Genomic DNA, 56,775 nt, shown 5'->3' on the forward strand with positions numbered 1-56,775 from the left:
CGTCAGCCCGGTTTCCTCGGCCAGCTCCCGGAACGCCGCATCGGTGGGGTTCTCGCCCGGGTCGACATGGCCGCCGGGCAGTGCCCAACCGTGGTCGTCGTCGCGCTCGATCAGCAGTAGCCACCGGCCACCCCCCCCCCGGACCTACCACCGTGACGATTGCGTCGGCGCACTGCTGCTCGCCCCAGTGGCCGAGTTCGTTGCGGCCGTGCCGGATACCGGTCGGCGCGTACGGATTGACCGGCCGACCATCCACCAGCGGGAACTGGATCGCGGCGGCGGCGCGGCGGGTCGTCCAGTCGATGTCGGCCGGGTTCATCCTCGGATCGGCCCACGACGCATTGGCGGCGACACCGGCCAGCACGGACGGGTGCGTGAACGTACGGCCGGTCATCCCTCCACCGCCAGCGTGGAGAGCCGGTCGACGGTAGCCGGGGCGAGAACCGGCCCGGTGGTGTTTTCCTTGGCGTAGGCGTAGATCTCCCACCCGTGCCAGGTCGGGTAGGCGTACATCGTCCGGTAGTGGCGGCCGTCGTCGGTGGTGCCGGTGCGCTCGGCGGTCAGCATGTTCGGGTCGGTGAGTCCGGCCAGGTGCAGCCAGGACCGCAGGGCGGCGATGCTGTCGAAGTCGAAGGCCAGCGACACGCCATCGGTGTGGGTGTGGATGTGCTTCGGGTCGGCCAGCAACAGCAGCTCGGCCAGCACGGCGCGGCGACTCTTACGGGTGCTCACGGGGCTACTCCTTCGGGATAGGCGCAGTCGACGCACTCACCGAGTGAGCGCGGAATGCAGTAGGGCCGGATCTCGCCGCAGACGCGGCAGGTGCGGCGGGCGGTCAGGGCGGCGGTGATGGCGCGCATCTGGGCGGGGGTGGCGGTGCGCTTCGGCCGGGCCAGGTCCACCCGGTACAGGTAGGCGGTCCGGACGCCGCCGACGCCGCGCCAGAGGATCTGTGCGGCCACCGGCTGACCAGCGGGCCGCAGTCCGGCGGCGCGGAGTTGACGGCGGGTGGCGTAGCCGGGCGGGGCTCCCTTCCACCAGTAGGTGGGGATTCCGTGGCGGGTTCCGTCCGGGTCGTGGAAGGCGGCGCGAATGCGGGACATCAGGCAGCGCGATCCGGGCCGGTGGTGCGGGTCGCCACCTCGGCGGCAGCGCGGGTCACGCGGGACTCGGCCCGGCGCAGCCTGCGCCAGTCCAAGGCGGTCGGACCGCCGTGATCCTCGGCGTAGATGAGCGTGATCTCCGCGTCGAGGATGTCCAGCTCAGCGGCGATCAGCGGCCACTCGGTGTCGATCGCGGCCAAGTCGGCGGCGGTCGGCCCGGCGGTGGCGTTGCGGTCGGTGATCACTGGGTTCGGTTCCTTTCAGAACGGCGAGAACGCACCGCCGGGCACGCCCGGCAGTGACGCTCATCGGCAACCAGCGGAGCGAGCCGCTTGCACCGCACGCAGGTCTTCCAGGTGGCATTGCTCTTGGTGGAAATTCGAACGGCAGCAAAGACGCTCACGGCCATGACGGCTCACCTCCACAGGGGGGAATCAGGTCGAAGAACAGCCGGAGCACGGCCAACGCGTGGCCGTACTCCGGGGCGATCAACAGGGCGTGCCTCGCTGGCACGCCGGGCGACCCTCGGTAGGGCAAGCAAGGGGCCAAACCCCTAAAAGCGGACAAGTCTTGCGGTCGGACACGTCAACAGCCGACGCTCGCCTGCCATCCCTAGATCGCACGCATCGGGACCAATCGGAAAGACGAATCTCCCTGCGTCCCGGACCTCTGTGAAGTTCTCAATGGCACAAGTGCGCTGGTGGCTCGTGGGCGCGCAGCGCTGCGAAGCACTGCCTTCCCCGGGGCCAACCGGGCGGCGTAGCTGATTTCAGCGCTAAAATTAGCGCTGAAGTTGCGCGATGTCAACGAAGGGCAGGGACTAGGATCAGCGGATCAGGCAGTCAGACAGGGAGGCGTCGGGTGGACGATTGGCAGGCCGTGGCCAGTGCGATCAACAACCGGATGGCCGAGTTGCCGATCACTCAGCAGGAGTTGGCCGAACGTTCCAAAGTGTCTGTAGCGACACTGCGTGAGCTGCAATATGCAACCGCGACCCGCAAGCGGTCCGCTCGTACGCTCGCCGCGATCTCTCAGGCACTCGCTTGGCCAGACGACTACCTTCGTTCTGTGCTGACCGGGGCCACGCCGCCGAGCGGTGCAGGCAGCGCTGGCCAAGCGGACAGTTCTTCGTTGGTGCTCGCGCGGCTGGATCAACTCCACGCCGAGGTTCGGCGGCTCGCGGATGCCGTGGAGCGGATCGCGGTCGATGTCGGTCATGGGGACAAGGACACCAGTTCCGGACGCGCATCCGAACGCCGTTCACCAGCCGGGTAAGCACCGTCCACTAGGCATCGACTAGGCGTGGGGGTCCGGCAGTCGATGCCTACGCCAGCGGAGGAAGGGCCATCGTGCCAGGTCGCGCCAAAGACGCCACTCCGAACCACGCGCTCTACAACCTTCGTGATGCTGCGGGTGAGACTCAACAGGACGTGGCAGAAGGGCTGAACCGTCGCGGTGCGGAGCGCGGGAAGCGGCTGGCCATAACCGCCAATCAGATAAGCAGATGGGAGCGGGGAATCACGTTCCCATCTGCGCTCTACCGGCAACTCCTCGCCGAGCACTTCGGCGTGTCCGTGCAGGATCTTGGCCTAACCCGGCAACGCGTCACTCCGCAGCAACGCGACAGTCCCGAGAGCGACGACTCTGGAGGTTTCGCGATCTACCAGGATGCCGAGTCTCACCCACACGTAGAGGCCAGCCAGGAAGAGTGGCGGGCCATCCGGCGGAAGCTGAACATCCACCGGGTGCAGCTCGCCCGGGAAGCGGCGCGCCTTTACGACGTGCAGCACCGAGTAGGCGACAGCGGCCTGATCGCACCAGCCGAGTGGTTGCCGTCGACCCCCATCGAGCTGAGGCAGTTCGACATCGGTGTCGCGCCGGAGGGGACCGCACCTGTCGTCAACGGGACTGAGGATGCGTCGGCCTGCGTACGACCGCTGGCGTCGGACGGGCGCCGACACCAGCGCTACAGCCTCGCGTTGCGGGATGTCGAACAGCCCCGACTCCTTGAGAATCGGCTCGCCTGGCACCTCGCGGGAGTCGACTGGAGCCAGCCCGACCAGGCTCTGACCTTCACCACGGGCACATACTTCGGTGGCGTTGACGTCTCAGAAGCGCTGGCGCACGAGATGGCTATGTACCACGTGGCTGGCGACGGGAGCGGCATCCTGCCAGCATCCTGGCGGAACCTCGGTTTCCGTCGGCTCGTCGGCGACCCGTTCACGCCCGCTCACCGACCCACCGCGCCGTCAACCGACACGCTCACCCTGCGGGTCGACGACGACGGGGTGTCCTTCGTGCTGCACAACCGCGCGGCCGGCAACGTGGCCGTGGCCGGGGGGATGCTGCACATCATGCCGGCAGGAGTCTTCCAGCCATCGAGCGTCCTACCTGCCGCTCAGTCGGCCGACTTCGACCTGTGGCGCAACATGATGCGGGAGTACAGCGAGGAGTTCCTAGGCAACGCCGAGCATGGCGGCGAGGGCGAGCCGGCGGACTACACCGCCGAACCGCTGGCGGCCTTCGATCGGGCCTACGCGGCCGGCGGGGTGCGAGTCTTCTGCCTGGGGGTGGCGCTCGACGCTCTCACCCTGTGGGGCGAGATCCTGACCGTCGCCGTGTTTGACGGCCCCACCTATGACCAGCTGTTCGCCAACATGGTCAGCGCCAACGTCGAGGGGACCGTGGTGACAACCGGGCGGGTACGGCCGACCTCGGCGCTCCCGTTCACCCGGCACACCATTGACGAACTGACCGCCAGCGGCCGGCTGGCTCCGGCAGCGGCCGGATGTATCCAGCTCGCGTGGGAACACCGTCGCACGATTCTGGAAAGAGGCTGAGGTGCACGTACTGGTAACCGGCGGCCTGGGATTCCTCGGCCACGCTGTCGCCCGTGAGTTGATCACCACTGGACACCGGGTCACCGTCATGACCCGTGGCCGCCGCGACCGCACCCTGCTAGCTGGGATCGAGATGGTTAAGGGAGACATTCGGGACCGCTCCCGGGTCGCTGAAATCGTGCAGCAGGGCGGGTACGAGGGGGTGGTGCACCTCGCCGCACTAACCAGCGGTCGAGACTCGTTTGCTGATCCTTTAAGATATTTCGATGTCAATGCGGGCGGCACCCTGAATCTACTTCTGGCACTCCAATCAGTAGGGAGCGCCGCAGCGTCGATCGCCTTGGTCTTTGCCTCCACCAACATCGTGTATGGCTCACAGCGCTACGGCACGCTCTCAGAAGACCTTGACCTGCACCCCGAGAGTCCGTACGCGGCATCGAAGGTTGCAGCCGAACACATGGTTGCGGCTTATGCTGCCACTGGAGCAATCGGGGCGGTGACGATCCGTCCCTTCAACATCGCCGGAGCAGTCGACGGAGTCACTGACACCGATCGCTCGCGGATTATCCCGAACATTTTCCGAGCGATCAGTGGGCAAATGAACCACATCACTATCAACGGTAACGGATCGGCAGTACGGGACTTTGTTCATGTGGCCGATGTAGCCACAGCTATCCGTCTTTCGTTTTCCGCCTGTACCCCGGGTACCTGCCAGACCATCAACCTTGGTTCAGGCGTTGGTACGAGCATGGCTGCTGTAGTGGCCAACGCCGAGCAGGTCACCAATCACCACGTCACCGTTCACCGGCAACCACCCAAACCAGAGCCGCCGCAACTAGTAGCAGACATCAGCCGTGCCAGCGCCATCCTCGGCTGGACACCCACAAGGTCCAATTTGGGCACAATCTTGACGGACGCGTGGGAGGCGTGGCCGCGTGGCTAGGCGATTGGCGTTTACCGAAAAGTGCGCTATCGCGTAAGGTCGCTGCATGGTTAGCACGGAGTGCGGTTGGTGCGGCCGATTCGCGCACATGCAGGAGTGGAGCTCCGGGGGGACGTTTCGGTGGGAAGAAATGCCGAGTGCTGGCGGCCCAGACCGCCATGTGCTTACGGCCATGGGCGCGTTCACCTGTGCCGCTTGCCGCCGGATCACGCTCGCTCACCTCACCCTTCGGCATCCGCCTTACGAGTACGAGGAAGGGCTGTCGGGCCGGGAAGTCTATGAGTTGCTCGGCTTGCATAACGATCAACTGCACTGGATGCCGGCCTATGCTGCCGGAAAGAGATTTCCGGATGTGCCAGAAACACTCGCTGATACGGCTGGAGAGGCCCATCGGGCGATGCAGACAAAGTGCTATCGCGCTGCCGTGCTGCTTGCCCGGTCGGTGATCGAGGCGACGGCAAAGGAGAAGCAGATTGCAGCCGGTAGCCTCAATGCCAAGATTGACGCAATGGCCGATAGTGGCCTGATTCGACGGCATATTCAGGAGGCCGCGCATGAGATTCGACACCTCGGCAACGAAATGGCCCACGGGGACTTCACTATTCCCGTGGCCGTCGAAGACGCAGAATTGGTCCTTACGCTGATGGACGAGGTGCTGCTGGAGGTATTTCAGTCACCAGCGAGGGTCGCCTACGCAAAGGCGAAAAGGCTTGCCCGGATAGAGCCTGCACCGGAAACCAGTGGTAATGGCGGAGTTCACGAGTAGTCCAGCCCGGGCGGCGGTGCTGGTCGCGACAATCCCAAAGGTCAAGTTCTCTTTGCTAGGCGGTCCCTCGGCGATGGGGCGCCTCGCCGGTGCAAACGGTTCGCCGGCTTAGGGTTCGCTCAATGGAGAATCCGCATCAGTGCTCGTGCCAGCAAGCCATCGTCGCGATCGTCGTTCCAGGTGACAACTTCAATTCCTTGGGCGAGTTCAGGATTTGAGGCGTTGTGCTGGCGCACTTCATCAGAGAGGGGGGCGTTCGTGACTAGCAGGCAGGCGTTATCTTCGCTGATTCGATCGAGTTGGCTCTTGGCGGACATAACCTCGCTAGTTCCGAGAGCTCCGCTGAGACGGTGCTTCACCTCGACTATCGCCTTGCGGCCGTCGTCCGAAACATAAACGATGTCTGGCTCGCCCTCTTTATTGCTCACAATTGCATTGCCGGGCAATCTTCGAAGAATCGCCTCTCGTAAGCGGGCGACATAGATTTCAGCGGGGGATTCGAGCGAGGCTTCAGTAAAGAGTGACTGCTGCTCTAGCTGTGTTTGTGAGGTCGATCCTTCTTGTTGCTGTTCGAGCTGAACCTGTCGGTTCAGAGCTACATCTAGAACCTCGCTTGTCGCGTTCGCGCCTCTCAGGAATGCTGCCGCCAAGCGCCGAAGTCTCACACCGTCCTGACGGCGCAGACCGAGCTTAAAAACGGCCATCCAGTGGGCTTCTTGCCGATTAACTACACGCTCAAAAACAAGAAAGTCTACCTGCCGTGGCAGGTTGCGTGCCGCGACCGGTGCCTGTGCGAGCCTCCATGCGAACTCGGCAAACGCCTCCGCGTAGTCGGGTGGCTTCGGATAGAAGGCTCCCACAGCATCTACTCGGATCTGGGCCGGCGCTTCTGCTGCTGCAAGTAGGCCCGCGACGTATCGGTCGACAGACTCAGAGAAGCGGCGGGCCTGGTGTGAAGGAACGATTCCCTCGGAAAGGCTATCCACGACAAGCGAGGAGAATTGCTCCTTGCTAAGGGTGAAGCCCAGGCCAGCTATTGTTACCGCGTTGAGAGTAAAGACGCTAGCCGCTTCCGAGATGAGCCATCGTATTGCTGTCGAATCGTCGTCCTCAAGGCGGGGCGTCCATCGCCTGCTGAGGCGGCGCATCAAATCGAGGGTCTGCTTAACGGCTACGAATGGTTTGAGGAACCAGATTTCACTTCGAAGAAACCAGAACGCTCGTTCTAGCTCGGGGTCGCGCTTGCAGATAACTTGAACTTGCTTTGTGGTCTCCGCGGCGGCGATCCCGTGCGATCCCAGTCCGTCAAGTTCAGCTACAGCATCCTTCTCTCGCCGCTCGAAGTCGGCAAGTGATTGAGTGGTGATCCCTAGACTTCGGCCTAGACTTCTTACGCGGTCAGACGGTGTGATGGCGGTAGTTAGTTCTCCAGAGTCGGCTTCGACAACCTGCCTAAGCCCGGACAGCCAAATGAGCCGGTCGAGCGGCTTGGCATTCCTGCTGGTTCCCGTCTTTACCTCGCCGATATGCTTCGTTCGTGCGAGTTGCGGGTTGAAATCGAATGCCATCAGGTCGAGGTCGGTGATTAGCAGTGGATCTGGATGATAATGCCTTTCTAGATTGATGCCTCGACGTGCGAAGTACCCCTCCCAAAACCAGAGTTGCGCAACGCGGGCCTCCATCTCGTGGCCACGTTCTGCGCTGTTCTGGCTGCGCCCCTCAGCCTTAGAAGCCGAACGGGCTGTCGAGCCTCGCTGCACGCTGCGCCTCCTCTCTCAGGCTAAGGATCGCTGCCTTCGTCACTTCCGCTGCGGCGGCATCATCAGGAATTGTCGCCCGGTCGCCTTCGGGGGTTATGAAGGTTCCAGGCGTATGACGTAGTTTTACCCCAACCGGTCCGGTTGGCGGTGCGTTGCCTAGGTGGGCAGTTAGCCAGTCGAGGCTGCCTTCTACCACCTCCCTTTTAATCAACTTGAGGACGCCGCGCCCGTTCCCTAGCTCCTCAACACGCACGATGCCGTAGGCTTCAACTAGGTGATAGTCCGTGGCGATGTTAGTTGCAGGACCCACTTCGCCTCGATTCAGGAGAGCTCGCAGTAAAGCAACCGGGTTTTGGATTCTGCCGCCACCGAGCTGAGCTTGGTCTTGACCAAAGAGTATGTGCGCGAGAAAGAGCTTGCGGAAGTGAAGTGCTTCAGTGGTCGATCTTAGATCGTCTTCCGTCTGCGAGAGCGGCGAGAAGACATAAGTCTTGTTGCGCCCGCCGCCAGCGCTCGATTTGACTGTGGCTGCCTGGATCAGGCCGACCTTCCGTGCACTGGTCAGCACGCTTGAAGTGGCTCCGAGTTGATCCAACAGGACACCGGGCTGGTTAGAAGCCTGTTCGCAGATTCCGAGAAGGACGTCCCGCTCATTGGGAGGGAGGTTCCGTAAAAACTCCGCGATCTTGACCTGCCCCGTTCCCCAGACGTGGGGATTGAAAATCACGCCCTCGCGGAGCTCTGACGACGGAACCACCTTGTTAATCCCGATTGCACGAGCAAGGCGAAGCCCCGCAGCTGCTGCCGCATCTCCCAGTCCTCGCCTGGTCACCTGCTCTAGATGTTGTGATTCAGTTAGGGGAGCCCAGGCGGCGATCTCGACACTGTGAAGCACTGCAAGTTCGGGGTCGCTCGGGTTGAGCAGGTGGAGAACCCTAAAGGTCTGCTCGATAACGCTGCTGGTAACGCCGACGTACTCGTCTACGTGCGCGAGATCGCCACTCGCGTCTACAACGTAGTCCAGCACGTCAGCCCTTTTTAGCGTTGGAAGAATATTGATCATAAGGTCACGCTCGCTCAATCCTCCCTGGCGAGCGTACTGCCGTGCGAGTGGCCCGCTGACCTGACTGCCGAACCCTTGGAGCTTCGCTGCGAAGTCCATCGACTGTCCGGCGAGTAGGAGGGTTGCGATGTCAGCCCGGACGACAGGCTCAGTAATCGTCGGCGCTTGTCCGAGGATGAAGAGCACTGCTCGGCCGAGCCGACGGCGAGTCGCGTCGTCCTGCATAGAAGCCAGCATCAAGGAGGGCCTCCAAGCCACCTGAGGGATGAGAGTCTGCCCATCCACTGAGAGACCCTCACGGCATACTGCCACCCTGAGGTCACTCTGGGCACACCCACATGGCCTCCTCCTCTGGGTCTGCCGTGTCGCATACGTGTCTTCGTACGGGGCATCGATCGTGTCTTGCCTGCTTGGACGCTTGGTCAGGGATGGACTGTAAATCCGTCGCGAAAGCTTCAGAGGTTCGAATCCTCTACCCGCCACCAGGTGCGAGATCAGCCCCTGACCTGGGAATCCTGGGTCAGGGGCTGATCTCGTTGAGTCTCACTCAGTCCAGCAAGATCCGGCCGTCTACAGCTCCCAGTGGGCAGATAGTGGGCGGGTCGGTCTTGGTCCTGGCGGTCGACGGCGGGGCCTGGGCGCGGGCTTCCGGGGGGCGGGCGGGTTGGTCCTGGGCGGCTACGGACGGCGTACGGGCGCGGGGCGGGTCGATGGTGGGGCGCGGCGGTACGGGCCGTCATCGGGACGCTCGGGGGCAAGTCAGTCCCGTTCTTGGCCTGGCACGGCAGTCGGAAGCCCAGACCTCGACGACGGCCAGCCGCGCCGGCTTCCGTACCGCCTGGCGTCGGGGCACCGGGCGGCAAATGAGAGGACTCCCCGCTGTTCCCTCATTCACGGTTTGTTCCGTGTCTGACTCTCCCGAGCCGCCTGAAGACTGGCGCTACGACGAGCTGCGGCGGCTGGGCGATGCCGAGCGCCGGATGACCACTGAGCTGGCGGACACGCGGGACGCGATCGCCCGACTCGTTACGCAACTCCTGCCGTCGCACGCGTCTGCCTCGAAGATCGAGTCCGTCGTACGGGCAAGCGGCTACAGCCGGTGGATGGTCGACAGGATGCGCGAGGGCAAGCTCTGGCTGCGGTGACGTCCAGGAGGTGAGGCCCGATGCCGGTCAGCACTCAGGGCGGGCGCGGCTGTCCGGCGGCTCACCGCCGGGCGGTCGACCGCGCCCGCGCCGCGCAGCGCGCGGCGCTCTTGACACCGCCTCCCTCCCCGTCGTCGAGCTGGACTCACCCGCCGTGGTCCGCCGCGTCCTCGACAGCCACTGCGTACGCCTCGACGGCAAACCCGCTGTTGCCTCCACCGTCCAGCGCAAGCGCGCGACCTTCTACAACGCCCTCGGGTACGCCGTCGAGCTGGAGCTGATCGACTCCAACCCTGTCGACCGCGTCCAGTGGACCGCCCCCGAGGTCGCGCAGTCCATCGACCGCCGGGTGGTGGCAAGTCCCGCCCAGGTCGCCGCGCTGCTTGAGGCGGTGAAATCTCTGGGCAAACGCGCCAACAAGGTCACCGCCTTCTTCGGCTGCCTCTACTACGCGGGTATGCGCCCCTCCGAGGCCGCCGACCTCCGGCGCGACGACTGCGACCTCTCCGGCCGCTGCCTCGACTGCGGCAACGACTTCGACGACCTGGCGGCCGTCAAGCCCTCCCGATCCTGCGATCACCACAAGATCGAATACCGCTGGGGCCGCCTGGTCCTCGCCGGTACCTCCCCGCGCGCCGGCTCCCACTGAACTGATGACGGCGGCTCCCACGAGCGGCGCGGACTCAAGCACCGGGGGAGAGCCGAGACTCGTACGGTCCCGATCCCGCCCCGCCTCGTCGAGCTGCTCTGCGCTCACGTCGAGAATCAGAGCGTTGGTCCGGATGGTCGCTTCTTCCGAGGTCTGCATGGCGGCCCCCCTCCGAGTCGGTCTATGACCGCTGGTGGAAGCTCGCCCGAGACAAGGCCCTGACCGAAACCCAGGCCGCCTCGCCGCTGGCCCGCCGCCCGTACGACCTCCGCCACGCCGCAGCCTCGCTCTGGCTCAATGCCGGCGTCCCACCCACCGAGGTAGCCCGACGCCTGGGCCACGGCGTCGCCGTCCTGCTCCGCTTCTACGCCAACTGCATCGACGGCGGCGACGACACGATGAACGACAAGGTCGGCGATGCGCTCCGATGATTGGGCTCCTTGCTTCGATGCCGACCTGAACACCTATTGTCCCAATGCGCCGCTTTATCCAACTGGCGGCGCAAGGCGGATTGTCGTAACGTTGTGCGTCCTTCGTGTGGCGTTCCGCGATTATGGGTGGATTCCAAATGCCTGGTCTGAGTGACGGCTTCGAGCATTATCTTGTTCCGGACGCTGAGGCGGTCAAGTTCACCATCACCAAAGGGCTCGTCGTGCTCGACAGCAATGTTCTGCTCGAACTATACCGATTCGCGGCGCCAGCGAGGAACGATCTCTTTGATGTGCTTGAGCGGATTGGTGAACGGCTTTGGATTCCGCACCAAGTCCGCCTCGAATTCCACAGGAATCGGCTCAGTGTCATGTCGAATCAAGAGGAGAGTTACCAGGAAGTATTAAAGACGATTGACGAGGTGCGCCAGTCTCAGTCTGCCGTGGTTTCAAGGATTAGGGAGTTGGCTAAGCGAGTTCTCCTTCCTACTGAGGCGCGCGATGAGTTGCTGCAACTGGTCTCGCGAGGGCTGGATGACGCTGAGCGGGTAATGACAGAACTGCGCTCGGCGCACGGTTCGTCGAGCGGCTTTGCTCAGGATCCGATTCTTGAAAGGCTGCAACGTCTCTTTTCTGGCCGTGTTGGCGAGCCACTGGAGCCAGGAGAGTTGGACGCTGTCCGCGAAGAAGCCGTGCGGCGAGTCGAAGCGCAGGAACCTCCGGGTTATAAAGATGGCGGAAAGAGCGATCCCGCTGGCGATTATCTTGTCTGGTATCAAACCTTACAAGAGGCGGCGATGCGTAAGCTGCCTCTGCTCTTCGTGACGAGAGACGCGAAGGAAGACTGGTTTCTCCGCATGAAAGGGCAGACGATCTGCGGTCACCCTAGCTTGATTGCTGAAGCGCGGGAGGTGGCGGGGGTGCCTGCGATCATCATGCAGACCCAATCGTTGCTACATCATGCACGGTCCTTTCTTGAAACGGATGTCAGCGAGGAGACTATTCGCCAGGCCGAAGATTCTGCCGTTCAGGCGTCGAGGGCTGCCACCCGGGCAATCTTTGTCCAAGCGCCGTTGTTAGAAACTATGGCCGAACTAGCGTCTCGCCAGACTGATGATCTCCGTTCGGAAAGCGAGCGCTTGCAGGGGGCGATCGATATGTTCGTGTACGAGTTGGAGGGTCGATATAGGGAGGGTAAGGGTAGGGAGTCGCGCCAGCGGCGTCTTGAGGATCTGCGTGCGCAGGCCGAGGAGGTGGCGGTAGAGCTAGCGGATCTTCAAGCAGCATTGGTTGTTTTGAAGTCAAATAGTCATTCAATAATGAACGACTCGGTTCGTCTGAGCTGGCGCGGGCGGCCTTCTCGAACCCGCATGCTGTCGCTTGCAAAGTCGGCTAAGCGTCAAGTTGAGATGCTTCAAGACTGGTCCCTGGGGCTGGCTAGTGCCGTCACTCGCGGAGTGGTCGAAGCGAGCGGTGGGGCTGTATCCGTCGGGTCCTGGGTTGTTCATAGCGAGCACGGCAGGGCAAGAGTGGCCGATATCCGGCAACCAGGCGATGAGGGCGATGAAGCGCAGGTCGAACTGCTCCTCCCCGATGGGACCACAGCGTGGGTAAAGTGCGGCGAGCTGCGTGCTGATGGATACTCCGGTCCCGAGACATCGGAGTGACGGAGCGGAAGCGAGACCAGGTCCCACGCGGCGCTGGCCGAGTTGCCGGGGGGTGCGAGGAGCGGATGTGGGCGTATGGTGGGCGCTTAACGTGCTGGAGCGATCTGCTGAGTGGATTGCCGCAGGTTATGGCCTGCATCGGCTCTAGATTCCGGATGCCCTGTAAATCGTCGCGAAAGCTGCAGAGCTCGTCGAATCCTCTACCCGCCACCAGGTGCGAGAACGGCCCCTGACCATCAGAGATGTTGATCAGGGGCCGTTCTTGTTAGTCCCACTGGTTCTCACTCAAGGGCGGTGCGTCTCACCGGTCGTGCCGCATACGTGTCGTCATGATCGCCTGTCCTGCCCGTCCAGTTCTACGTCTGGCTGGGATGCGTGCCATCTTCGGCCTTCCTCGGAGCGGGGGGACGGTGGGACGAGACCTCGGACTGCTCCACCGGAACGGTCTGCACGTCGCCAGAGGGTTCCGGGCTCCCGGCAGAGTCGGTGATTTGTATCCGACAGATCGCGGGACGCGCTCCGGTGCCCCTCACCCGCTTCACGAAGTCGCGTAGGTTTACTTTGCTGAAGCTCGGAAGCCCTAGTGGTACTGGTCGGTCCTTCTGCACGCCGATCGCATAAACGACCACTTCGGGAGCCTTCTCGGCTATAGGTACGAAGGCTGGGTCGATGCCCTGCACAGCTCGGAGAAAGTTGTCGCGGTACACGGAGTCGCCGCGCAGGCTTAGCGCGGAAACGAGACCTTGGGAGAACAGGTGGCTGAGGGTCTGGCTTTTCTTGTAGTTCTTCACGTGGATTAAGAATCCGTCGCGATGAAGTACATCGCATGCTTCGATTTCGTCACCATCTTCTGACCGTATTTTGACTTTATCGAGGATGATGGTGGTATTCGAGTGAGCGTCCTGAAAGTCATCGTTGTACGCGCCCTCTGCTTTCCCTCCCTCCCATACGGGCGGTTTGAGGACATCTGTCAGGTCATCGACTCTGCTTAGGTCGTCATCGAGCTTGTGCGTGTACGCCTCGTTTAGAGCGAACCATCGACCGAGTGTGAGGATGAAGCGCCGCTCCTCGTTACCCGACTCAAATATCAGCCAGTGGCGCAGCGTCATATGTGGGCTCTTGGCTTCACCTTCATTGTCGAACGCCATCAACTTGATGTTGTCAAGCGATCGAGCCGTTAGCCTGCCTTTAAGCTCGTTGAGTGCGTCACGCACACCCGCGATGGAGGGCTCTGATAGAAGCGTCGATCGTTCTCCGCGGTACAGACGGATTTCGTCTATCTCGTCTGTCGTCAGTGCATCGGGGAAAGAGAACTCCAGCAGGTGGTCCTGCAGACTGCTCAACTCATCGTCGAACTCAGCAAAGCCATGCACCCCGGCGAAGAGTGCTTGTGCTAGGTGGCGATCAAGCTGGGCTGTCTGCTCGCTCTTGACTCGAAGTGGTTCTAGAGAGTCAACGAACTTTAGTCCCTCGGTGGCCGTGCCAGCCTCAATCTCGGCAAGCATCCGACTAAGTGTTCCTTGGATCTTCTCAAGGTCGGTGCGGGCTCGGAATGATATGGCGTCGGTTGCGGCCACCGCGTCAACGTCGGCGAACTCGGCTCCGTTGCTCTCGTCTAGTGTTCCAACCAGGCGTCGAACAAATTCGCCTTCTAGTGCTCCAACGTCAAGGTCTTTCAGGTCACCTCCGAGCGGTAGTTGCACGGCTTGGGCGCGATTTGACGCACCTACCCTTCTGCTGCGGAACTCGCGGAGCGATTTAGGGCTCATGCGTCGTGCTGCGAAACGGAGGCCGAAGTTTGCCTCGATTGCGCTCCACTCCAAGGCTGAGCTTCCGTAGCCGAAGCACACGGCGAACCATCGATTTTGTACTGGAAGGAAGATTACGAATCGATTCGATAGGTTCTGTGCCTGGGAAAGCGCAGGGAAGATTGGCGAGAGGGCTCTAGCCCACGGGGGAACCTTTTGTTTCGGGGTGCTGAAGTAGCCAACTGTTCCCGGTGGCGCTCCGCCCGCTGGTTGAATGGGCAACATACCTGTTTTGCCGCCTGGGCGGTACGGGGCGCGTAGGGCGGCCTCGATCGTTGGCAGACCTTGGCGCAACAGATAGCAGTTGAAGCGGAGTTTGGGAGGGGCGGCGGCCGGCGTGGCTTCTGACTTCATGTATACGTCGTACCACGGTAAGTGATCGTGGCGGAACGAGTGGTTTGGTGGATAGAGGTGACTCCAGGGACCTAGGGCGAGTCCTCACGTCCCCGCCTGATCGCCCCTTTGGCTCCCTTGGTTGCCACTTTCGGCCGAGACGCCTCGCCGGGCGTAGGCAGGCAAACACAGTTCAGCCTTGTCCTGCCTCCGCCCGGCATCACCCAACGCCGACCCTCGCCGGGTAAACTTTCTAAGCGAGGAGGGCGGCGGCAGGTGTCAGAATCCCGTCATTGCACCTGCGCCAAAGCGGCCTCAATCCTTCTCCGCGCGGCTCCCTCCTGGCTGTAGACGCATTTCGCGTAGACCCGTATGAGGACGTGCACGCTGTCCCAGTCGCGACCCACGGCCACCGTTGAGCCGGTTAGACGTAACACGCCCCACCTTCCCAAGCCGGGCGGGCCGCTCGTACTCGTCTTCCCTCAGGTGAAGCACCTTCCTCGGGCCGTAGCGCGGCGTGGTGCATGCATCCGAAGAACGCTTCCAGCTCGGGCGCGGTGCGCCCCACCTTGGCGATCAGCGCCCGCGCCTTGTTGGGCTGACCAACCACCGTCCGGCGGTCCACCTCATCGGCCGTCTTCGGAACGGTCCAGCTCAAAGCGACACGGGGGCATCGAGTAGCCGCAGCTCCACCGCGTACTTGAAGGCACCGGAGAAGACGGCCAGTTTCTTCAGGCGATCGTGCTGGACGCGGGAGTGCCATCCATCCGGAGGGCAAGCGTATCGAGCGCCTTCCTGGCCAGTGCAGCGTCGGCTAGCGGGGTCAGGTCAATGGTGTTGGCCCGCAATCAGCGCACGGCGGCTGCGAGGTCGGCGGGCGGCTCTCCGGCTTCCCCGTCGGGCCACGAAGCGCGTTGCCTTGACCGCTTACGGGACACTCGTAATTATGTGGCGACGTAGGATAGTTGGTTTGGCGTCGGGAGGCGCGGACCAGGCGGGCGGTTCACGTTGAAGGTAGATCTCGCCACCAGGCGGGTGTCGCCTCTGCCTCCACCGCCGGCCGTGCGGACCATTCGAGCGCGACCGCTCCGTGACCGTACGGTGTGGATAGTTCTCGTGCTCCTTGTTCTGGTACTCGCCGGCTGCGATCCAGAAGCTGAGGGCAAGGTCCGCTACAAGCCCGTGCTGCTGCCGGTAGCGCTGACGATCGGACCTGATGGTGTCGCTGTCGAGGGCGAGACGAGCTTCATCAACCCTATCGGGGAGTTCTCGATCGGTGCTGAGTACTCCTTACCGCCGCGAGACGGCGGCACGATCTACGTGCTACTACGGGATCGGAAGAGGGGTAAGACCGGGTTCGACAAGGTGTTTAGGGTTCAGACGGGCCGCGACCAGCTCACGGTGGTTGTGAACGGGAAGACCATGATCCAGGTGAAAGACGGTCAGGTCTTGATCGACATCACCGGCGGGTCCGTAAAGAAGATCCAGTTCAAGCAATCGGAAGCGACAGCGAAGGAGAGCGGCGACCCGTTCTGGGTGAAAGCTGGTGCGAAGTGGAGCAAAGGCTGGCAAGCCTCGATCTACAAGCCCTTCATGCTGACGCGTTGGGCGTACGACGACTCAACGATCGATAAATGGTATGGCCTGGGTTTCGTGTGGTTCCTGCTACGTCTGGCGTTGACGCTGGTTCTCCTCCTTGTCGACCTGATGCTGAGTTCGATCTTCCTGGTGGCCCAGATCGCCTACCTGATCTTCGACGGCACGGGCCGGAATGTTGTCTGGGGAATTGCCATCCTGGCGGCACTCGTCGCAGTGTTCCGCTGGCTGTCGAGTTGACCTCAGTGGTGTGGTGTGAAGATGCTTGGCGGGACGGCGGGTTCGAGGGTGTCAAGAAGCAGCAGCTCAACAGGCTTAACCCGGTGAAGATCGCGGACGCCCTGTAAGCCTTCGGCGGGGCGCGGAAGCCGTAGTGGTCCACTTCCTCGACCGCTGGCAGTTGACCTTGATCCCGATGGACTGACAGGTTGAACACGCCTCGGACGGGCGGCGAGTCGAGGTGCTCACTTCTCGACGGGCGGGTCCTGAACGGGACTTGCGGGCGCCGGATCGGGCTGCCCCACTTGTTCCGTTGGCCGGGGCTGCCCTTTGGCTATGCCTCCACGTCGTCGTCCGCCCGGCGCGGCTGTCGGTACTCGGCGATCCAGGCTTCCACGTCGACCTTGAGCCAGACCTTGGTGGCCCGTAGCTCCTGGTAGGGCTTGGGGAAGGTGGGTCGCAGCGCGATCTGCTGGAAACGCGACCTGGTCACGCCGAGCATCTTGGCGATCTCCCACGGGCCGACCAGTTCGCCCGGTCCCTTCCCAGCACCCATAGAGCCGAAGGTATGTGCGCATTAGGCTCCCCGGGCAGGGGTCCCCGAAAGGGGGTCCCCGATTGGTTGACAACTGGATCGGTGTCGGGGTGGGATCAGATCGGGCCCCCTGGCTGTTGGAGGCCGTGCCCGGCTGCCAGGGGTGCCACCCGTCTCGCGCCCGGGAGGAACCTCGATGCACCTACAACGACATGCACCCGTGCGGCCCCTCTGGTTTTGTGCCGCGTGTGCTCATGGCTGGCCCTGCCGGCAGGCTCGGACCGATCTGCGGGCGGACTACGGCATCGGGAGGATGCTTGGGCTGGACATGGCCGACCTGCTTCAGGAGGCAACAGCCGACCTGACTCGCCTCGGCGCTCCACCTGACCCTTTGTATTTCTACGTGCGGTTCATCGGCTGGATTCGGAAGCCCGGGGCTATGGGCGATCAAAATCCCTGACGGGTCAACTTGGGGCCGGTGTTGGTCTGCAGGATCAGCCGAACGCTTGGTGGCATCCGGGCTGGCCTGGAACCGCCCTCAACCGCGATCGTCATGCTGGCTACACCGCAATGGAGCCGCCGAATCGCAAAGTTGGCGGCTGGGTCCGCCTCGTCGGTGAACCCGCTGTTGCCTCTGCTGCACACCAAGAACAGCTCGCCAGTCACCCGTGGCGGCCATCAGTGGAAACTCCACCCGTCGCCGCCTTGTAGCGATGAGAGCCCCGCCAGGATCCGGAGGGTCGGGCTGTCCACGCCGGCCACGAGGCAGTCACAGCCGGCTTCGATCACGTCGGCTGCGGTGCGGGATCCGACGCTCCAGAGGGTGGCGGTCTCCTGGAGGCGGGCACGGGCGTCCTCGGTGCGCATCGCTCCATGCTCCTGCCGACGCGTACGGGACTCCAGACCTTTATCGGGGTACGGATCACCCGCGCGGAACCGTCCGAGAGGGCGAAAGCCGTCTCGTACCCCGTGCCCACCAGGACGATGTCGCGTGGCGGTGCGCGTCCGACGGGCTGGCCAGCGAGACGCCGAGTGTCTCCGGTGCTGGGAGCCGGTACCCGACAGTTCTCCTCGCCGTACCCGTGAGCAGCATCTTCGTGTAGGTTGGCACGATTCGGCCATCCATGGGGGTGACTGCGATGGTGTGTTCGGCCTACTCTGGGTTCGTGCGGCTCCACACCGTCGCCGATGGGGTGTCGGCCCGGCGGTGCTCTACCTGGTGATCCGGCTGCTGTCCGCCACGCGATGGAGGACGCGGGTCGGCGCGGGGCAGGCGGAAGAGTGGTCGCGGACGCGGGGTAACTGATCGCTTACGGTGGCGTGATTGGAGGTCTTCCGCCATTCCGCATTATCCGGTCAAAAGTATTCTTCGCCATTGTCCGCTAGATCCGCTACGCCGCCTTAGTAGGGAATGGGTGGTTGGTGTCTTCTTCTTCAGTGGCACCGGCGCTGCCAGCGCTGACCTGCCCGGACGTTGTACGCGACGGGTACGTACGTGTCGTGCGGCACGACAACCGGACCAACATCAGGTCTGTGAACTTTCCACCGGCCGACTCGCTGTGGCACCATCGGGGGACCTCCATCGCGTTCCCTTCACCCCACTCAGGAGCACAGATGTCTGCTCGACGTTTGGGCCGGCTACTCGGCTCCCTCTTGCTGGTTTCCGGCCTGGTTCTCGCGACGAGCACGGTCGCGGAGTTCGATGTCAGGGCGAATGGTCTCGAGTGGAACATGCCGACCCTAGGGTCGCTGATCCCCTGACGGGCCTTCGCGCGTCCGGGCCCCTCCGGGATCCGCTGAGTTCAGGTCGCTAGGGGAGCCATGACGCCTCGCCCCCGCCCCATCCGACGGCGGACGGAGTACGCCTGGCTGGTCACCGGGCCGTTGGCGCTTGGTGCTGTCGTCTTCTCACTGATCCTCGGGCTGACGACGTCCCCCTCCCTGGGGGACTGGCCGATGACGTTGCTGCTCACGGCGGCGATGGTGGCCGCCGCACTGCCGACCATCAACGTCGTGGTGCGGCGTCAGGCGCTCGCCGCCACGCCGACCGAGATCCCGTTGGTCGTCGCCCTCTATCTGCTGCCGCCGCTGTCGGTGGTGCTGGCGTACACGGCCGCCGCCATCGTGGTGCAGATCCGCCGCAAACTGCTGCCGGCGAAGTTCTGGTTCAACGTCGCGCTCGCGGCGATAGCGACATCTCTGGCGACCGTGGTCTACCACGTGTTGCCGCAGCCGGGTGGCGTCGGTCCGGGTACCTGGGCCGTGCTGACTGTCGCTGTGGGTACGCACACCCTCGTCGCGTTGGCCGCCGTGGTCGCGGTGGTCTCCGTGGTGCAGGGCTGGCAGGCCGGGCGGGAGATGCTCCGGGCGGCGCCGCCGATGCTGCTCGCGGTCACGATCAACCTCGCCATCGGCCTGGTGATCATCATCGCGCTGGAGGGCACGCCCTGGGCGGTGTTCCTCTTCGCCGGTCTGGGCATCGCCTTCGCGCTGGTCTACGGCTCGTACGCCCAGTTCTTCCGGCAGCACCGCACGGTCGCCGAGATGTACGAGTTCACCAAGGGGATCACCGAGAGCGGACCGGACGGCAACCTGATCGACGCGTTGCTGGTCCGGATCCGCAGCCTGATGCAGGCGGAGTCCGCCACCCTCTGGTTGCCGGCCCAGGGCCGCCACCCGGAGGTGCTGCTGACCGCCCAGGAGGGCAAGCCCGGCCTGCTGGACTCCACGCACAGCCCGGCCGCGTTGCGGGACGTCGCGGTGGCCCGGCAGGAGACCGTGGCGGTCAGCAGTCGGCTGGGCGGCGACGACCTGGAGTTGCGCGACACGCTGGAGTCGACCTCGGTCAAGGACGTGATCGTGGTGCCGCTGCGGTCCGGCAAGGCGGTCATCGGCACCCTTGAGGTGACCAACCGGCTCGGCGACACCAACTCGTTCCGGGCCGCGGACGTGACCGTCTTCGAGACGGTCGCCGCCCACGCGGCGGTCGCGCTGGAGAACTCGCGCCTGGTCGACCGGTTGCGGCACGACGCGTACCACGACGGGCTCACCAAACTGCCCAACCGCCGTCGGATCCTCGGCGCGCTGACCGAGGCGGTCCGGATCCGGGCCCCCGGCGAGGTGGTGGCGCTGCTGCTCTTCGACGTCGACCGCCTGCGCCAGGTCAACGAGTCCCTCGGGCACGCCGCGGGGGACAAGGTGCTGGTCGAGGTCGCCGACCGGCTGCGTGGATGCGTACCGTCGGCGGCCCTGGTCGGTCGGGCCGGCGGCGACGAGTTCCTGGTGACGTTGCGTCTGGAGAGTGCCGAGGCGGCGGTGGAACTCGCCGGCCACCTGCGCGAGCAGATCCGGGACGAGATGGTCTTCGACGCCCTCACGTTGGACGTGGACACCGCCGTCGGCGTGGTGGTGCATCCGGATCACGGCAGCGATCCGGCGACGTTGCTGCAACGGGTGGACGTGGCGGCGTCGGCCGCCAAGTCGGTCCCCGGCAGCGTGCAGCTCTACACGCCGGCCCTGGAGTCGCGTGCGCTGCACCGGCTGGGTCTCGCCGGCGACCTGCGCAGCGCCCTGGAGAACGGCGAACTGGAGATCTACTACCAGCCGAAGGTGACGCTGCGCGACCGGCGTCTGGTGGGAGTGGAGTGCCTGGCCCGGTGGGAGCACCCCACCCACGGCACGGTCGCCCCACAGGACTTCGTCGCGGTGGCCGAACACACCGGCCAGCTCGGGCGGCTCACCGAGTTCGTGCTGCGGGAGGGGCTGCGCCACAGCCGCGACTGGGCGCACGGCGGCCAGTCGCTCGCCGTCGCGGTCAACATCTCCGCGCGTACGCTCAACGACCAGCACTTCCCGGAGCGGGTGCGCGAGTTGCTGGCGGAGTACGACGTACCGGCGCAGCTGTTGACCCTGGAGATCGAGGAGGCCGGGGTGCTGGACGGCACCGACCGGCCCATCCCGACCCTGCGCCGCCTGCGGGACCTCGGTGTACGGCTCTCGGTGGACGACTTCGGCACCGGCAGTTCCTCGCTGGCCCACCTGCGCCGGTTGCCGGTGCACGAGGTGAAGGTGGACCACTCCTTCGTCCAGGGCATGGCGACCGATCCCGGTGACCTGGCGATCGTCAACGCCGTGGTGACCCTCTCGCAACAGTTCGGCCTGACCGTGGTGGCCGAGGGAGTGGAGAGCGAGCTGACCCTGGAACTGCTCCAGGACATCGGCTGCGAGATCGGCCAGGGATTCCTGTTCAGTCGTCCGCTGCCGTACGAGCGGCTGGAGGCCTGGTTCGGCGCCCAGGTCGACCCGGAATCGATCACCGACAACGAGCTGCCGCGCCTGCGAGTGGTCCCCTGAGCTGGGTGTCCGACGTCCCCGGGGATCCGATTTCACCAGCGCGGTAGGGCCGTGTACTCTTACCTCTGCGCGGCCACCGAGTGATCGCGCAGGCCCCCTTAGCTCAGTCGGCAGAGCGTCTCCATGGTAAGGAGAAGGTCTACGGTTCGATTCCGTAAGGGGGCTCAGAGGGTCCGGCTGGGCCCACCACGGCGGTGTAGCTCAGATGGTAGAGCAAGCGGCTCATAATCGCTGTGTCGCCGGTTCAAGTCCGGCCACCGCTACTCTCGTCCGTCCGGAGCATTCCGGCGGTCGGTGGCACGGGCGCCTTGGGCGCCCGCTTTGCGTGTCCGCCCTTGTGGTGCGTACGCTGTAGCGCTGTAGTTGTATCCGTTAGCGAGGAAGGCACTCCGCCGTGGCGAAGGCGACCGATGTCCGGCCGAAGATCACTTTGGCGTGTGTGGAGTGCAAGGAGCGCAACTACATCACGCGCAAGAACCGCCGTAACGACCCGGACCGCATCGAGCTGAAGAAGTTCTGCCCCCGGGACGGTCGGCACACCGTTCACCGCGAGACCCGCTGACCCGTCCGGGCCGACTCGGCCCGGGTTGACGCGTACCACGATCGCCGGTTCGTGCGGCGGCGCGGCCCTCGGGCCGACGTCGACCGCGCGGATCGGCGTTCGTGCGTTGCGTGTAGGTTCGCGACATGTCCCTGGACCACTCCTTCGTCGGCCGCAGTTTTCCGCCGACCGCCCCCTACCAGGTGGGCCGCGAGAAGATCCGTGAGTTCGCGACGGCGATCGGGGCCACCGATCCCGCCTACCACGATCCGGAGGCGGCCCGTGCCCTGGGCCATCCGGACGTGGTCGCGCCGCCGACCTTCCCCGTGGTGATCACCATGGCCGCCAGCCGCCAGATCGTCGAGGACCCGGCCCTCGGCGTCGACTACAGCCGGGTCGTCCACGGCGACCAGCGGTTCGCGTACACCCGCCCGGTGGCGGCCGGCGACGAGCTGGTCTGCGTCAACGTCGTGGAGGACATCACCAGCCGGGGTGGTCACGAGTTCCTGACCACCCGGACCGAGGTCAGCACGACCGCCGGCGAGCCGGTGGTCACGGTCTGGTCCAAGCTCGTCGTACGCGGGGAGGCATGACATGGAGCTGACCACCCAGACGTTCCGAGTGACCCGGGCGGACCTGGTCCGCTACGCCGGCGCATCGGGCGACTTCAACCCGATCCACTGGAACGACAGGTTCGCCACCAAGGTCGGTCTGCCGGGCGTGATCGCGCACGGCATGTTCACCATGGCGCTGGTCGGCCGGGCCGTCACCGCCTGGGCCGGTGGACCCGACGCGGTGGTCGACTACAACGTCCGGTTCACCCGTCCGGTGGTGGTGCCGGACGACGACCAGGGCACCGAGATCGTGGTGACCGCAGTCGTCCGTGAGGTCACCGACGCGGGCCTGACCAGGCTCGACATCACCGCCACCTGTCAGGGCGAGAAGGTGTTGTCGCAGGCGCGGGCCATCGTGCGGACGACGGGCTGACCGGCACCGCTCGCCGCGATCGGCAGACCGGTTGGGAAAGTCGGGTCCCTACCCGTACACTGGTCCGCCGTGGGGCAAGTGACTCCTGCCTGGTCGTGTGACCGGGTGGGACGAGCGTTGCCACACAGGGGTGTAGCTCAATTGGCAGAGCAGCGGTCTCCAAAACCGCAGGCTGCAGGTTCAAGTCCTGTCACCCCTGCGCCTCAGGCCTGACCGTTCCGTGGGTCGCGTCACCGCTCGGTGGCGTGCGGCCCGTGGTGGTGGCATCGGCGGAGAGGTTCCGAGGCATCGGGGCCCCTCCGGTTGATCCGCCGGCCGCGGCCCGTCCCGGGACGGTTGGTCCGGCCGGCGTGACCAGCGCCGCGTACGCGTACCGCGTGCGACCCCGACATCCCGCGACGGAGGGCGAAGTGGCCGACAACAAGCGGCGCGGCGAGGACGCCGACGACGACCGCCTGAACGACGAGGTGGTCAACGACGGTGACGGTGCCGACGACGACGCCACCGACGCGGACGATCTGGTATCGCGGGGCGGCACCGCCACCCGCGAACGGGCGAAGGCGGATTCCGCCGACAGCCGGTCGAAGACGCGTGCCGATGCCGACAAGGTGGGCCTGTTCGGCCGCGTCGCGCGTTTCATCCGCGAGGTCGTGGCCGAACTGCGTAAGGTCATCTGGCCGACGCGCAAGGAGCTGCTGACCTACACGGCCGTGGTGGTCGCATTCGTCGCGATGATGCTGACGATCGTGGCCGGCCTTGACTACGCCTTCGCGAAGGGCGTGTTGTGGGTCTTCGGCAACCCCAGCTGACCGGCTGACTGTGCCGATAGTGACGGAAGTGAGCAAGCGTGCCTGAGTACGACGAGACCGCCGAGACCCCGGACGAGCAGTCCACGGTGGCGACGGCGGCGAACGACGAGTCGGTCGAGGCCGCCAGCGAGCCGGAGTTCGCGACGACGGAGCCCGCACCCGACGAGGACTACGACCCGGTCGCGGAGCTGCGGCAGAAGCTGCGCTACGCGCCGGGCGACTGGTATGTGGTGCACTCGTACGCCGGCTATGAGAACAAGGTCAAGACCAACCTCGAGACCCGGATCACGTCCCTCGACATGGAGGACTACATCTACCAGGTCGAGGTGCCGACCCGGGAAGAGGTCGAGGTCAAGAACGGCAAGCGGTCCCAGGTCCAGGCGAAGGTCTTCCCGGGCTACATCCTGGTCCGGATGGAGCTGACCGCCGAGTCCTACTCCTGCGTGCGCAACACGCCCGGGGTGACCGGCTTCGTGGGTGCCACGGACCGGGCCGACCGTCCGGCCCCGCTGAGCCTCGACGAGGTGCTGAAGTGGCTGGCGCCGTCCGTCGAGACCGAGCAGAAGAAGGCCAAGCCGGAGATCAAGGTCCTCGACTTCGAGGTCGGCGACTCGGTGACGGTCACCGACGGCGCCTTCGCGTCGCTGCCGGCCACGATCAGTGAGATCAACGCCGACCAGCAGAAGCTCAAGGTGCTGGTGTCGATCTTCGGCCGGGAGACGCCGGTGGAGCTGAACTTCAACCAGGTCGCCAAGATCTGATCGCATCGACCGTCGGCGACGGCCCAGGGGGTCGTCGCCGGCGGTCGCCGTCGTTCGTCTGGCCCGTCCCGCCCCCGTCGGGCAACCTCTGTGGGCGGGTGGATTCCGACCTGCGCTACCCTAGAACGTCGCCGCCGTCCCACACGCGCTGACCGTGCGCGCTCGACGGCGACGTCGGTGCGAACAATTCCCAGTTCCAAGCCCCAGGAAGTGACATGCCTCCGAAGAAGAAGCTCGTCAAGACGTTCACGCTTCAGCTGCCGGCGGGCCAGGCCACCCCGGCGCCGCCGGTGGGCCCTGCGCTCGGTCAGCACGGCGTGAACATCATGGAGTTCTGCAAGTCCTACAACGCGCAGACCGAGTCGCAGCGGGGCGATGTCGTCCCCGCCGAGATCAGCGTGTACGAGGACCGGTCCTTCACCTTCGTGCTGAAGACCCCGCCCGCCGCCCGGCTGCTGATCAAGGCCGCTGGTGTGGCGAAGGGCTCGGGCGTCCCGCACACCCAGAAGGTCGGCTCGGTGACCCGCGCCCAGCTGCGTGAGATCGCCGAGAAGAAGATGGCCGACCTCAACGCCAACGACCTCGACCAGGCTGAGAAGATCATCGCCGGCACCGCCCGGTCGATGGGCCTGAACGTCACCGACTGATCTCGGTCACCAGCGACCCGTACGGATCGTGGGAGGGCGCGCGAGCACCGCGGCCCGCCAGAAACCACAGGAGTAGACAGAAATGCAGCGCAGCAAGAGCTACCGCAAGGCCGCCGAGGTCATCGACCGGTCGAAGCTCTACACCCCCGCCGAGGCCGTGAAGCTGGCCAAGGAGACGACCAACGTCAAGTTCGACGCCACGGTCGAGGTCGCCATGCGCCTCGGCGTCGACCCCCGCAAGGCGGACCAGATGGTCCGCGGCACGGTCAACCTGCCGCACGGCACCGGTAAGACCGCCCGCGTGATCGTCTTCGCCGCCGGCGCGAAGGCCGAGGAGGCCGTCGCCGCCGGTGCCGACGAGGTGGGTACCGACGAGTTGGTCGCCCGGATCCAGGGCGGTTGGTTGGACTTCGACGCGGCGATCGCCACGCCGGACCAGATGGCCAAGATCGGCCGGATCGCGCGGATCCTGGGCCCGCGCGGTCTGATGCCGAACCCGAAGACCGGCACGGTGACCATGGACGTCACCAAGGCGGTCGCGGACATCAAGGGCGGCAAGATCACCTTCCGGGTGGACAAGCACTCCAACCTGCACCTGATCATCGGCAAGGCCTCGTTCTCCGAGACCCAGCTGGTGGACAACTACGTGGCGGTCCTGGACGAGGTGCTGCGGGCCAAGCCGTCCGCGGCGAAGGGCAAGTACCTCAAGAAGGTCACCCTCACCACGACCATGGGCCCGGGCGTGCCGATCGACCCGAACCTGGTGAAGAACCTGCAGGAGGGCTCGGCCGACAGCTGAGCAGGACGAACGCCTCGAAGGGGCCCCGCCACACGACCGTGGCGGGGCCCCTTCGCCGTGACCGAGGTGGCAAGCTCGCCTGATGCGACTGGAGGACGTCTGGCTGCGGTACCGCCGTCCCGGTCCCTGGGTGCTTCGATCGGTGACGATCGAGATCGCGCCCGGCGAGGCGGTGGTGGTGCACGGGCGCAACGGCGCCGGCAAGTCGACGCTGCTGCAACTCGTCGCCGGGATCCTGCCGCCGTCCCGGGGGCGGGTGCGCGATCGACCGGCCGTGGTGGGCTGGGTACCGGAACGTTTTCCCGCCGACCAGCCCTTCACCGTCGAGGGATACCTCGACGCGGCAGCCCGGGTGCGTGGACTCGCTCGTGACGATGCGGGCCGGGCGGTGCACCACTGGGTCGAGCGCCTCGGTCTCGGACCCTTCCGGGCCAGCCGGCTGCCCCAGCTCTCGAAGGGCACCGCGCAGAAGGTCGGTCTGGCCCAGGCACTGCTGCGCCCGCCGGGACTGCTCGTCCTCGACGAGCCCTGGGAGGGCCTGGACGCCGCTGCCCGCGAACTGGTCCCCGAGGTCGTGGGCGAGGTGCTGGCCGAGGGCGGTGCGGTACTGGTCAGCGATCATCGCGGTGAGACGGCCCGCCTGCCGGGTGCCCGGCAGTGGACCGTCGACGGTCAGACGGTGGCCGAGGGGCCGTGGGCCGGTGCGGAGGCCACCGTCGTGGTGGAGGTGGCGGTCCCGGCTGCCGACGTCGCCGACGCCGTGCGCCGGCTGCGCGCCGACGGTCACCGCGTCCTCCGGGTACGCGGACACGACGCGTCGTCGGAGGTCACCGAGTCGTTGGCCGGGGCGGCCTCCGAGGTGGCGCCGTGATCGCGCTGGTCCGGTTCCGGCTCGCGGGCTTCCTGCGTACCGGACGGGCGCTGGCACCGGTCCTGGCCGGCCTGCTCGTGTTGGGCATCCTCTACGGCGGTGGCCGCGCCGAGCCGGCCGAGGCCTACGGCGTGTCGGCGGTGGTCCTCTTTCCGGTCCTGGCCTGGCAGACCAAGATCCTGCTGGACGTGGAGCCGGACGCTCAGCGTCGGCTGGCCGTGGTCGCGCTCGGGCCGACGCGGGAGTGGGCGGCCGGACTGCTCGCCGCGGCGACCGCAGGTCTGGGTCTGATCGCGGTCGCGCTGGTGATCCCGTGGCTGCTCGGCGGGATGGCCGTGCCGACCGGACCGGACGACCGGTCCATCGTCGCCGGCCTGGCACTCGGCCTCTGGGCGCACCTGATCGCCCTGCCGGCTGCCGTGGCGCTCGGTGCCCTCGCCGGCCGGGCGGTCACGCGCAGCGCCGGGTACGGCGTCGCGGTGCTCGTCCTCGGTGTGGTCCTCGCCCTGGTGTTCGGCCGCGTCGACCCGGCGCTCCGGTGGCTGGCCCCGCCGTTGCTGACCACCGCGCGGGCGCTGGCCGGGTCCCTGTCGTGGGCGACCGGGGTGCTGGTGACCGCCTGGGCGCTCGGTTGGGCGGCCATGCTTCTGGCGGGTTGTCGGCGTGCCCGCCATCGACGTGCCTGACGTTCACCGTCCGTGGTGACCGAGCGCACTCCGGGGCGATTTGGCGGCTGCCGGGAGTAGGGCGTAACCTAGGCCGCGAAGTTCCACCCAGAGACCGCTGGTCACCGTGCTCCGGCACGGTCGAAGGTCCGCGAAGACGGGCGACCCGCGTAGGGCGGCAAGCGAAAACTGGCAGAGTCCCCGTGGTCCGCCGACTGCGATGATCTCCGCCGACCTCGCCCCGTGCGCCCTGCGCCGGGGCTTTTCTGTTGCCGCGATGCCTCCGTCCCCGTCACAGGCGCCTGTCTGCGACGGTGACCAGCCTCGAGTAACGAGAGAGGAGGGACATGGCGGACAAGCCGATCCGGGCCGACAAGGCCTCGGCCGTTGCTGAGCTGACGGAGAACTTCCGCAGCGCGGGTGCCACCGTGCTGACCGAGTACCGCGGTCTGACGGTTTCCCAGCTCACCCAGCTGCGGCGCTCGCTCGGCAAGGAGACCACCTACACCGTCGCCAAGAACACGCTGGCCAAGCGTGCTGCGGCAGATGCGGGTATCTCCGGCCTCGACGAGCTGTTCACCGGTCCTACCGCGCTGACTTTCGTTTCGGGCGACGTCGTCGAGGCGGCGAAGGGGCTTCGCGACTTCGCGAAGTCCAACCCGAAGCTCGTCATCAAGGGCGGCGTCTTCGAGGGCAAGGCCATTTCCGCGGCCGAGGTCACGAAGCTCGCCGACCTGGAGTCCCGTGAGGTGCTGCTGGCCAAGCTGGCCGGCGCGATGAAGGGCAACCTGAGCAAGGCCGCGGCCCTGTTCCAGGCCCCGCTGTCGAAGACCGCCCGTCTGGCGGCCGCCCTGCAGGACAAGAAGCGTGAGCAGGAGGGCGCCGAGGCGGCCTGAGGCCGCGCGGCGCACCCACGTTCTTAGTTAACCATTCAGAAAGGACGCCAGATATGGCGAAGCTCAGCACCGAAGAGCTGCTCGACGCGTTCAAGGAGATGACGCTGATCGAGCTCTCCGAGTTCGTGAAGCAGTTCGAGGAGACCTTCGAGGTCACCGCCGCCGCCCCGGTCGCGATGGCGGCGGGCCCGGCCCAGGGTGGCGCTGCCGCCGAGGCCGAGCCGGAGAAGGACGAGTTCGACGTCATCCTCGACGCCGACGGTGGCAAGAAGATCCAGGTCATCAAGGTCGTGCGTGAGCTGACCGGCCTGGGCCTCAAGGAGGCCAAGGACCTGGTCGAGGCCGCGCCGAAGGCGATCCTCGAGAAGGTCAACAAGGAGGCCGCCGACAAGGCCAAGGCCAAGCTGGAGGGCGAGGGCGCCAAGGTCACCCTCAAGTGACCTGAGCCTCACCCGGGCGTACCGGCTCACGTGAGCCGGGGCACACCCACATCGCGGCGGGCGACGATCCGGATCTCGGATCGGCGCCCGCCGTGTGGTTTCACTGCCCGGAACCGGTCATGAGCAGGGCGTGTGCATCGCGGCGGGCGCGGGCCCGAACGGCAGTGGTTTCGCCCGTGGGTGGGAAAGACCGTCGGATGGCGGCACCGGGCCTTGACGCGACCATGGACTCCCAGGCACGCTGACATCAGCAAGACCTTCCGCGCTTGCGACGGCCACCGGCTGGGTATGAAGCGGCAGCACCACCGCCGCAGACATCTGGGCGGCCCGGCAGGGACGTTGCGTTCCGAGCGGCCCGGTGTGACCCGTTTCCAGGGTCCCGAGGCTCGTTCCGCAACTTCCTGCGGGGTGGGCTGGACAGCGGTTAGCCTCTCGGCTACACTGCTAGTTTGCGCTGCCTTCCGACTTGACCCCTGCTCGGAAATGTCCGTTTGTGGATATTTTCTGGTGGGGTCATTGGAGTGCACGCGTACCAGCCGTTCTGCAGCACCGGTCCTCGGAAGGACGCATCTTGGCAGCTTCCCGCCCTGCGAAGACCAGTCGTACGTCGAGCGCATTCGCTCCCCGCCGAGTTTCCTTCGGTCGGATCACCGAACACCTCGAGGTCCCCAACCTCCTTGCCATTCAGAACGAGTCCTTCGACTGGCTCGTCGGCAACGAGGGTTGGCAGGGCCGGTCGGCGGACGACCCGCACGCACGCTCGGGTCTCGCGGAAATCCTCGACGAGATCAGTCCCATTGAGGACTTCTCTGGCACCATGTCGCTTTCCTTCTCGGCACCGCGCTTCGACGAGGTCAAGGCCTCGATCGAGGAGTGCAAGGAGAAGGACCTGACCTACTGCGCGCCGCTCTTCGTGACCGCGGAGTTCACCAACAACACCACCGGCGAGATCAAGAGCCAGACGGTGTTCATGGGTGACTTCCCGATGATGACGCCGAAGGGCACCTTCATCATCAACGGCACCGAGCGCGTCGTGGTCAGCCAGCTCGTCCGCTCGCCGGGCGTCTACTTCGACAAGCAGCCGGACAAGACCTCCGACCGCGACCTCTCCAGCGTCAAGGTCATCCCCAGCCGGGGTGCCTGGCTGGAGTTCGACATCGACAAGCGCGACACGGTCGGCGTACGCATCGACCGTAAGCGTCGGCAGGCCGTCACGGTCCTGCTCAAGGCCGTCGGATGGTCGGCCGAGCGGATCCGCGAGAAGTTCGGCTGGTCCGAGCTGATGATGACCACGCTCGAGAAGGACCACATCGCCGGCCAGGACGAGGCGCTACTCGACATCTACCGGAAGTTGCGCCCTGGCGAGCCGCCGACCCGCGAGAACGCCCAGACCCTGCTCGACAACCTCTTCTTCAACCCGAAGCGGTACGACGTCGCCAAGGTCGGTCGGTACAAGTTCAACAAGAAGCTCGAAGTGAGCGTGCCGATCACCACCGGCACGCTGACCGAGGACGACATCGTCGCCACCGTGGAGTACCTCTGCCGGCTGCACGCCGGTGAGGAGGGCTACGAGGCCGACGACATCGACCACTTCGGCAACCGGCGCCTGCGTACCGTGGGCGAGCTGATCCAGAACCAGGTTCGGGTCGGTCTGTCCCGGATGGAGCGGGTCGTCCGCGAGCGGATGACGACTCAGGACGTCGAGGCGATCACGCCGCAGACCCTGATCAACATCCGCCCCGTGGTCGCCGCGATCCGGGAGTTCTTCGGCACCTCGCAGCTGTCCCAGTTCATGGACCAGACCAACCCGCTGGCGGGCCTGACCCACCGGCGTCGGCTGAGCGCGCTCGGCCCGGGTGGTCTGTCCCGGGAGCGGGCCGGCTTCGAGGTCCGCGACGTGCACCCGTCCCACTACGGCCGGATGTGCCCGATCGAGACGCCGGAAGGCCCGAACATCGGTCTGATCGGCGCGCTGTCCACCTTCGCCCGGGTCAACCCGTTCGGCTTCATCGAGACGCCGTACCGGAAGGTCGTCGACGGTCGGGTCACCGACCAGATCGACTACCTGACCGCGGACGAGGAGGACCGGTTCGTCAAGGCGCAGGCCAACGCGCCGCTGCGGGCCGATGGCACGTTCGCCGAGGACCGCGTCCTGGTCCGCCGTAAGGGCGGCGAGACCGAGGACGTCGCGCCGGGTGCGGTGGACTACATGGACGTGTCGCCGAGGCAGATGACCTCGGTCGCGACCGCGATGATCCCGTTCCTGGAGCACGACGACGCGAACCGGGCCCTGATGGGCGCCAACATGCAGCGTCAGGCGGTCCCGCTGGTCAAGGCGGAGTCGCCGCTGGTCGGCACCGGCATGGAGTACCGTGCCGCGGTCGACGCCGGTGACGTGGTGGTGGCCGAGGTCGGTGGCGTGGTCGAGGACCTCTGCGCCGACTACATCACCGTCCACCAGGACGACGGCCACCGCCGGACGTACCTCCTGCACAAGTTCCGCCGCTCCAACGCCGGCTCCTGCGTCAACCAGAAGCCGGTCGTCTTCGAGGGTGACCGGGTCGAGGCCGGCCAGGTGGTCGCCGACGGGCCGTGCACCGACGAGGGCGAGATGGCGCTCGGGCGCAACCTGCTCGTGGCGTTCATGTGCTGGGAGGGCCACAACTACGAGGACGCGATCATCCTGTCGCAGCGCCTCGTGCAGCAGGACGTGCTCACCTCGATCCACATCGAGGAGCACGAGGTCGACGCGCGGGACACCAAGCTCGGCCCGGAGGAGATCACCCGCGACATCCCGAACGTCAGCGAGGAGATGCTCGCCGACCTCGACGAGCGCGGGATCATCCGGATCGGTGCCGAGGTCGTCCCCGGCGACATCCTGGTCGGCAAGGTCACCCCGAAGGGCGAGACCGAGCTGACTCCGGAGGAGCGGCTGCTCCGCGCGATCTTCGGTGAGAAGGCGCGTGAGGTCCGGGACACCTCGCTGAAGGTGCCGCACGGTGAGACCGGCACGGTCATCGGCGTGCGTACCTTCTCCCGCGAGGACGGCGACGAACTGCCGCCGGGCGTCAACGAGCTGGTCCGGGTCTACGTCGCCCAGAAGCGGAAGATCCAGGACGGCGACAAGCTCGCCGGCCGGCACGGCAACAAGGGCGTCATCTCCAAGATCCTGCCGGTCGAGGACATGCCGTTCCTGGAGGACGGCACCCCGGTCGACATCGTGCTCAACCCGCTGGGTGTGCCGAGCCGGATGAACATCGGCCAGGTACTCGAGACCCACCTGGGCTGGGTGGCCAAGACCGGTTGGAAGGTCGACGGCGACGACGCGGAGTGGAAGCGTCAGCTCCAGGGGATCGGTGCGGACGAGTCCGAGCCGGACACCAACGTGGCCACGCCGGTCTTCGACGGTGCCCGCGAGGAGGAGATCTCCGGTCTGCTCGCGTCGACCCTGCCCAACCGGGACGGCAACCAGCTGATCGGCGCCAGCGGTAAGGCGCAGCTGTTCGACGGTCGCTCCGGCGAGCCGCTGCCGGACCCGATCGCGGTCGGCTACATCTACATCCTGAAGCTCAACCACCTGGTCGACGACAAGATCCACGCACGGTCGACCGGTCCGTACTCGATGATCACGCAGCAGCCGTTGGGTGGTAAGGCGCAGTTCGGTGGCCAGCGCTTCGGTGAGATGGAGTGCTGGGCGATGCAGGCCTACGGTGCCGCGTACGCCCTGCAGGAGCTGCTGACGATCAAGTCCGACGACGTCCTGGGCCGGGTCAAGGTCTACGAGGCGATCGTCAAGGGCGAGAACATCCCCGAGCCGGGCATTCCCGAGTCGTTCAAGGTGCTGCTCAAGGAGCTGCAGTCGCTGTGCCTCAATGTCGAGGTGCTCTCCAGCGACGGTGTGGCCCTGGAGATGCGCGAGACCGACGACGAGGTCTTCCGGGCCGCGGAGGAGCTGGGTATCGACCTTTCCCGGCGCGAGCCGAGCTCGGTCGAGGAAGTGTGACGTTGCGGTCCGGTGACGGGGCGGCCCCTTCGGAGGTCACCCCGTCCCGGGCCCGGACCCGGTCAGCTGCTAGCGCAACAAGCGACGTGTGAGGGAATGAACGTGCTCGACGTCAACTTTTTCGACGAGTTGCGAATTGGGCTGGCGACCGCCGACGACATCCGTCAGTGGTCGCACGGCGAGGTCAAGAAGCCCGAGACGATCAACTACCGCACCCTGAAGCCGGAGAAGGACGGGCTCTTCTGCGAGAAGATCTTCGGTCCTCAGCGGGACTGGGAGTGCTACTGCGGCAAGTACAAGCGGGTCCGGTTCAAGGGCATCATCTGTGAGCGCTGCGGCGTCGAGGTGACCCGCTCCAAGGTCCGCCGGGAGCGGATGGGCCACATCGAGCTCGCCGCGCCGGTGACCCACATCTGGTACTTCAAGGGCGTGCCGAGCCGGCTGGGTTACCTGCTGGACCTCGCCCCGAAGGACCTCGAAAAGATCATTTACTTCGCCTCGTACGTCGTGACGAGCGTTGACGCCGAAGCGCGTCACCGTGACCTCTCGACCATCGAGAACGAGATCCTGGCCGAGAAGCGGCAGTCCGAGAACAGCCGCGACTCGGAGATCGAGAAGCGGGCCGCCAAGCTCGAGGCCGACCTGGCCGAGCTGGAGGCCGAGGGCGCGAAGGCGGACGTCCGGCGCAAGGTCAAGGAGGGCGGAGAGCGCGAGATGCGCCAGATCCGCGACCGGGCCCAGCGCGAGATCGACCGCCTCGACGAGGTGCTGGACACCTTCCGCAAGCTCGACTCGAAGCAGCTGGTCACCGACGAGCTGCTCTACCGCGAGCTGCGTGACCGGTTCGGCGAGTACTTCACCGGGGGCATGGGCGCCGAGGCGATCAAGGCCCTGGTGCAGAACATGGACCTCGCCGCCGAGGCGGAGAACCTCCGGGAGACCATCCGTACCGGCAAGGGGCAGCGGAAGATCCGGGCGCTCAAGCGGCTCAAGGTCGTCGCGGCGTTCCAGAACACCCGCAACTCGCCGCTCGGCATGGTGCTGGACTGCGTACCGGTGATCCCGCCGGACCTGCGTCCGATGGTGCAGCTCGACGGTGGCCGCTTCGCGACCAGCGACCTGAACGACCTGTACCGCCGCGTGATCAACCGGAACAACCGGCTCAAGCGGCTGATCGACCTCGGCGCGCCCGAGATCATCGTCAACAACGAGAAGCGGATGCTGCAGGAGGCCGTCGACGCGCTGTTCGACAACGGCCGCCGCGGTCGGCCGGTCACCGGCCCGGGTAACCGCCCGCTGAAGTCGCTGTCCGACATGCTCAAGGGCAAGCAGGGCCGGTTCCGTCAGAACCTGCTGGGCAAGCGCGTCGACTACTCCGGCCGTTCGGTCATCGTGGTCGGCCCGAAGCTCAAGCTGCACCAGTGCGGCCTGCCCAAGCAGATGGCGCTGGAGCTGTTCAAGCCGTTCGTGATGAAGCGGCTGGTCGACCTGAACCACGCACAGAACATCAAGTCCGCCAAGCGGATGGTCGAGCGGCAGCGGCCGGTCGTGTGGGACGTGCTGGAAGAGGTCATCGGCGAGCACCCGGTGCTGCTCAACCGGGCGCCCACCCTGCACCGACTCGGCATCCAGGCCTTCGAGCCGCAGCTGGTCGAGGGCAAGGCCATCCAGATCCACCCGCTGGTCTGCACCGCGTTCAACGCGGACTTCGACGGTGACCAGATGGCGGTGCACGTGCCGCTCTCCGCCGAGGCCCAGGCCGAGGCCCGGATCCTGATGCTGTCGTCGAACAACATCCTCAAGCCGGCCGACGGCAAGCCGGTCACCATGCCCACCCAGGACATGGTCATCGGGCTCTACCACCTGACCCACCTCACCACCGGTGAGCGCGGGGAGGGACGGGCGTTCAGCTCGGACGCCGAGGCGCGGATGGCGTACGACAACGGCGAGCTGCACCTGCAGGCGCCGGTCAAGATCCGGCTGCGGAACGTGGTCGAGGTGGACAACGGCGTCGGTGGGCAGCCGTGGACCGCGCCCGAGGGCTGGGTCCAGGGTGAGCCGCTGACCGTGGAGACCACGCTCGGCCGGGTGCTGTTCAACGAGACCCTGCCGCAGGGCTACCGGTTCGTGAACTACGAGATCCGCAAGGGTCAGCTCTCCGCGATCGTCAACGACCTCGCCGAGCGGTTCCCCAAGGTGGCCCTGGCGGCCACCCTGGACGGGCTCAAGGAGGCCGGTTTCCACTGGGCCACCTGGTCCGGCGTGACCATCGGCATGGAGGACGTCATCGCTCCGCCGCGCAAGCGGGAGATCCTGGAGCGGTACGAGAAGGAAGCCGACCGGATCGACAAGCAGTACCAGCGTGGTCTGATGACCGCCGAGGAGCGCCGCGGCGAGCTCATCGAGATCTGGACCAAGGCGACCAACGAGGTCGCCAAGGAGATGGACACCGCGCTGCCGCAGGAGAACCCGCTGTGGAAGATGATCAACTCGGGTGCTCGCGGTAACCTGCTCCAGCTCCGGCAGATCGCGGCGATCCGTGGTCTGGTGGCCAACCCGAAGGGCGAGATCATCCCGCGGCCGATCAAGGCCAGCTACCGGGAGGGTCTGTCCGTGCTGGAGTACTTCATCTCCACGCACGGTGCCCGTAAGGGGCTCGCGGACACCGCCCTGCGTACCGCCGACTCGGGTTACCTGACCCGGCGTCTGGTGGACGTCTCGCAGGACGTCATCATCCGCGAGGAGGACTGCGGCACCGATCGGGCCATCCCGATGCAGGTGGGTCAGCAGCTCGACGGCCGGCTGGTGGTGCACGAGCACGCCGAGACGAGCGTGCACGCCCGTACCCTCGCCGACGACATCAAGGGGCCGGACGGCACCGTCGTCGCCGAGCGTGGCTCGGACATCAACTCGATCCTGGTCGACAAGATCGTCGCCGCCGGGGTCGACCACATCCGGGTGCGCAGCGTGCTCACCTGCGAGTCGAAGCTGGGCGTCTGCGGTGCGTGCTACGGCCGCTCGCTGCCGACCGGCAAGATCGTGGACGTCGGCGAGGCGGTCGGCATCATCGCGGCCCAGTCGATCGGTGAGCCGGGTACGCAGCTGACGATGCGGACCTTCCACACCGGTGGTGTCGCGGGTGAGGACATCACCCAGGGTCTGCCGCGTGTCCAGGAGATCTTCGAGGCCCGGATCCCGAAGGGTAAGGCGCCGATCGCCGACACCCCCGGCCGGATCCGGATCGAGGACGGCGAGCGGTCGCGCAAGATCGTCGTGATCCCCGACGACGGCAGCGACGAGATCGTGTACGACAAGATCTCGAAGCGGGTCCGGCTGCGGGCGCACGACGGCGACCACGTCGAGGTCGGCGAGAAGCTCACCGAGGGCACCATCGACCCCCACGAGCTGCTCCGTATCCTCGGCCCGCGCGCGGTCCAGGTCCACCTGACCCAGGAGGTCCAGGAGGTCTACCGCTCGCAGGGTGTGCTCATCCACGACAAGCACATCGAGATCATCATCCGCCAGATGCTCAAGCGGGTGACGGTCATCGACTCCGGCTCGACCGAGTTCCTGCCGGGTGTGCTGGTCGACCGGGCGCTGTTCGAGTCGGAGAACCGCCGACTCGTCGGCGAGGGCGGCGAGCCCGCCGCCGGGCGTCCGGTGCTGATGGGTATCACCAAGGCCTCGCTGGCCACCGACTCCTGGCTCTCGGCGGCCTCCTTCCAGGAGACCACCCGGGTGCTGACCGACGCGGCGATCCACGCCCGCAGCGACTCGCTGATCGGTCTCAAGGAGAACGTGATCATCGGTAAGCTCATCCCGGCCGGTACCGGCATCAGCAAGTACCGCAACGTCCGGGTCGAGCCGACCGAGGAGGCGAAGGCCAAGGTCTACTCGATGACCGGCTACCCGGAGACCGACTACGGTTTCGGGCCGGCCAGTGGCCAGGCGGTTCCGCTGGACGACTTCGACTTCGGGTCGTACCGCTAGGACCGTGTGACGTGGGAGGCCCCCGGCATCTGCCGGGGGCCTCCTCGTGTCCGTACCCGCCGCTGCGGCGCGCGGCGCGGCCCGGGCAGGCATCATGTGCTCATGACGATCGCACCCGGACCGGCACCGACCGAGTCGGCGCCACGTCATCCGCTCGACCCCGATCCGGTCCGGGCCACCAAGGCTCGCGCGGTGTTCGCGCTCGGGTTGATGGGGGCGATGACCGGCCTGCTGCTGGGCGGGGTGGTCCCCGCGACGGTCGCGCTGCACCTGGCCCGGCAGGCGCGCCGGGAGGCGTACGCGTCAGGTGGTTTCCTGACCGGCGCGGCCTGGCTGCGTCGCGGCGAACGACTGGCCTGGACGGGGTTGGTGCTGGTCGCGGTGAGCGTGGTGGCGCTGCTGGTGATCGGTGTGGTCCGGCTCGCCGAGGCGCCCTACGGGCAGGACTTCGCTCCCACCGTCGACTGACCCGGCCCGAGGTGGCCATCGCGCCGGGCACGGTGGGCTGACTCGCGGCGGTAGCCTGACGGTGTCCGTCGCACGGCGGTGGACGCGGCCGATGAGGAGGAGATCCCGTGACCGAACCGGCGCGCGCCGAGGGCGGCGAGTCCGCCCAGCCCACGTCCGGGCACTCGGACGACGCGGCCGGGGCGGCACCGGGGGAGCAGCCACGACCCGGGCCCGCACCGGAGCCCCACGTCCCGCCATCCCCGTCCGGGTACGCGCCGACCGACGCCCCGCCGCCGCAGACTCCGCCGTCCGGACCGTCCGCTCACGGTGCCGCCCCCGACTCGTCGCCGGCGAGTCCGCCCGGACCGCCGACTGCCGGCGCCGACCCGGCCGGCTCGCCCGCTGTCGGCGTCGACCCCGGACCGGTTTCGGGCGGTTCCTCGCCCGGGTTCGGACCGCCACCGTTCGGACCGGCCTCGGGTGGTCCCACGCCCGGGTTCGGCCCCGCACCGTTCGGGCCGCCGCCCGGCCCTCCGTACGGGCACTCCGGCTTCGGCCCGCCGCAGTCGAGGCCGCCGGTCGGGGCCCCCGGGTTCGGCCCGCCCCCGTTTCCCGGCCCGCCGCCGGGCTGGGGTGGGCCGGCGGCCGGTCCACCGCCGCAGGAGCGTCCCCGGCCGCCCAAACGGGTGGATCCGGTGCCCGGTACCCCGTTCGCGACCGTGCACCTGGACGTACCCCCGGTCACGTCCGGGCTGGCGGTCGGCTCGCTGGTGGCCGGCATCACCTCGATCCTGATCTCGTTCCTGACCATCTGCATCGGCGCGGTCGGGGGAGGCACGGGCGGGGGAGCCTGGGCCGCCGGTGCCTTCGCCGTGCTGGGCAGCCTGACCGGTGCCGGCGCCGTGGTGGCCGGCCTGCTCGGCCTCCGGCAGATCCGCCGCCGGGCCGCACCGCCGGCGGTCCGGTTCACCGGCCGTGGCGTGGCGATCGCCGGGATCAGCTGCGGTGGTGCCGGTCTCCTGCTCTGCCTGTCGGGCCTGGGGCTGGCGCTGCTGCTGACGCTGACCTGAGATCCGGCCCACGTCGGGTCGGGACGAGCGGGCGAGCGCCGGATACCGATCGGTCCCGCCCAGGGGCTACCGGTCCGGTTTCCGGCGGAGCCGGTACACTTGTCTCCGTAGGTGCCCATCACAGGCGTGCGGCGTGACGAGCCCGGCCGGCGAGCAGTGAGAAGTCCGGCGGGTCATCCGTTTTGACCTGCACGGCTGTGGTAGGTACTCTTTCCCCTTGCGCCCGGGCTTGCCCGGGCAACTCGTGCGTGCGCGGGATCCGGTGATACCGGCATCCGAACAGCGACACGACTGAGCCAGAAGACCCGGCGGCGGAGATCCGCGCGCCGGTGACACAACCCGGAACCTCCGCGTGAGCGTCGGAACCGGGACCGTGCTCGGGCGACACGCCCGACCGCGGGTGCCGGGACCACCGCGAGGTGGACCTGGTCGGAATGTAGGAGGGTCGGTCATCAGGCCGACCGAGCGAGCGCGGCCGCGTGAGCGGCCGAAGGGAGCGGAGAAACCCGGTGCCCACGATCCAGCAGCTGGTCCGCAAGGGCCGACAGGCCAAGACGACCAAGACCAAGACCCCGGCGCTGAAGGGTTCCCCTCAGCGGCGCGGCGTGTGCACCCGTGTGTACACCACCACTCCCAAGAAGCCGAACTCCGCGCTGCGCAAGGTCGCTCGTGTGAAGCTCAGCAGCCAGATCGAGGTGACCGCCTACATCCCGGGCGTGGGTCACAACCTGCAGGAGCACTCGATCGTGCTCGTCCGTGGCGGCCGGGTGAAGGACCTCCCCGGTGTGCGTTACAAGATCGTCCGCGGTTCGCTGGACACCCAGGGTGTCCGTAACCGCAAGCAGGCGCGCAGCCGCTACGGCGCCAAGAAGGAGAAGAGCTGACATGCCGCGTAAGGGACCCGCTCCGCGGAAGCCGCTGGTCGCTGACCCGGTGTACAACTCGCCGTTGGTCACCCAGCTGGTGAACAAGATCCTCCTGCGCGGCAAGCGCCAGCTCGCCGAGCGCATCGTGTACGCGGCCCTGGAGGGCTGCCGGGAGAAGTCCGGCACCGACCCGGTCGTCACGCTCAAGCGCGCGATGGACAACGTCAAGCCGACTCTCGAGGTCCGCAGCCGCCGTGTCGGTGGCGCGACCTACCAGGTGCCGGTCGAGGTCCGTCCGGCCCGGGCGACCACCCTCGGCCTGCGCTGGCTGGTGACCTACTCCAAGGCCCGCCGGGAGAAGACCATGGTCGAGCGGCTGATGAACGAGCTGCTGGACGCGAGCAACGGCCTCGGTGCCGCCGTCAAGCGGCGCGAGGACACGCACAAGATGGCGGAGTCCAACAAGGCCTTCGCGCACTACCGCTGGTAACAGCTTGGTCCCGGTGCCCATCCGGCGCCGGGACCGCCACCAGTTGTGTCGAGACGACGATAAGTAGGGATTGAAGTGGCCGCCGCAGACGCGCTCGCCAACGTACGCAATATCGGCATCATGGCGCACATCGATGCCGGTAAGACCACTACCACCGAGCGAATCCTGTTCTACACCGGTATCACGTACAAGATCGGTGAGGTCCACGAGGGCGCTGCCGTCATGGACTGGATGGAGCAGGAGCAGGAGCGCGGTATCACCATCACTTCCGCCGCCACGAAGTGCGAGTGGAAGGGCCACACGATCCAGATCATCGACACGCCCGGCCACGTCGACTTCACGGTCGAGGTGGAGCGGTCGCTGCGTGTCCTGGACGGTGCGGTCGCGGTCTACGACGGCGTGGCCGGCGTGGAGCCGCAGACGGAGAACGTCTGGCGTCAGGCGGACAAGTACAACGTCCCCCGGATGTGTTTCGTCAACAAGCTGGACCGTACCGGCGCGGACTTCTTCCGCTGCGTGCAGATGATGATCGACCGGCTGAACGCCACTCCGCTGGTGCTCCAGATCCCGATCGGCGCCGAGAGCGACTTCATCGGCGTGGTCGACCTGGTCGAGATGCGGGCCCTCACCTGGCGTGGCGAGACCCAGAAGGGTGAGGACTACGCGGTCGAGGAGATCCCGGCCGACCTCGCCGACTCCGCCGCCGAGTGGCGCGAGAAGCTGATGGAGACCCTCGCCGACGTCGACGACTCGGTGATGGAGAAGTACCTGGAGGGCGAGGAGATCTCCGTCGAGGAGATCAAGGCCGCCATCCGTCGGGCCACCATCGGCGGCAAGGCCAACCCGGTCCTCACCGGCACCGCCTTCAAGAACAAGGGCATCCAGCCGATGCTGGACGCGGTCGTCGCGTACCTGCCGTCGCCGCTGGACATCCCGGCGATCGAGGGCACCGCCACCGATGGTGAGACCCCGCTGCTGCGTAAGCCGGCGGTGGCCGAGCCGTTCTCCGGTCTGGCCTTCAAGATCCAGACGGACAAGCACCTCGGCAAGCTCACCTACGTGCGCATCTACTCCGGCACGCTCGAGTCCGGCTCCCAGGTGGTCAACTCCACCAAGGACCGCAAGGAGCGGATCGGCAAGATCTACCAGATGCACGCCAACAAGCGGGAAGAGCGCGGCTCTGCCCAGGCCGGCGACATCATCGCGGTGCAGGGTCTCAAGCAGACCACCACCGGTGACACCCTGTGTGACCCGGCGAACCCGGTCATCCTGGAGTCGATGACCTTCCCGGAGCCGGTCATCGAGGTCGCCATCGAGCCGAAGACCAAGGCCGACCAGGAGAAGCTCAGCACCGCCATCCAGCGGCTGGCCGAGGAGGACCCGACCTTCCGCGTCAAGCTGGACGACCAGACCGGTCAGACGGTCATCTCCGGCATGGGCGAGCTGCACCTGGACATCCTGGTCGACCGGATGCGCCGCGAGTTCAACGTCGAGGCGAACATCGGTAAGCCGCAGGTGGCGTACCGCGAGACCATCCGCCGCAAGGTGGACAAGGTCGAGTACACCCACAAGAAGCAGACCGGTGGCTCCGGCCAGTACGCTCGGGTGATCGTCAGCCTGGAGCCGCTGCCGCTGGGCAACGACGCGCCGACCTACGAGTTCGCCAACGGCGTGACCGGTGGCCGCATCCCCCGGGAGTTCATCCCGTCGGTGGACGCGGGTGCGCAGGACGCCATGCAGTACGGCATCCTCGCCGGATTCCCGCTGGTGGGCATCAAGCTCACCCTGCTGGACGGCCAGTACCACGAGGTCGACTCGTCGGAAATGGCATTCAAGATCGCCGGCTCGATGGTGATGAAGGACGCGGCCCGCAAGGCCGACCCCGCACTGCTCGAGCCGATGATGGCTGTTGAGGTCACCACTCCCGAGGAGAACATGGGTGACGTCATCGGCGACCTCAACTCCCGCCGCGGCATCATTCAGGCGATGGAGGAGCGCAGTGGCGCCCGCGTCGTCCGTGCTCTGGTGCCGTTGTCGGAGATGTTCGGCTACGTCGGCGACCTGCGGTCGAAGACCCAGGGCCGGGCTAGCTACAGCATGCAGTTCGACTCCTACGCCGAGGTCCCGTCCTCGGTCGCCAAGGAGATCATCGCCAAGGCGACGGGTGAGTGACGCTCACCTGAGCTGATCCGAGGTGGTCGCGGGAGGATTCCCCGACTGCGACCACCTCGGTCGGATTGTGTGAATTCCGGGCCTGTAGGCTTCATCGCCGCAGAACCCACAAAGCTCTCCGGCCGTCAGGTCGGAAAGGCTGTCGACAGAGTCCTAAGCGCCGACCTGGCGCACCGGGGCGAACGAACCAAGAAGTCCACAGGAGGACACCAGTGGCGAAGGCGAAGTTCGAGCGGACTAAGCCGCACGTCAACATCGGCACCATTGGTCACATCGACCACGGTAAGACGACGCTGACGGCGGCCATCACCAAGGTCCTGCACGACCAGTACCCGGACCTGAACCCGTACACGCCGTTCGACGAGATCGACAAGGCGCCTGAGGAGAAGGCCCGCGGCATCACGATCTCGATCGCACACGTCGAGTACCAGACCGAGGCGCGGCACTACGCGCACGTCGACTGCCCCGGTCACGCCGACTACATCAAGAACATGATCACCGGTGCCGCGCAGATGGACGGCGCGATCCTGGTGGTCGCGGCGACCGACGGCCCGATGCCGCAGACCCGCGAGCACGTGCTGCTGGCCCGCCAGGTCGGCGTGCCGTACATCGTCGTGGCGCTGAACAAGAGCGACATGGTCGACGACGAGGAGCTCCTGGAGCTCGTCGAGCTCGAGGTCCGCGAGCTGCTCTCGGCTCAGGAGTACCCGGGTGACGACCTGCCGGTCGTCCAGGTCTCCGCGCTGAAGGCCCTCGAGGGCGACCCGGTCTGGACCGAGAAGCTGCTCGAGCTGATGAGCGCGGTCGACACCGCGATCCCGCAGCCGGAGCGCGAGACCGAGAAGCCGTTCCTCATGCCCGTCGAGGACGTCTTCACCATCACCGGTCGGGGTACCGTGGTCACCGGTCGCGTCGAGCGTGGCGTGCTGCTCCCGAACGAGGACGTCGAGGTCGTCGGCATCCGCGAGAAGGGCTTCAAGACCAAGGTCACCGCGATCGAGATGTTCCGGAAGACCCTGGACGACGCCCGCGCAGGCGAGAACGTCGGTCTGCTGCTCCGGGGCACCAAGCGCGAGGACGTCGAGCGCGGCATGGTGGTCGTCAAGCCGGGCACCACCACCCCGCACACGGAGTTCGAGGCGACCGTCTACATCCTCTCCAAGGAGGAGGGTGGCCGGCACACCCCGTTCTTCCAGAACTACCGTCCGCAGTTCTACTTCCGGACCACGGACGTCACCGGTGTCGTCACCCTCCCCGAGGGCACCGAGATGGTCATGCCTGGTGACAACACCACGATGACCGTGAAGCTGATCCAGCCCATCGCGATGGAGGACAACCTCAAGTTCGCGATCCGGGAGGGTGGCCGCACGGTCGGCGCGGGTCGCGTCACCAAGATCATCAAGTGAGCTGGGTAACCCCGATTAGACCCGCCGCCGGTCGTGCGGCATACTAGTCAGGTTGCGTAACGACAGTTCGCTGCCCGTGTTCGGCTCACGCCGAACCTCCGGGTAGGCAGAACGGTCGGGCGTGGGGTGGTTGGCGGTCCGGCCGCCAACCACCCTCGCGCGGCGTTCAGGTCGCGGTAGCGCGATCGGCGCCTGGACCCACCGCGGTCAGGATCGCTCCGGATTCTCGGGGCGGAGCCTGGCCACAGGGCGCGACACGCCCGACCGCGGGGGTGGGCGAAGAGGGCTCGTACCAGCCGGTATGGGTACCCGCAACACAGCGGCATCGAGAGAAGGAACAGAAGCCACCATGGCGGGACAGAAGATCCGCATCCGGCTCAAGGCCTATGACCACGAGGTCGTCGACTCCTCGGCTCGGAAGATCGTCGAGACGGTGACGCGTACCGGGGCGCAGGTCGCTGGCCCGGTGCCGCTGCCCACGGAGATCAACCGTTTCTGCGTCATCCGCTCGCCGCACAAGTACAAGGACTCGCGCGAGCACTTCGAGATGCGTACGCACAAGCGGCTTATCGACATCATCGACCCGACCCCGAAGACGGTCGACTCGCTCATGCGCCTCGACCTGCCGGCTGGCGTCGACATCGAGATCAAGCTGTAGGGACCGGACACATGGACAGGCAAGTTAAGGGGATCCTGGGCGCGAAGCTCGGCATGACCCAGGTCTGGGACAACAACAAGGTTGTCCCGGTGACCGTGGTTCAGGCCGGCCCCTGCGTCATCACCCAGGTTCGTGACGCCGACAAGGACGGCTACTCCGCGGTCCAGCTGGCGTACGGGACGATCGACCCGCGTAAGGCCAAGCAGCCGCTGCGTGGGCACTACGCCAAGGCCGACGTGGCGCCGCGCCGGCACATCGTCGAGCTGCGCACCGCCGACGCCGGCGACTACTCGCTCGGCCAGGAGGTCACGGTCGAGGAGTTCCCGGTCGGCGTCTCGATCGACGTCACCGGCAAGACCAAGGGCAAGGGCTACGCCGGCCCGATGAAGCGGCACGGCTTCCACGGTCTGCGCGCCAGCCACGGTGTCGAGCGCAAGCACCGCTCCCCGGGCTCCATCGGGGCCTGCGCCACCCCGGGTCGCGTCTTCAAGGGCACCCGGATGGCCGGCCGCATGGGCGGCGTGCGCTACACCGTGCAGAACCTGACCGTCCAGGCGGTCGACACCGAGAACAACCTCCTGCTCGTCCGCGGCGCCATCCCCGGCCCGAAGGGCGCGCTGGTCCTGGTCCGCACCGCGGCCAAGACCAAGGCGAAGAAGGGCGGTGTGGCCAAGTGACCACCGTTGACGTCCTGAACACCGAAGGCGCCAAGAGCGGCTCGGTCGAGCTGCCCGCCGACATCTTCGACGTCCAGGCCAACGTCCCGCTGATGCACCAGGTCGTGGTGGCGCAGCTGGCAGCGGCCCGGCAGGGCACGCACAAGACCAAGACCCGCGGCGAGGTCGCCGGCGGCGGCAAGAAGCCGTACAAGCAGAAGGGCACCGGTCGGGCCCGGCAGGGCTCGATCCGCGCGCCGCAGTTCGCCGGCGGTGGCGTGGTGCACGGCCCGGTGCCGCGTGACTACAGCCAGCGCACCCCCAAGAAGATGAAGGCCGCCGCGCTGCGTGGGGCCCTCTCGGACCGGGCGCGCGCCGGGCAGGTGCACGTCGTCGAGGCGTTCGTCTCGGGTGAGAAGCCGTCGACCAAGGCCGCGCTGGCCACGCTCGCGAAGCTGAGCGAGGCCCGTCGGGTGCTGGTCGTGCTGAGCAGCACCGACGAGCTGAACTGGGTGTCGCTGCGCAACGAGCCGCGGGTGCACCTGATCGAGGCCGGCCAGCTCAACACGTACGACGTGTTGGTGGCCGACGACGTGGTCTTCACCAAGGCGGCCCTGGACGAGTTCCTGGGCGTTCCCGCCGAGACCACCGAGGAGGACGGCAAGTGAGCACGATCGCCGACCCGCGCGACATCATCGTGGCGCCGGTCGTCTCGGAGAAGAGCTACAGCGAGCTGAACCGGAACTGGTACACCTTCCTGGTGCACCCGGACGCGAACAAGACCGCGATCAAGATCGCCATCGAGCAGATCTTCAACGTCCGCGTCCTGACGGTCAACACGCTCAACCGCGAGGGCAAGCGCAAGCGGACCCGTACGGGGTTCGGCAAGCGCAAGGACACCAAGCGGGCGATGGTGAAGCTGGCTGAGGGAGACCGCATCGAGGCCTTCGGCGGCCCGGTCAGCTGAGGGGTGTAGACAATGGCTATCCGTAAGTACAAGCCGACGACGCCGGGCCGGCGTGGCTCCAGCGTCGCCGACTTCGCTGAGATCACCCGGTCGACGCCCGAGAAGTCGCTGCTGGCCCCGCTGCCGAAGAAGGGTGGCCGGAACGCCCACGGGCGGATCACCGCCCGGCACCAGGGTGGCGGCCACAAGCGGCAGTACCGGCTGATCGACTTCAAGCGGGTCGACAAGGACGGCGTGCCGGCCAAGGTCGCGCACATCGAGTACGACCCGAACCGCACCGCGCGGATCGCGCTGCTGCACTACGCCGACGGCGAGAAGCGCTACATCCTCGCGCCGAAGGACCTCAAGCAGGGCGACGCGGTGGAGTCGGGCCCGGGCGCGGACATCAAGCCCGGTAACAACCTGCCGCTGCGCAACATCCCGGTCGGTACCACGATCCACAACGTGGAGCTGCGTCCGGGCGGCGGCGCCAAGCTGGCCCGCTCGGCTGGCGTCGGCATCCAGCTGCTCGGCCGGGAGGGCGCGTACGCGACCCTGCGTATGCCGTCGGGTGAGATCCGCCGCGTCGACGTGCGCTGCCGCGCCAGTGTCGGCGAGATCGGCAACGCCGACCAGTCAAACATCAACTGGGGCAAGGCCGGCCGGATGCGGTGGAAGGGCAAGCGCCCGACCGTCCGTGGTGTGGCCATGAACCCGGTCGACCACCCGCACGGTGGTGGCGAGGGCAAGACCTCCGGTGGTCGCCACCCGGTCAACCCGCAGGGTAAGCCCGAGGGCCGCACCCGTCGTAAGGGCCAGCCGAGTGACCGGCTGATCGTCCGCCGCCGCTACGCCACGCGTAAGCGCGGCTGAGGGAGATAAGACATGCCTCGCAGCCTGAAGAAGGGCCCGTTCATCGACGACCACCTGCTCAAGAAGGTGGAGACGCAGAACGAGAAGGGCTCGAAGAACGTCATCAAGACCTGGTCGCGCCGCTCCACGATCATCCCGGACATGCTCGGGCACACGATCGCGGTGCACGACGGACGTAAGCACGTCCCCGTGTTCGTGACCGAGGCGATGGTCGGGCACAAGCTCGGCGAGTTCGCGTTGACCCGTACGTTCAAGGGTCACGAGAAGGACGACCGGAAGAGCCGCCGGCGCTGACGCCGCGGGCATACGGATAGAGGATCAAGGGGTTACAGCGATGCCAGGAAAGGGCGACGCTCCGGTGCTTCCGGGCGCGCGGGCGATTGCGCGACACGTGCGCATCTCGCCGATGAAGGCGCGCCGGGTGGTCAACCTCGTCCGCGGCCTGCCCGCGAAGGAGGCGCTCACGGTGCTGCAGTTCGCGCCGCAGGCGGCGAGCGAGCAGGTGTACAAGGTGCTCGCGAGCGCGATCGCCAACGCGGAGAACAACGAGCGGCTGGACCCCGACGCGTTGCTCGTCAGCGAGGCGTTCGTGGACGAGGGCCCGACGATGAAGCGGTTCCAGCCTCGGGCTCAGGGTCGGGCGTACCGGATCCGCAAGCGCACCTGCCACATCACTGTGGCGGTCGAGGCGGTCGCGCCGGCCGCGCCGAAGAAGTCGGCGAAGAAGACGGCCCCGGCCAAGCAGACCGAACCGGCCGAGACGCAGAGCAACACGGAGGGCGCCGAGTAATGGGTCAGAAGGTTCACCCGCACGGGTTCCGGCTCGGCATCTCGACCGACTGGAAGTCCCGCTGGTTCGCGGACAAGCTCTACAAGGACTACATCGGCGAGGACGTCAAGATCCGCCGCATGATGTCCAAGGGCCTGGAGCGCGCCGGCATTTCCAAGGTCGACATCGAGCGCACCCGCGACCGGGTCCGCGTCGACATCCACACCGCCCGGCCGGGCATCGTCATCGGCCGTAAGGGTGCGGAGGCCGACCGGATCCGCGGCGAGCTGGAGAAGCTCACCGGCAAGCAGGTGCAGCTCAACATCATCGAGGTGAAGAACCCCGAGTCGGACGCGCAGCTGGTCGCCCAGGGCGTCGCCGAGCAGCTCTCCAGCCGGGTCAGCTTCCGCCGCGCGATGCGCAAGGCGATGCAGTCGGCGATGAAGAACCCGATGTGCAAGGGCATCCGGGTGCAGGTTTCGGGTCGCCTCGGCGGCGCCGAGATGAGCCGCACGGAGTTCTACCGCGAGGGTCGGGTTCCGCTGCACACGCTGCGGGCCAACATCGAGTACGGCTTCTTCGAGGCCCGTACCACCTTCGGCCGCATCGGCGTGAAGGTCTGGATCTACAAGGGCGACGCGGTGCCGGGTCGGGAGACCCCGACCGAGGCTCCGTCGCGCCCGCGCCGGGAGCGCGGTGACCGCCCCGAGCGGCCGCGTCGTGGTCGGTCCGGTTCGTCCGGCACGACCTCCGGTGGCACCGAGGCCGGCCGCGCTGCCGCGACGACCGTCGCGCAGCAGGCCGAGACGCCGAGTGGCGAGCCGGTGGACGCGTCCGCCGTCGCCGCCGCGGCAGAAACGCAGCAGGAGGGCTGACAGATGCTGATGCCGCGCAAGCCCCCGAAGGGCTTCCGCAAGCCGCACCACCCGGACCGCAGCGGCGCGTCCAAGGGCGGCAACCGGGTGGTGTTCGGCGAGTTCGGGATCCAGGCTCTTGAGCCGGCGTACGTGACCAACCGGCAGATCGAGTCGGCGCGTATCGCGATGACCCGCCACATCAAGCGTGGCGGCAAGGTCTGGATCACCATCTTCCCGGACCAGGCCCTCACCAAGAAGCCGGCCGAAACCCGGATGGGTTCCGGTAAGGGCTCGCCGGAGTGGTGGGTCGCCAACGTCAAGCCGGGGCGGGTCCTCTTCGAGATGTCCTTCCCCAACGAGCAGATCGCGCGAGAGGCGATGCGTCGCGCGATCCACAAGCTCCCGATGAAGTGCCGCATTGTTACGCGCGAAGTGGGTGAATCCTGATGGCAGCGGGCGTTAAGGCCTCCGAGCTGCGTGAGCTCTCCGAGGAGGAGCTGGTCACGAAGCTGCGCGAGGCCAAGGCGGAGCTGTTCAACCTCCGCGTGCAGGCCGCAACCGGTCAGCTGGACAACAACCGGCGGCTGCAGGTCATCCGTCGGGAGATCGCCCGGATCTACACGATCATGCGTGAGCGCGAGCTGGGGCTCTCGGCCGCGCCGACTGAGGTGACTGCTTCATGAGCGAGAACACGACCGCCACCCAGCAGCGTGGCCGCCGGAAGGTCCGTGAGGGCCTCGTGGTCAGCGACAAGATGGACAAGACCGTCGTGGTCGAGGTCGAGGACCGGGTCAAGCACGCGCTTTACGGCAAGATCATGCGCCGTACCAGCAAGCTGAAGGTCCACGACGAGCAGAACTCCGCCGGCATCGGCGACCGCGTCCTGATCATGGAGACCCGGCCGCTCTCCGCCACCAAGCGGTGGCGGCTCGTGGAGATCCTCGAGAAGGCCAAGTAGCGAAGGCTCGAGCTCGGCCGAGATCGGTCGGGCGCAGGTTCCGCCAGGCTCCGGCCGCCCCGGCGGCCGGAGAACCGGCAGACATAGGAGATAGACGTGATTCAGCAGGAGTCGCGACTGCGCGTCGCCGACAACACGGGTGCCCGGGAGATCCTGTGCATCCGGGTTCTCGGTGGCTCCGGTCGGCGCTACGCGAGCATCGGCGACGTCATCGTGGCGACCGTCAAGGACGCGATCCCGGGTGCCGGTGTCAAGAAGGGCGACGTGGTCAAGGCTGTCGTCGTCCGTACCGCCAAGGAGCGGCGGCGCCCGGACGGGTCGTACATCCGCTTCGACGAGAACGCCGCCGTCATCATCAAGGACGGTGGGGACCCGCGCGGTACCCGTATCTTCGGCCCGGTCGGTCGTGAGCTGCGGGACAAGCGGTTCATGAAGATCATTTCTCTCGCGCCGGAGGTGTTGTGACCGTGAAGGTCAAGAAGGGCGACACGGTCGTCGTCATCGCCGGCAAGGACAAGGGTGCCAAGGGCAAGGTCATCGCGGCCTACCCGCGGCAGGACAAGGTCCTGGTCGAGGGCGTGAACCGGGTCAAGAAGCACACCCGCATCAGCACCACTCAGCGTGGCGCCAAGACCGGTGGCATCGTCACCCAGGAGGCCCCGATCCACGTCTCGAACGTGATGGTCGTGGACTCCGACGGCAAGCCGACCCGCGTCGGTTACCGGATCGACGACAACGGCCAGAAGGTCCGCATCGCGCGTAGCACCGGTAAGGACCTGTGATGACCACGGCTACCGAAACCAAGACCATGCCGCGCCTCAAGGAGCGGTACCGCAACGAGATCGTGGCCCAGCTGCGCGAGCAGCACGAGTACGGCAACCCGATGCAGGTGCCGCGGCTGGTCAAGATCGTCGTGAACATGGGCGTCGGCGAGGCCGCTCGGGACGCCAAGCTCATCGACGGCGCGGTCCGCGACCTGGCCACCATCACCGGCCAGAAGCCGCAGGTCCGGCGGGCGACGAAGTCCATCGCGCAGTTCAAGCTCCGCGAGGGCATGCCGATCGGCGCGAAGGTGACCCTGCGCGGCGACCGGATGTGGGAGTTCCTGGACCGGCTGCTCTCCATCGCGCTGCCGCGTATCCGTGACTTCCGCGGCCTGGACGGGCGCAAGCTCGACGGGCACGGCAACTACACGTTCGGTCTGACCGAGCAGTCGGTGTTCCACGAGATCGACCAGGACAAGATCGATCGCCAGCGGGGCATGGACATCACGGTGGTGACCACCGCCACGACCGACGACGAGGGCCGGGCGCTGCTGAAGTTCCTGGGCTTCCCGTTCAAGGAGAACTGAGATGGCCAAGAAGGCGCTGATCCTCAAGGCGGCCGCGAAGCCGAAGTTCTCGGTTCGCGCCTACACCCGCTGCCAGCGGTGCGGGCGTCCCAAGGCGGTCTACCGCAAGTTCGGGCTCTGCCGGGTGTGCATCCGGGAGATGGCCCACCGCGGTGAGCTGCCCGGCGTGTCCAAGGCTTCCTGGTAATAGCCCGGCGCGCTTCGGCGCATCAGCTGGACTGTCTCTTCGCCGTAGGCCTGCGCGAGTCGCGGGAACCCCGGCGAGAAAGGTTGACGAGTTTTCATGACGATGACCGACCCCATCGCAGACATGCTCACGCGTCTGCGTAACGCCAACCAGGCGTACCACGACCGGGTGACGATGCCCTACTCGAAGATCAAGGCGAACATCGCCGAGGTCCTCAAGTCCGAGGGTTACATCGCCACCTGGGCGGTCGAGGAGCCCGAAGAGGGTGCCGTCGGCAAGCGACTGGTCGTCGAGCTGAAGTACGGCCAGAACCGGGAGCGGAGCCTGGCCGGTATCAAGCGCGTCTCCAAGCCCGGTCTCCGGGTGTACGCCAAGTCGGACGGGCTCCCGCGGGTGCTCGGTGGACTGGGCGTGGCGATCATTTCGACGTCCCAGGGGCTGCTCACCGACCGGCAGGCCCGCAAGCGGAGCGTTGGCGGGGAAGTCCTCGCCTTCGTCTGGTAACGGGAGACAGGTAGAAATGTCGCGAATTGGACGTAAGTCGATCCCGGTGCCCTCCGGCGTCGACGTGACGATCGACGGCCAGACCGTCAAGGTCAAGGGCCCCAAGGGCGAGCTGTCGCACACCCTGGCCACGCCGATCACGATCGAGCGGGCCGAGGACGGGCAGTTGAGCGTCAACCGCCCGAACGACGAGCGCAAGGCCAAGGAACTGCACGGCCTGAGCCGTACCCTGGTCGCCAACATGATCGTCGGGGTCACCGAGGGCTACCGCAAGAGCCTGGAGATCGCCGGTACCGGTTACCGGGTCACCGCCAAGGGCAAGGACCTGGAGTTCGCGCTCGGGTTCTCGCACCCGGTGCAGGTGCAGGCGCCCGAGGGCATCACCTTCACGGTGGAGCGGCCGACGCTGTTCCACGTGGCCGGTATCGACAAGCAGCTCGTCGGTGAGGTCGCCGCCAACATCCGGAAGATCCGCCCGCCGGAGCCCTACAAGGGCAAGGGCGTGAAGTACCAGGGCGAGGTCATCCGTCGCAAGGCTGGAAAGGCAGGTAAGAAGTGAGCGCCACGCTGCTCAAGCGCCGCCGCGGCGTCGCCGCCAAGCGTGCCGTCGGGCGTGCGCGTCGGCACTTCCGCGTCCGCAAGAACGTCAGTGGCACCGCCGAGCGTCCGCGCCTGGTGGTCACCCGTTCGCTGCGGCACATCGTGGCCCAGATCGTGGACGACACCAAGGGGCACACCCTGGCGTCGGCCTCGACGCTGGACGCCTCGGTGCGCGGCACCGAGGGCGACAAGAGCGCCCTCGCCGGCAAGGTCGGTGCCCTGCTCGCCGAGCGGGCCAAGGCCGCCGGCGTCTCCAAGGTCGTCTTCGACCGCGGTGGCAACCGGTACGCGGGGCGGGTCGCCGCGCTTGCCGACGCCGCCCGCGAAGCCGGGCTCGAGTTCTGACAATCCCCGTCACGAGAGAGAAGAGAGGCTGCTGATGCCAGGTCAACAGCGCCGTGGCGGCGGGTCCGGTGGCAACGAGGGTGGTCGCCGCGACAACCGCCGTGAGGGCGGCCGCGGAAACGCGCCCGCCGAGAAGACCCCGCACCTCGAGCGGGTCGTCGCGATCAACCGCGTCGCCAAGGTCGTGAAGGGTGGTCGTCGCTTCAGCTTCACCGCCCTCGTGATCGTCGGCGACGGCGACGGCACCGTGGGCGTGGGCTACGGAAAGGCCAAGGAGGTGCCCGCGGCGATCGCCAAGGGTGTCGAGGAGGCCAAGAAGCACTTCTTCAAGGTGCCGCGGATCGGTTCCTCGATCCCGCACCCGATCACGGGCGAGGACGCCGCCGGTGTGGTGCTGCTCAAGCCGGCCTCGGCCGGTACGGGTGTCATCGCCGGTGGTCCGGTCCGTGCCGTGCTGGAGTGCGCGGGCATCCACGACGTGCTCTCCAAGAGCCTCGGATCGTCGAACCCGATCAACATCGTGCACGCCACCGTGGCGGCCCTGAAGGGGCTGGAGTCCCCGGAGGCTGTCGCGGCGCGTCGAGGCCTGCCGGTGGAGGACGTCGCTCCGGCCGCCATGCTGGCCTCGCGGGCGGAGGTGGCTTCCTGATGGCACGTCTCAAGGTCACCCAGCTCCGGTCCGACATCGGGACCAAGCACAACCAGCGTGAGTCGCTGCGGTCGCTCGGTCTCAAGCGGATCAACGACGTGGTGGTCAAGGAGGACCGGCCCGAGATTCGCGGGATGATCTTCAAGGTGAGCCACCTCGTGAAGGTCGAGGAGGTCGAGTAATGACGATCAAGGTCCATCACCTGCGCCCGGCGCCGGGAGCCAAGACCGCCAAGACCCGTGTGGGTCGCGGTGAGGGCTCCAAGGGCAAGACCGCCGGTCGGGGTACCAAGGGTTCGAAGGCCCGGAAGAACATCCCGGCGGCGTTCGAGGGTGGGCAGATGCCCATCCACATGCGCCTGCCGAAGCTGAAGGGCTTCAAGAACAAGTTCAAGGTGGTCTTCCAGGTGGTCAACCTGGACCGCCTGGCCGAACTGTTCCCCAACGGCGGTCAGGTCGGCCCGGCCGAGCTGGTCGAGGCGGGCGCGGTCCGCAAGGGTCACCCGGTCAAGGTTCTCGGCACCGGGGACCTCGGCAACGTGTCGCTCCAGGTCACGGCGCATGCGTTCAGTGCGTCGGCCAAGGAGAAGATCGCTGCCGCCGGTGGTTCGGTCACCGAGCTGTAAGCAGCACGAACGATGGCGCCCGCCAGTTGATCCCAGCTGGCGGGCGCCATGGTCTCCACAGGGCCTGTGCGCCCGGTAATATCGGATTCGGTTTATGTAGCCGGGCACATCTGCCCGGACGGGGATCGGGCTGTTAGAGTCCCTTCCCAGCCATGGATATCGGGCACCTGCCCGGCACCCACCCCAAACCGCCAGGGACGACCGGCGGCCCGCCTCGCGCAGGAGGAAGAAGTTGCTGTCCGCCTTTCTCAGTGCGTTCCGTACGCCTGACCTGCGCAAGAAGCTGCTGTTCACAGTAGGCATCATCGCGATCTACCGGCTCGGCGCGACGCTGCCCAGCCCAGGCGTGTCATACGGCAACGTCCAGCAGTGCCTCGACACCATCGACGGCTCGACCGGGGTTCTGAACCTGCTCGACCTCTTCTCCGGTGGCGCACTGCTCCAGCTCTCGGTCTTCGCGCTGGGCATCATGCCCTACATCACCGCGTCGATCATCCTGCAGCTGCTGACGGTGGTGATCCCGCGGCTCGAGCAGCTCCGTAAGGAGGGCCAGGCCGGTCAGGCGAAGATCACCCAGTACACCCGGTACCTGACACTGGGCCTGGGTGTCCTGCAGGCGTCCGCGTTCGTCGCGCTGGCCCGCTCCGGACAGCTCTTCAACAACCAGTGCGACCAGTTCCCGATCATCCCTGAGGGCACCGGCATCCCGGACTGGCTGACGCTGTCCATGCTGGTGATGACGATGACCGCCGGTACCGGCGTGGTCATGTGGCTGGGCGAGCTGATCACCGACCGCGGCGTCGGCAACGGCATGTCGGTGCTGATCTTCACCTCGATCGCCGCCCGCCTCCCCAGCGAGGGCTGGCGCATCAAGGAGAGCCAGGGCTGGGCCAAGTTCTTCCTCGTCATCGCCCTGGTCCTGGTGGTCATCACCGCGGTCACGTTCATCGAGCAGGCCCAGCGCCGGATCCCGGTGCAGTACGCCAAGCGGATGATCGGCCGCCGGATGTACGGCGGCACGTCGACCTACATCCCGCTGAAGGTCAACCAGGCGGGTGTCATCCCGGTCATCTTCGGTTCGTCGCTGCTCTACCTGCCCCAGTTGGCGCTGCAGTTCTTCGACCAGAACGACCCGGGTCAGACGCAGGCGTGGATCCAGAACAACCTGGTCGACCCGACCAGCCCGATCTACATCGCGGTCTACTTCCTGCTGATCATCTTCTTCACGTACTTCTACGTCTCGATCACGTTCAACCCGACCGAGGTCGCGGACAACATGAAGAAGTACGGCGGCTTCGTGCCGGGCATCCGCCCCGGCAAGCCGACCGCCGACTACCTGGACTTCATCCTCAGCCGGATCACGCTGCCGGGGGCGCTGTACCTCGCGATCATCTCGATCCTGCCGAACTTCTTCTTCATCTGGCTGGACCGGCAGCAGTACCTCAACTTCCCGTTCGGCGGTACCGCTGTGCTGATCATGGTCGGTGTGGCTCTCGAAACCAGCAAGCAGATCGAGAGCCAACTGATGCAGCGGAACTACGAAGGGTTCCTGCGGTAGATGAGACTGGTTCTGGTTGGCCCGCCCGGCGCGGGTAAGGGAACGCAGGCGGAGTTCATCGCTGCGCACGTCTCCGTGCCGAAGATCTCGACCGGTGACATCTTCCGTGCCAACGTGTCGCAGGGCACCCCGCTCGGGGTCGAGGCCAAGCGCTACATGGACGCCGGCAAGTTGGTCCCGGACGAGGTCACCATCAACATGGTGCGGGACCGGCTCGCCGAGCCGGACGCCTCCGAGGGCTTCCTGCTCGACGGGTTCCCGCGGACCACTCCGCAGGCCGCCGCGCTGGACAAGCTCCTCGCCGACCTCGGCACCGCGCTGGACGTCGTACTGGAGCTGGTGGTCGACGACGACGAGGTGATCCGGCGGCTCTCCGGCCGGCGCACCTGCCGGGGCTGCGGCAAGATCTGGCACGTCGAGTTCGACCCGACCAGTCGGGACGGCATCTGCGACCGCTGCGGTGCCGAGCTGTTCCAGCGCGACGACGACAAGCCGGAGACCATCGCCGCCCGCCTGCGCGAGTACGCGGAGAAGACCGCGCCGCTGGTGGACTACTACGGCGCCCAGGGCAAGCTGGTCGGGATCGACGCCACCGGGCCGGTGGAGGACGTCACGGTCCGCGCGATCGACGCCCTGCGGTCCTACGGCGGCTGAGCTCGGCGTCATCGCCGGCCGGATAGAGTGCGAACAGCGGGGTACGCCCGGCGTGCCCCGCTGGTTCGGCAACGAAAGGTAGCGCCCCGATGCGTCGTCCCCAGCTGGACATCCAGCTGAAGACCCCCGAGCAGATCGAGAAGATGCGTGCCGCCGGGCTGGTGGTCGCCGAGGCGTTACGCCGGATGCGCGAGGCGGTGGCCCCCGGGGTCAGCACCGCCGACCTGGACGCGATCGCCGAGTCGACCATCCGCGAGGCCGGCGCGACTCCGTCGTTCAAGGGTTACCACGGCTTCCCGGCGTCGATCTGCTCCTCGGTCAACGAGCAGATCGTGCACGCGATCCCGTCGCCGGACCAGGTCCTCGCCGAGGGCGACCTGATCTCGATCGACTGCGGTGCGGTGCTCGACGGCTGGCACGGCGACGCGGCCATCACCGTCGGGGTGGGCGAGGTCGACCCGGCCCTGCTGCGGATGGCGACGGTGGCCGAGGACGCGATGTGGGCCGGTATCGCCGCCGCCGCCCGGGGTGCGGCCAGCGGCAAGGGCCGGCTGACCGACATCTCCCACGCGGTGGAGAACGCGGTGCGCAAGGGCGGCCGGTACGGCATCGTCGACGGCTACGGCGGCCACGGCATCGGCACCGAGATGCACCAGGACCCGCACGTGCTCAACCACGGGCGGCCGGGCAAGGGGCCGCGGCTGGTGCAGGGCATGGCGCTGGCCATCGAGCCCATGATCACGATGGGGTCGCCGCGTACCGCCGAACTGGCCGACGGCTGGACCGTGGTCACCCGCGACGGGTCGCGTGCGGCACACGTCGAGCACACCATGGCTCTGTTGCCGGACGGGGTCTGGGTGCTGACCGCCCAGGACGGCGGTCGAGCCCGCCTCGGTGAGCTGGTCACCGCCCGCCAGCCCGCCGCCTCGTCGGCCGGCTGAGTCGCCCGAATCCCGGCATCCGGCCGACCGGCCGTTCGCATCCCAGGCGCTCGGCGCGGAGCCGTCGTGGCGGCGGCTCGGCAGCATCCGGCCACGAGGCATGTGACGTTCGACACGAGCGGCTCGTCGCGCTCACTGTCGGTGACCAGAACCGGGGCGAGCCGGTCGGTGTCGGCATGACGGTGGGGCAGGCCGCACGGCGTCGGTTAGTCGGGCTGGCGGCACGATGGCATGCTTGCCGACATGGACGGGCAGGACGGGATGCGGGCAGCGAACTCCGACCGGCAGGCCGTCGCCGAACGGCTCCGGGAGGCACTCGACGAGGGCCGGCTCGACCTGCACGAGTACGACGACCGGCTACAGCGGGCCTATGCGGCCCGGACGTACGCGGAACTCGACGCACTGGTGGGCGACCTGCCCGGGGCGGTGCCGGCCCGGCAGGAGGCCGACGCGCCGGTGTTGCCCGACGGCGGGCGGGGCGTGACCGCCCGTTGGCTCGTCGACGTCTGGGAGCCCTGGCTCAAGGCCGTCGGGATCGTCATCGCGATCTGGGCGGTCACCTCGTTCGCCGCC

60 protein-coding genes, 3 tRNA genes and 2 pseudogenes (2 of these 65 only partly in view) are annotated in these 56,775 nt (G+C 66.8%); 56 read left to right on the forward strand and 9 right to left on the reverse strand.

The window, feature by feature from the left end; genetic code table 11:
* The 4 genes and pseudogenes from ACFYTT_RS16975 to ACFYTT_RS16990 form a co-directional block, all read right to left on the reverse strand.
* A pseudogene (locus tag ACFYTT_RS16975) lies at positions 1-394 on the reverse strand (NUDIX domain-containing protein); it reaches 279 nt to the left of the window's first position.
* Positions 391-702, reverse strand: coding sequence for a hypothetical protein (locus tag ACFYTT_RS16980; RefSeq protein ID WP_387260462.1), 312 nt, complete (start codon positions 700-702; stop codon positions 391-393). The pseudogene ACFYTT_RS16975 and the gene ACFYTT_RS16980 overlap by 4 nt, the downstream one beginning before the upstream one ends.
* 26 nt (positions 703-728) lie before the next feature.
* Positions 729-1,103: an RRQRL motif-containing zinc-binding protein gene (locus ACFYTT_RS16985; RefSeq protein WP_387260211.1), complete on the reverse strand. Its 375-nt coding sequence runs from the start codon at positions 1,101-1,103 to the stop codon at positions 729-731.
* Entirely contained in the window at positions 1,103-1,348 is a 246-nt protein-coding gene (locus ACFYTT_RS16990) for a DUF6284 family protein (protein ID WP_387260213.1), read from the reverse strand. Before ACFYTT_RS16990 ends, ACFYTT_RS16985 begins: the two co-directional genes overlap by 1 nt.
* Positions 1,349-1,964: 616 nt before the next feature.
* Here ACFYTT_RS16990 and ACFYTT_RS16995 point away from each other — a divergent pair.
* The 4 genes from ACFYTT_RS16995 to ACFYTT_RS17010 all read left to right on the forward strand — a co-directional run bounded on the left by ACFYTT_RS16995 (position 1,965) and on the right by ACFYTT_RS17010 (position 5,652).
* Entirely contained in the window at positions 1,965-2,378 is a 414-nt protein-coding gene (locus ACFYTT_RS16995; RefSeq protein WP_387260215.1) for a helix-turn-helix domain-containing protein, read from the forward strand.
* A 74-nt stretch (positions 2,379-2,452) separates the two neighbouring features.
* Positions 2,453-3,943, forward strand: coding sequence for a helix-turn-helix domain-containing protein (locus tag ACFYTT_RS17000; protein WP_387260217.1), 1,491 nt, complete (start codon positions 2,453-2,455; stop codon positions 3,941-3,943).
* Position 3,944: 1 nt separating this feature from the next.
* Positions 3,945-4,886, forward strand: coding sequence for an NAD-dependent epimerase/dehydratase family protein (locus ACFYTT_RS17005; RefSeq protein ID WP_387260220.1), 942 nt, complete (start codon positions 3,945-3,947; stop codon positions 4,884-4,886).
* A gap of 172 nt (positions 4,887-5,058) precedes the next feature.
* On the forward strand, positions 5,059-5,652 hold the full coding sequence (locus ACFYTT_RS17010; protein WP_387260222.1) for a DUF4145 domain-containing protein: 594 nt from the start codon (positions 5,059-5,061) through the stop codon (positions 5,650-5,652).
* A gap of 119 nt (positions 5,653-5,771) precedes the next feature.
* On the opposite strand, the gene ACFYTT_RS17015 is transcribed toward ACFYTT_RS17010, so the two are convergent.
* On the reverse strand, positions 5,772-7,412 hold the full coding sequence (locus ACFYTT_RS17015) for a hypothetical protein (protein ID WP_387260225.1): 1,641 nt from the start codon (positions 7,410-7,412) through the stop codon (positions 5,772-5,774).
* Complete coding sequence (locus ACFYTT_RS17020) at positions 7,378-8,700, reverse strand: hypothetical protein (RefSeq protein WP_387260227.1); 1,323 nt, start codon at positions 8,698-8,700, stop codon at positions 7,378-7,380. Before ACFYTT_RS17020 ends, ACFYTT_RS17015 begins: the two co-directional genes overlap by 35 nt.
* Before the next feature lie 680 nt (positions 8,701-9,380).
* Between ACFYTT_RS17020 and ACFYTT_RS17025 the strand changes: the two genes are divergently transcribed.
* From ACFYTT_RS17025 to ACFYTT_RS17035, 3 genes are all read left to right on the forward strand, one after another.
* A complete protein-coding gene (locus ACFYTT_RS17025; protein WP_387260229.1) occupies positions 9,381-9,620 on the forward strand; it encodes a hypothetical protein in 240 nt (79 codons plus the stop codon).
* Positions 9,621-9,774: 154 nt separating this feature from the next.
* The gene (locus ACFYTT_RS17030; protein ID WP_387260232.1) at positions 9,775-10,269 is read left to right on the forward strand and encodes a hypothetical protein; all 495 of its coding nucleotides are present in this window, start codon (positions 9,775-9,777) and stop codon (positions 10,267-10,269) included.
* A 568-nt stretch (positions 10,270-10,837) separates the two neighbouring features.
* Complete coding sequence (locus ACFYTT_RS17035) at positions 10,838-12,364, forward strand: PIN-like domain-containing protein (RefSeq protein WP_387260234.1); 1,527 nt, start codon at positions 10,838-10,840, stop codon at positions 12,362-12,364.
* Between the two features lie 356 nt (positions 12,365-12,720).
* Here ACFYTT_RS17035 and ACFYTT_RS17040 read toward each other — a convergent pair whose 3' ends face one another.
* The gene (locus tag ACFYTT_RS17040; protein ID WP_387260236.1) at positions 12,721-14,526 is read right to left on the reverse strand and encodes a DUF6119 family protein; all 1,806 of its coding nucleotides are present in this window, start codon (positions 14,524-14,526) and stop codon (positions 12,721-12,723) included.
* 1,095 nt (positions 14,527-15,621) lie between these two features.
* On the opposite strand from ACFYTT_RS17040, the gene ACFYTT_RS17045 reads away from it, so the two are divergent.
* Complete coding sequence (locus ACFYTT_RS17045) at positions 15,622-16,341, forward strand: hypothetical protein (protein WP_387260239.1); 720 nt, start codon at positions 15,622-15,624, stop codon at positions 16,339-16,341.
* Positions 16,342-16,654: 313 nt separating this feature from the next.
* On the opposite strand, the gene ACFYTT_RS17050 is transcribed toward ACFYTT_RS17045, so the two are convergent.
* Entirely contained in the window at positions 16,655-16,876 is a 222-nt protein-coding gene (locus ACFYTT_RS17050; RefSeq protein WP_387260241.1) for a helix-turn-helix transcriptional regulator, read from the reverse strand.
* Positions 16,877-17,533: 657 nt separating this feature from the next.
* Positions 17,534-17,722: a hypothetical protein gene (locus tag ACFYTT_RS17055; protein ID WP_387260244.1), complete on the reverse strand. Its 189-nt coding sequence runs from the start codon at positions 17,720-17,722 to the stop codon at positions 17,534-17,536.
* 954 nt (positions 17,723-18,676) lie between these two features.
* Between ACFYTT_RS17055 and ACFYTT_RS17060 the strand changes: the two genes are divergently transcribed.
* The 48 genes and pseudogenes from ACFYTT_RS17060 to ACFYTT_RS17295 form a co-directional block, all read left to right on the forward strand.
* The gene (locus ACFYTT_RS17060; protein WP_387260247.1) at positions 18,677-21,208 is read left to right on the forward strand and encodes a putative bifunctional diguanylate cyclase/phosphodiesterase; all 2,532 of its coding nucleotides are present in this window, start codon (positions 18,677-18,679) and stop codon (positions 21,206-21,208) included.
* 92 nt (positions 21,209-21,300) lie between these two features.
* Positions 21,301-21,373: transfer RNA gene (locus tag ACFYTT_RS17065), tRNA-Thr, on the forward strand.
* Between the two features lie 25 nt (positions 21,374-21,398).
* Positions 21,399-21,471, forward strand: a tRNA-Met gene (locus ACFYTT_RS17070).
* 131 nt (positions 21,472-21,602) lie between these two features.
* The gene (gene rpmG / locus ACFYTT_RS17075; protein ID WP_007073056.1) at positions 21,603-21,770 is read left to right on the forward strand and encodes a 50S ribosomal protein L33; all 168 of its coding nucleotides are present in this window, start codon (positions 21,603-21,605) and stop codon (positions 21,768-21,770) included.
* Positions 21,771-21,895: 125 nt separating this feature from the next.
* The gene (locus ACFYTT_RS17080) at positions 21,896-22,342 is read left to right on the forward strand and encodes a MaoC family dehydratase N-terminal domain-containing protein (RefSeq protein ID WP_131052798.1); all 447 of its coding nucleotides are present in this window, start codon (positions 21,896-21,898) and stop codon (positions 22,340-22,342) included.
* 1 nt (position 22,343) lies between these two features.
* Positions 22,344-22,736 carry a MaoC family dehydratase gene (locus ACFYTT_RS17085; RefSeq protein ID WP_176095243.1) on the forward strand — a complete coding sequence of 131 codons (393 nt, stop codon included), beginning with the start codon at positions 22,344-22,346 and terminating at the stop codon, positions 22,734-22,736.
* Positions 22,737-22,862: 126 nt separating this feature from the next.
* A tRNA-Trp gene (locus ACFYTT_RS17090) sits at positions 22,863-22,935 on the forward strand.
* Positions 22,936-23,146: 211 nt separating this feature from the next.
* A complete protein-coding gene (secE, locus tag ACFYTT_RS17095; protein WP_131052800.1) occupies positions 23,147-23,545 on the forward strand; it encodes a preprotein translocase subunit SecE in 399 nt (132 codons plus the stop codon).
* 38 nt (positions 23,546-23,583) lie between these two features.
* Entirely contained in the window at positions 23,584-24,306 is a 723-nt protein-coding gene (nusG, locus tag ACFYTT_RS17100; RefSeq protein WP_131052801.1) for a transcription termination/antitermination protein NusG, read from the forward strand.
* Between the two features lie 215 nt (positions 24,307-24,521).
* Positions 24,522-24,953, forward strand: a complete 432-nt coding sequence (gene rplK, locus ACFYTT_RS17105) for a 50S ribosomal protein L11 (RefSeq protein WP_131052802.1) — start codon at positions 24,522-24,524, stop codon at positions 24,951-24,953.
* 82 nt (positions 24,954-25,035) lie between these two features.
* Positions 25,036-25,752, forward strand: coding sequence for a 50S ribosomal protein L1 (gene rplA / locus ACFYTT_RS17110; protein WP_131052803.1), 717 nt, complete (start codon positions 25,036-25,038; stop codon positions 25,750-25,752).
* Positions 25,753-25,834: 82 nt separating this feature from the next.
* On the forward strand, positions 25,835-26,623 hold the full coding sequence (locus ACFYTT_RS17115) for an ATP-binding cassette domain-containing protein (RefSeq protein WP_387260252.1): 789 nt from the start codon (positions 25,835-25,837) through the stop codon (positions 26,621-26,623).
* Positions 26,620-27,309: a hypothetical protein gene (locus ACFYTT_RS17120; protein WP_387260254.1), complete on the forward strand. Its 690-nt coding sequence runs from the start codon at positions 26,620-26,622 to the stop codon at positions 27,307-27,309. The genes ACFYTT_RS17115 and ACFYTT_RS17120 overlap by 4 nt, the downstream gene beginning before the upstream one ends.
* A gap of 326 nt (positions 27,310-27,635) precedes the next feature.
* Positions 27,636-28,184, forward strand: coding sequence for a 50S ribosomal protein L10 (rplJ, locus tag ACFYTT_RS17125; protein ID WP_131054310.1), 549 nt, complete (start codon positions 27,636-27,638; stop codon positions 28,182-28,184).
* 53 nt (positions 28,185-28,237) lie between these two features.
* The gene (gene rplL, locus ACFYTT_RS17130; RefSeq protein WP_131054311.1) at positions 28,238-28,624 is read left to right on the forward strand and encodes a 50S ribosomal protein L7/L12; all 387 of its coding nucleotides are present in this window, start codon (positions 28,238-28,240) and stop codon (positions 28,622-28,624) included.
* 571 nt (positions 28,625-29,195) lie between these two features.
* Positions 29,196-32,627, forward strand: coding sequence for a DNA-directed RNA polymerase subunit beta (locus tag ACFYTT_RS17135; RefSeq protein WP_131054312.1), 3,432 nt, complete (start codon positions 29,196-29,198; stop codon positions 32,625-32,627).
* A gap of 102 nt (positions 32,628-32,729) precedes the next feature.
* Entirely contained in the window at positions 32,730-36,617 is a 3,888-nt protein-coding gene (locus ACFYTT_RS17140; protein ID WP_131054314.1) for a DNA-directed RNA polymerase subunit beta', read from the forward strand.
* A gap of 102 nt (positions 36,618-36,719) precedes the next feature.
* Positions 36,720-37,085 (forward strand): hypothetical protein, encoded by a 366-nt coding sequence (locus ACFYTT_RS17145; RefSeq protein ID WP_131054313.1) that lies wholly within the window; start codon positions 36,720-36,722, stop codon positions 37,083-37,085.
* Between the two features lie 677 nt (positions 37,086-37,762).
* Positions 37,763-38,137 (forward strand): hypothetical protein, encoded by a 375-nt coding sequence (locus tag ACFYTT_RS17150; protein WP_387260258.1) that lies wholly within the window; start codon positions 37,763-37,765, stop codon positions 38,135-38,137.
* A gap of 509 nt (positions 38,138-38,646) precedes the next feature.
* Positions 38,647-39,021, forward strand: a complete 375-nt coding sequence (gene rpsL, locus ACFYTT_RS17155; protein ID WP_007465318.1) for a 30S ribosomal protein S12 — start codon at positions 38,647-38,649, stop codon at positions 39,019-39,021.
* A 1-nt stretch (position 39,022) separates the two neighbouring features.
* Positions 39,023-39,493, forward strand: coding sequence for a 30S ribosomal protein S7 (gene rpsG / locus ACFYTT_RS17160; RefSeq protein WP_091079418.1), 471 nt, complete (start codon positions 39,023-39,025; stop codon positions 39,491-39,493).
* Between the two features lie 75 nt (positions 39,494-39,568).
* Entirely contained in the window at positions 39,569-41,665 is a 2,097-nt protein-coding gene (gene fusA / locus ACFYTT_RS17165) for an elongation factor G (protein WP_131052676.1), read from the forward strand.
* Positions 41,666-41,877: 212 nt separating this feature from the next.
* Positions 41,878-43,071, forward strand: a complete 1,194-nt coding sequence (gene tuf, locus ACFYTT_RS17170) for an elongation factor Tu (RefSeq protein WP_131052675.1) — start codon at positions 41,878-41,880, stop codon at positions 43,069-43,071.
* A 349-nt stretch (positions 43,072-43,420) separates the two neighbouring features.
* Positions 43,421-43,729 carry a 30S ribosomal protein S10 gene (gene rpsJ / locus ACFYTT_RS17175; protein ID WP_007073037.1) on the forward strand — a complete coding sequence of 103 codons (309 nt, stop codon included), beginning with the start codon at positions 43,421-43,423 and terminating at the stop codon, positions 43,727-43,729.
* Positions 43,730-43,740: 11 nt separating this feature from the next.
* Positions 43,741-44,406, forward strand: a complete 666-nt coding sequence (gene rplC, locus ACFYTT_RS17180) for a 50S ribosomal protein L3 (RefSeq protein ID WP_131052674.1) — start codon at positions 43,741-43,743, stop codon at positions 44,404-44,406.
* Entirely contained in the window at positions 44,403-45,053 is a 651-nt protein-coding gene (rplD, locus tag ACFYTT_RS17185) for a 50S ribosomal protein L4 (RefSeq protein ID WP_387260263.1), read from the forward strand. Before rplC ends, rplD begins: the two co-directional genes overlap by 4 nt.
* A complete protein-coding gene (rplW, locus tag ACFYTT_RS17190) occupies positions 45,050-45,352 on the forward strand; it encodes a 50S ribosomal protein L23 (protein ID WP_093403611.1) in 303 nt (100 codons plus the stop codon). The genes rplD and rplW overlap by 4 nt, the downstream gene beginning before the upstream one ends.
* A 12-nt stretch (positions 45,353-45,364) precedes the next feature.
* Complete coding sequence (rplB, locus tag ACFYTT_RS17195; protein WP_117226254.1) at positions 45,365-46,204, forward strand: 50S ribosomal protein L2; 840 nt, start codon at positions 45,365-45,367, stop codon at positions 46,202-46,204.
* A 12-nt stretch (positions 46,205-46,216) separates the two neighbouring features.
* The gene (gene rpsS / locus ACFYTT_RS17200) at positions 46,217-46,498 is read left to right on the forward strand and encodes a 30S ribosomal protein S19 (RefSeq protein ID WP_067359615.1); all 282 of its coding nucleotides are present in this window, start codon (positions 46,217-46,219) and stop codon (positions 46,496-46,498) included.
* A gap of 40 nt (positions 46,499-46,538) precedes the next feature.
* Positions 46,539-46,994: a 50S ribosomal protein L22 gene (gene rplV / locus ACFYTT_RS17205; protein WP_131052672.1), complete on the forward strand. Its 456-nt coding sequence runs from the start codon at positions 46,539-46,541 to the stop codon at positions 46,992-46,994.
* Entirely contained in the window at positions 46,994-47,848 is an 855-nt protein-coding gene (gene rpsC / locus ACFYTT_RS17210) for a 30S ribosomal protein S3 (protein ID WP_131052671.1), read from the forward strand. The genes rplV and rpsC overlap by 1 nt, the downstream gene beginning before the upstream one ends.
* Positions 47,849-47,851: 3 nt before the next feature.
* Positions 47,852-48,277, forward strand: a complete 426-nt coding sequence (gene rplP / locus ACFYTT_RS17215; protein ID WP_007465292.1) for a 50S ribosomal protein L16 — start codon at positions 47,852-47,854, stop codon at positions 48,275-48,277.
* A complete protein-coding gene (gene rpmC / locus ACFYTT_RS17220) occupies positions 48,277-48,513 on the forward strand; it encodes a 50S ribosomal protein L29 (protein ID WP_007073028.1) in 237 nt (78 codons plus the stop codon). The genes rplP and rpmC overlap by 1 nt, the downstream gene beginning before the upstream one ends.
* Complete coding sequence (rpsQ, locus tag ACFYTT_RS17225; RefSeq protein ID WP_111215565.1) at positions 48,510-48,788, forward strand: 30S ribosomal protein S17; 279 nt, start codon at positions 48,510-48,512, stop codon at positions 48,786-48,788. Before rpmC ends, rpsQ begins: the two co-directional genes overlap by 4 nt.
* Positions 48,789-48,884: 96 nt before the next feature.
* The gene (gene rplN / locus ACFYTT_RS17230) at positions 48,885-49,253 is read left to right on the forward strand and encodes a 50S ribosomal protein L14 (protein WP_007465279.1); all 369 of its coding nucleotides are present in this window, start codon (positions 48,885-48,887) and stop codon (positions 49,251-49,253) included.
* Positions 49,250-49,570, forward strand: a complete 321-nt coding sequence (rplX, locus tag ACFYTT_RS17235) for a 50S ribosomal protein L24 (RefSeq protein ID WP_018217055.1) — start codon at positions 49,250-49,252, stop codon at positions 49,568-49,570. Before rplN ends, rplX begins: the two co-directional genes overlap by 4 nt.
* On the forward strand, positions 49,570-50,139 hold the full coding sequence (rplE, locus tag ACFYTT_RS17240) for a 50S ribosomal protein L5 (RefSeq protein WP_131052670.1): 570 nt from the start codon (positions 49,570-49,572) through the stop codon (positions 50,137-50,139). The genes rplX and rplE overlap by 1 nt, the downstream gene beginning before the upstream one ends.
* A 1-nt stretch (position 50,140) precedes the next feature.
* Positions 50,141-50,326, forward strand: coding sequence for a type Z 30S ribosomal protein S14 (locus ACFYTT_RS17245; RefSeq protein ID WP_007073023.1), 186 nt, complete (start codon positions 50,141-50,143; stop codon positions 50,324-50,326).
* Between the two features lie 96 nt (positions 50,327-50,422).
* Positions 50,423-50,830 (forward strand): 30S ribosomal protein S8, encoded by a 408-nt coding sequence (rpsH, locus tag ACFYTT_RS17250; RefSeq protein ID WP_093403619.1) that lies wholly within the window; start codon positions 50,423-50,425, stop codon positions 50,828-50,830.
* Between the two features lie 16 nt (positions 50,831-50,846).
* The gene (gene rplF, locus ACFYTT_RS17255; protein ID WP_131052669.1) at positions 50,847-51,389 is read left to right on the forward strand and encodes a 50S ribosomal protein L6; all 543 of its coding nucleotides are present in this window, start codon (positions 50,847-50,849) and stop codon (positions 51,387-51,389) included.
* Between the two features lie 8 nt (positions 51,390-51,397).
* Positions 51,398-51,775, forward strand: a complete 378-nt coding sequence (gene rplR, locus ACFYTT_RS17260) for a 50S ribosomal protein L18 (protein ID WP_176096016.1) — start codon at positions 51,398-51,400, stop codon at positions 51,773-51,775.
* 34 nt (positions 51,776-51,809) lie between these two features.
* Positions 51,810-52,424 (forward strand): 30S ribosomal protein S5, encoded by a 615-nt coding sequence (gene rpsE / locus ACFYTT_RS17265; RefSeq protein ID WP_119575433.1) that lies wholly within the window; start codon positions 51,810-51,812, stop codon positions 52,422-52,424.
* Positions 52,424-52,606 carry a 50S ribosomal protein L30 gene (gene rpmD, locus ACFYTT_RS17270; RefSeq protein ID WP_117226245.1) on the forward strand — a complete coding sequence of 61 codons (183 nt, stop codon included), beginning with the start codon at positions 52,424-52,426 and terminating at the stop codon, positions 52,604-52,606. Before rpsE ends, rpmD begins: the two co-directional genes overlap by 1 nt.
* Positions 52,606-53,049, forward strand: a complete 444-nt coding sequence (gene rplO, locus ACFYTT_RS17275; RefSeq protein WP_131052668.1) for a 50S ribosomal protein L15 — start codon at positions 52,606-52,608, stop codon at positions 53,047-53,049. Before rpmD ends, rplO begins: the two co-directional genes overlap by 1 nt.
* Positions 53,050-53,281: 232 nt before the next feature.
* Positions 53,282-54,607: a preprotein translocase subunit SecY gene (secY, locus tag ACFYTT_RS17280; RefSeq protein WP_131052667.1), complete on the forward strand. Its 1,326-nt coding sequence runs from the start codon at positions 53,282-53,284 to the stop codon at positions 54,605-54,607.
* Positions 54,608-55,261, forward strand: a complete 654-nt coding sequence (locus tag ACFYTT_RS17285; protein ID WP_117226242.1) for an adenylate kinase — start codon at positions 54,608-54,610, stop codon at positions 55,259-55,261.
* Between the two features lie 89 nt (positions 55,262-55,350).
* Complete coding sequence (map, locus tag ACFYTT_RS17290; RefSeq protein ID WP_131052666.1) at positions 55,351-56,202, forward strand: type I methionyl aminopeptidase; 852 nt, start codon at positions 55,351-55,353, stop codon at positions 56,200-56,202.
* Between the two features lie 243 nt (positions 56,203-56,445).
* A pseudogene (locus tag ACFYTT_RS17295) lies at positions 56,446-56,775 on the forward strand (DUF1707 domain-containing protein); its annotated part runs 237 nt beyond the window's last position; the annotation flags it as partial.

Origin of the sequence: Micromonospora sp. NPDC003816, from assembly GCF_042874705.1 — a bacterium.
GTDB lineage: Bacteria > Actinomycetota > Actinomycetes > Mycobacteriales > Micromonosporaceae > Micromonospora.

Bases quoted from the DNA above. Each gene is read 5' to 3' on its own strand.
- rplV (WP_131052672.1), top strand. From the start codon at position 46,539: ATGCCAGGAAAGGGCGACGCTCCGGTGCTTCCGGGCGCGCGGGCGATT.
- rplO (WP_131052668.1), top strand. From the start codon at position 52,606: ATGACGATCAAGGTCCATCACCTGCGCCCGGCGCCGGGAGCCAAGACC.
- rpsG (WP_091079418.1), top strand. From the start codon at position 39,023: ATGCCGCGTAAGGGACCCGCTCCGCGGAAGCCGCTGGTCGCTGACCCG.
- rpsS (WP_067359615.1), top strand. From the start codon at position 46,217: ATGCCTCGCAGCCTGAAGAAGGGCCCGTTCATCGACGACCACCTGCTC.
- rplC (WP_131052674.1), top strand. From the start codon at position 43,741: ATGGACAGGCAAGTTAAGGGGATCCTGGGCGCGAAGCTCGGCATGACC.
- rplP (WP_007465292.1), top strand. From the start codon at position 47,852: ATGCTGATGCCGCGCAAGCCCCCGAAGGGCTTCCGCAAGCCGCACCAC.
- rplE (WP_131052670.1), top strand. From the start codon at position 49,570: ATGACCACGGCTACCGAAACCAAGACCATGCCGCGCCTCAAGGAGCGG.
- rpsE (WP_119575433.1), top strand. From the start codon at position 51,810: ATGCCAGGTCAACAGCGCCGTGGCGGCGGGTCCGGTGGCAACGAGGGT.
- ACFYTT_RS17145 (WP_131054313.1), top strand. From the start codon at position 36,720: ATGACGATCGCACCCGGACCGGCACCGACCGAGTCGGCGCCACGTCAT.
- rplB (WP_117226254.1), top strand. From the start codon at position 45,365: ATGGCTATCCGTAAGTACAAGCCGACGACGCCGGGCCGGCGTGGCTCC.
- rpsH (WP_093403619.1), top strand. From the start codon at position 50,423: ATGACGATGACCGACCCCATCGCAGACATGCTCACGCGTCTGCGTAAC.
- ACFYTT_RS16985 (WP_387260211.1), bottom strand. From the start codon at position 1,103: ATGTCCCGCATTCGCGCCGCCTTCCACGACCCGGACGGAACCCGCCAC.
- rpsC (WP_131052671.1), top strand. From the start codon at position 46,994: ATGGGTCAGAAGGTTCACCCGCACGGGTTCCGGCTCGGCATCTCGACC.
- rpsJ (WP_007073037.1), top strand. From the start codon at position 43,421: ATGGCGGGACAGAAGATCCGCATCCGGCTCAAGGCCTATGACCACGAG.
- ACFYTT_RS17080 (WP_131052798.1), top strand. From the start codon at position 21,896: ATGTCCCTGGACCACTCCTTCGTCGGCCGCAGTTTTCCGCCGACCGCC.
- ACFYTT_RS17055 (WP_387260244.1), bottom strand. From the start codon at position 17,722: ATGCGCACCGAGGACGCCCGTGCCCGCCTCCAGGAGACCGCCACCCTC.
- rpsQ (WP_111215565.1), top strand. From the start codon at position 48,510: ATGAGCGAGAACACGACCGCCACCCAGCAGCGTGGCCGCCGGAAGGTC.
- ACFYTT_RS17085 (WP_176095243.1), top strand. From the start codon at position 22,344: ATGGAGCTGACCACCCAGACGTTCCGAGTGACCCGGGCGGACCTGGTC.
- rpmC (WP_007073028.1), top strand. From the start codon at position 48,277: ATGGCAGCGGGCGTTAAGGCCTCCGAGCTGCGTGAGCTCTCCGAGGAG.
- ACFYTT_RS17035 (WP_387260234.1), top strand. From the start codon at position 10,838: ATGCCTGGTCTGAGTGACGGCTTCGAGCATTATCTTGTTCCGGACGCT.
- rplL (WP_131054311.1), top strand. From the start codon at position 28,238: ATGGCGAAGCTCAGCACCGAAGAGCTGCTCGACGCGTTCAAGGAGATG.
- ACFYTT_RS17040 (WP_387260236.1), bottom strand. From the start codon at position 14,526: ATGAAGTCAGAAGCCACGCCGGCCGCCGCCCCTCCCAAACTCCGCTTC.
- ACFYTT_RS17060 (WP_387260247.1), top strand. From the start codon at position 18,677: ATGACGCCTCGCCCCCGCCCCATCCGACGGCGGACGGAGTACGCCTGG.
- rpmD (WP_117226245.1), top strand. From the start codon at position 52,424: ATGGCACGTCTCAAGGTCACCCAGCTCCGGTCCGACATCGGGACCAAG.
- rplJ (WP_131054310.1), top strand. From the start codon at position 27,636: ATGGCGGACAAGCCGATCCGGGCCGACAAGGCCTCGGCCGTTGCTGAG.
- ACFYTT_RS17115 (WP_387260252.1), top strand. From the start codon at position 25,835: ATGCGACTGGAGGACGTCTGGCTGCGGTACCGCCGTCCCGGTCCCTGG.
- ACFYTT_RS17285 (WP_117226242.1), top strand. From the start codon at position 54,608: ATGAGACTGGTTCTGGTTGGCCCGCCCGGCGCGGGTAAGGGAACGCAG.
- ACFYTT_RS17050 (WP_387260241.1), bottom strand. From the start codon at position 16,876: ATGGGTGCTGGGAAGGGACCGGGCGAACTGGTCGGCCCGTGGGAGATC.
- rplA (WP_131052803.1), top strand. From the start codon at position 25,036: ATGCAGCGCAGCAAGAGCTACCGCAAGGCCGCCGAGGTCATCGACCGG.
- ACFYTT_RS17020 (WP_387260227.1), bottom strand. From the start codon at position 8,700: ATGCAGGACGACGCGACTCGCCGTCGGCTCGGCCGAGCAGTGCTCTTC.
- map (WP_131052666.1), top strand. From the start codon at position 55,351: ATGCGTCGTCCCCAGCTGGACATCCAGCTGAAGACCCCCGAGCAGATC.
- rplF (WP_131052669.1), top strand. From the start codon at position 50,847: ATGTCGCGAATTGGACGTAAGTCGATCCCGGTGCCCTCCGGCGTCGAC.
- rplK (WP_131052802.1), top strand. From the start codon at position 24,522: ATGCCTCCGAAGAAGAAGCTCGTCAAGACGTTCACGCTTCAGCTGCCG.
- ACFYTT_RS17245 (WP_007073023.1), top strand. From the start codon at position 50,141: ATGGCCAAGAAGGCGCTGATCCTCAAGGCGGCCGCGAAGCCGAAGTTC.
- ACFYTT_RS17010 (WP_387260222.1), top strand. From the start codon at position 5,059: ATGGGCGCGTTCACCTGTGCCGCTTGCCGCCGGATCACGCTCGCTCAC.